At 70.9% G+C, this 55735-nt stretch carries 49 protein-coding genes and 1 pseudogene; 23 read left to right on the forward strand and 27 right to left on the reverse strand.

All coding sequences use genetic code 11. From position 1 onward, the window contains the following. Positions 1 to 195: 195 nt before the first annotated feature. Positions 196 to 624: an ATP-binding protein gene (locus ACZ4IF_RS27080; RefSeq protein ID WP_467567757.1), complete on the reverse strand. Its 429-nt coding sequence runs from the start codon at positions 622 to 624 to the stop codon at positions 196 to 198. Positions 625 to 888: 264 nt separating this feature from the next. Here ACZ4IF_RS27080 and ACZ4IF_RS27085 point away from each other — a divergent pair, with 264 nt between their 5' ends. From ACZ4IF_RS27085 to ACZ4IF_RS27095, 3 genes and pseudogenes are all read left to right on the forward strand, one after another. After that, complete coding sequence (locus ACZ4IF_RS27085) at positions 889 to 1593, forward strand: GntR family transcriptional regulator (RefSeq protein WP_467567302.1); 705 nt, start codon at positions 889 to 891, stop codon at positions 1591 to 1593. A gap of 90 nt (positions 1594 to 1683) precedes the next feature. Continuing rightward, positions 1684 to 3001: pseudogene (locus ACZ4IF_RS27090) on the forward strand (amidohydrolase family protein). A gap of 53 nt (positions 3002 to 3054) precedes the next feature. After that, the gene (locus tag ACZ4IF_RS27095; RefSeq protein WP_467567305.1) at positions 3055 to 4347 is read left to right on the forward strand and encodes an amidohydrolase family protein; all 1293 of its coding nucleotides are present in this window, start codon (positions 3055 to 3057) and stop codon (positions 4345 to 4347) included. A 173-nt stretch (positions 4348 to 4520) separates the two neighbouring features. On the opposite strand, the gene ACZ4IF_RS27100 is transcribed toward ACZ4IF_RS27095, so the two are convergent. Next, positions 4521 to 8273, reverse strand: a complete 3753-nt coding sequence (locus ACZ4IF_RS27100; RefSeq protein WP_467567307.1) for a S8 family serine peptidase — start codon at positions 8271 to 8273, stop codon at positions 4521 to 4523. A 703-nt stretch (positions 8274 to 8976) separates the two neighbouring features. Here ACZ4IF_RS27100 and ACZ4IF_RS27105 point away from each other — a divergent pair. The 3 genes from ACZ4IF_RS27105 to ACZ4IF_RS27115 all read left to right on the forward strand — a co-directional run bounded on the left by ACZ4IF_RS27105 (position 8977) and on the right by ACZ4IF_RS27115 (position 14896). Beyond that, positions 8977 to 9435: a MarR family winged helix-turn-helix transcriptional regulator gene (locus ACZ4IF_RS27105; protein ID WP_345653461.1), complete on the forward strand. Its 459-nt coding sequence runs from the start codon at positions 8977 to 8979 to the stop codon at positions 9433 to 9435. Positions 9436 to 9922: 487 nt separating this feature from the next. Next, positions 9923 to 13744: a S8 family serine peptidase gene (locus ACZ4IF_RS27110; protein ID WP_467567310.1), complete on the forward strand. Its 3822-nt coding sequence runs from the start codon at positions 9923 to 9925 to the stop codon at positions 13742 to 13744. Between the two features lie 159 nt (positions 13745 to 13903). Then, positions 13904 to 14896 carry a LuxR C-terminal-related transcriptional regulator gene (locus ACZ4IF_RS27115; protein ID WP_467567313.1) on the forward strand — a complete coding sequence of 331 codons (993 nt, stop codon included), beginning with the start codon at positions 13904 to 13906 and terminating at the stop codon, positions 14894 to 14896. A 40-nt stretch (positions 14897 to 14936) separates the two neighbouring features. On the opposite strand, the gene ACZ4IF_RS27120 is transcribed toward ACZ4IF_RS27115, so the two are convergent. From ACZ4IF_RS27120 to ACZ4IF_RS27130, 3 genes are all read right to left on the reverse strand, one after another. Next, complete coding sequence (locus tag ACZ4IF_RS27120; protein WP_467567316.1) at positions 14937 to 15572, reverse strand: TetR/AcrR family transcriptional regulator; 636 nt, start codon at positions 15570 to 15572, stop codon at positions 14937 to 14939. 152 nt (positions 15573 to 15724) lie between these two features. After that, entirely contained in the window at positions 15725 to 15892 is a 168-nt protein-coding gene (locus tag ACZ4IF_RS27125; protein ID WP_467567319.1) for a hypothetical protein, read from the reverse strand. A 21-nt stretch (positions 15893 to 15913) separates the two neighbouring features. Continuing rightward, entirely contained in the window at positions 15914 to 16969 is a 1056-nt protein-coding gene (locus ACZ4IF_RS27130) for a hypothetical protein (protein ID WP_467567322.1), read from the reverse strand. Positions 16970 to 17168: 199 nt separating this feature from the next. Here ACZ4IF_RS27130 and ACZ4IF_RS27135 point away from each other — a divergent pair, with 199 nt between their 5' ends. Then, complete coding sequence (locus tag ACZ4IF_RS27135) at positions 17169 to 17621, forward strand: MarR family winged helix-turn-helix transcriptional regulator (RefSeq protein WP_467567325.1); 453 nt, start codon at positions 17169 to 17171, stop codon at positions 17619 to 17621. Positions 17622 to 17689: 68 nt separating this feature from the next. On the opposite strand, the gene ACZ4IF_RS27140 is transcribed toward ACZ4IF_RS27135, so the two are convergent. Next, the gene (locus tag ACZ4IF_RS27140) at positions 17690 to 18409 is read right to left on the reverse strand and encodes a hypothetical protein (RefSeq protein WP_467567327.1); all 720 of its coding nucleotides are present in this window, start codon (positions 18407 to 18409) and stop codon (positions 17690 to 17692) included. A gap of 296 nt (positions 18410 to 18705) precedes the next feature. Between ACZ4IF_RS27140 and ACZ4IF_RS27145 the strand changes: the two genes are divergently transcribed. Further along, the gene (locus ACZ4IF_RS27145; RefSeq protein WP_467567330.1) at positions 18706 to 19278 is read left to right on the forward strand and encodes a TetR/AcrR family transcriptional regulator; all 573 of its coding nucleotides are present in this window, start codon (positions 18706 to 18708) and stop codon (positions 19276 to 19278) included. An 81-nt stretch (positions 19279 to 19359) separates the two neighbouring features. On the opposite strand, the gene ACZ4IF_RS27150 is transcribed toward ACZ4IF_RS27145, so the two are convergent. Beyond that, on the reverse strand, positions 19360 to 19971 hold the full coding sequence (locus ACZ4IF_RS27150) for a TetR/AcrR family transcriptional regulator (protein WP_467567334.1): 612 nt from the start codon (positions 19969 to 19971) through the stop codon (positions 19360 to 19362). 171 nt (positions 19972 to 20142) lie between these two features. Between ACZ4IF_RS27150 and ACZ4IF_RS27155 the strand changes: the two genes are divergently transcribed. After that, the gene (locus ACZ4IF_RS27155; RefSeq protein ID WP_467567337.1) at positions 20143 to 20697 is read left to right on the forward strand and encodes an ester cyclase; all 555 of its coding nucleotides are present in this window, start codon (positions 20143 to 20145) and stop codon (positions 20695 to 20697) included. A 282-nt stretch (positions 20698 to 20979) separates the two neighbouring features. After that, complete coding sequence (locus ACZ4IF_RS27160; protein WP_467567340.1) at positions 20980 to 21402, forward strand: organic hydroperoxide resistance protein; 423 nt, start codon at positions 20980 to 20982, stop codon at positions 21400 to 21402. Between the two features lie 162 nt (positions 21403 to 21564). Here ACZ4IF_RS27160 and ACZ4IF_RS27165 read toward each other — a convergent pair whose 3' ends face one another. From ACZ4IF_RS27165 to msrA, 9 genes are all read right to left on the reverse strand, one after another. Further along, positions 21565 to 22308, reverse strand: a complete 744-nt coding sequence (locus tag ACZ4IF_RS27165) for a methyltransferase domain-containing protein (RefSeq protein ID WP_467567343.1) — start codon at positions 22306 to 22308, stop codon at positions 21565 to 21567. 222 nt (positions 22309 to 22530) lie between these two features. Continuing rightward, entirely contained in the window at positions 22531 to 23085 is a 555-nt protein-coding gene (locus tag ACZ4IF_RS27170; protein WP_467567346.1) for an NADPH-dependent FMN reductase, read from the reverse strand. A gap of 231 nt (positions 23086 to 23316) precedes the next feature. Beyond that, on the reverse strand, positions 23317 to 23931 hold the full coding sequence (locus ACZ4IF_RS27175; protein WP_467567349.1) for an FMN reductase: 615 nt from the start codon (positions 23929 to 23931) through the stop codon (positions 23317 to 23319). Continuing rightward, positions 23928 to 25034, reverse strand: coding sequence for a CE1758 family FMN-dependent luciferase-like monooxygenase (locus ACZ4IF_RS27180; protein WP_467567352.1), 1107 nt, complete (start codon positions 25032 to 25034; stop codon positions 23928 to 23930). The genes ACZ4IF_RS27175 and ACZ4IF_RS27180 overlap by 4 nt, the downstream gene beginning before the upstream one ends. 345 nt (positions 25035 to 25379) lie before the next feature. Further along, positions 25380 to 25844, reverse strand: coding sequence for a MarR family winged helix-turn-helix transcriptional regulator (locus ACZ4IF_RS27185; protein ID WP_467567355.1), 465 nt, complete (start codon positions 25842 to 25844; stop codon positions 25380 to 25382). 250 nt (positions 25845 to 26094) lie between these two features. Further along, positions 26095 to 26784, reverse strand: a complete 690-nt coding sequence (locus ACZ4IF_RS27190) for a cytochrome b/b6 domain-containing protein (protein WP_467567358.1) — start codon at positions 26782 to 26784, stop codon at positions 26095 to 26097. Further along, on the reverse strand, positions 26729 to 27454 hold the full coding sequence (locus ACZ4IF_RS27195; protein WP_467567361.1) for a molybdopterin-dependent oxidoreductase: 726 nt from the start codon (positions 27452 to 27454) through the stop codon (positions 26729 to 26731). Before ACZ4IF_RS27195 ends, ACZ4IF_RS27190 begins: the two co-directional genes overlap by 56 nt. A 348-nt stretch (positions 27455 to 27802) precedes the next feature. Beyond that, a complete protein-coding gene (locus ACZ4IF_RS27200; RefSeq protein ID WP_467567364.1) occupies positions 27803 to 28486 on the reverse strand; it encodes a response regulator transcription factor in 684 nt (227 codons plus the stop codon). Positions 28487 to 29128: 642 nt separating this feature from the next. Beyond that, positions 29129 to 29641, reverse strand: a complete 513-nt coding sequence (gene msrA, locus ACZ4IF_RS27205; RefSeq protein WP_345653419.1) for a peptide-methionine (S)-S-oxide reductase MsrA — start codon at positions 29639 to 29641, stop codon at positions 29129 to 29131. Between the two features lie 574 nt (positions 29642 to 30215). Between msrA and ACZ4IF_RS27210 the strand changes: the two genes are divergently transcribed. The 3 genes from ACZ4IF_RS27210 to ACZ4IF_RS27220 all read left to right on the forward strand — a co-directional run bounded on the left by ACZ4IF_RS27210 (position 30216) and on the right by ACZ4IF_RS27220 (position 32576). Beyond that, positions 30216 to 30401: a hypothetical protein gene (locus tag ACZ4IF_RS27210; RefSeq protein ID WP_467567367.1), complete on the forward strand. Its 186-nt coding sequence runs from the start codon at positions 30216 to 30218 to the stop codon at positions 30399 to 30401. 45 nt (positions 30402 to 30446) lie between these two features. Beyond that, positions 30447 to 31928, forward strand: a complete 1482-nt coding sequence (locus ACZ4IF_RS27215) for a dihydrolipoyl dehydrogenase family protein (protein WP_467567370.1) — start codon at positions 30447 to 30449, stop codon at positions 31926 to 31928. Between the two features lie 78 nt (positions 31929 to 32006). Next, entirely contained in the window at positions 32007 to 32576 is a 570-nt protein-coding gene (locus ACZ4IF_RS27220; protein ID WP_467567372.1) for an SUKH-4 family immunity protein, read from the forward strand. Between the two features lie 50 nt (positions 32577 to 32626). Here ACZ4IF_RS27220 and ACZ4IF_RS27225 read toward each other — a convergent pair whose 3' ends face one another. Further along, positions 32627 to 33271, reverse strand: a complete 645-nt coding sequence (locus ACZ4IF_RS27225; protein ID WP_467567374.1) for a DUF1707 SHOCT-like domain-containing protein — start codon at positions 33269 to 33271, stop codon at positions 32627 to 32629. Positions 33272 to 33392: 121 nt separating this feature from the next. Further along, positions 33393 to 33920, reverse strand: a complete 528-nt coding sequence (locus ACZ4IF_RS27230; protein ID WP_359495665.1) for a hypothetical protein — start codon at positions 33918 to 33920, stop codon at positions 33393 to 33395. Between the two features lie 558 nt (positions 33921 to 34478). Between ACZ4IF_RS27230 and ACZ4IF_RS27235 the strand changes: the two genes are divergently transcribed. Further along, complete coding sequence (locus ACZ4IF_RS27235; RefSeq protein ID WP_467567376.1) at positions 34479 to 35147, forward strand: TetR/AcrR family transcriptional regulator; 669 nt, start codon at positions 34479 to 34481, stop codon at positions 35145 to 35147. A 51-nt stretch (positions 35148 to 35198) separates the two neighbouring features. After that, the gene (locus ACZ4IF_RS27240; RefSeq protein ID WP_467567378.1) at positions 35199 to 36701 is read left to right on the forward strand and encodes an MFS transporter; all 1503 of its coding nucleotides are present in this window, start codon (positions 35199 to 35201) and stop codon (positions 36699 to 36701) included. 204 nt (positions 36702 to 36905) lie between these two features. On the opposite strand, the gene sigJ is transcribed toward ACZ4IF_RS27240, so the two are convergent. Both sigJ and ACZ4IF_RS27250 read right to left on the reverse strand, forming a co-directional pair. Next, entirely contained in the window at positions 36906 to 37874 is a 969-nt protein-coding gene (gene sigJ, locus ACZ4IF_RS27245) for an RNA polymerase sigma factor SigJ (RefSeq protein ID WP_467567380.1), read from the reverse strand. A 175-nt stretch (positions 37875 to 38049) separates the two neighbouring features. Beyond that, positions 38050 to 39051 carry a ketopantoate reductase family protein gene (locus tag ACZ4IF_RS27250; protein WP_467567382.1) on the reverse strand — a complete coding sequence of 334 codons (1002 nt, stop codon included), beginning with the start codon at positions 39049 to 39051 and terminating at the stop codon, positions 38050 to 38052. Positions 39052 to 39150: 99 nt separating this feature from the next. Here ACZ4IF_RS27250 and ACZ4IF_RS27255 point away from each other — a divergent pair, with 99 nt between their 5' ends. Next, positions 39151 to 39594: a cytidine deaminase gene (locus ACZ4IF_RS27255; protein WP_467567384.1), complete on the forward strand. Its 444-nt coding sequence runs from the start codon at positions 39151 to 39153 to the stop codon at positions 39592 to 39594. Between the two features lie 112 nt (positions 39595 to 39706). Here ACZ4IF_RS27255 and ACZ4IF_RS27260 read toward each other — a convergent pair whose 3' ends face one another. From ACZ4IF_RS27260 to ACZ4IF_RS27270, 3 genes are all read right to left on the reverse strand, one after another. After that, positions 39707 to 40603, reverse strand: coding sequence for an RNA polymerase sigma-70 factor (locus tag ACZ4IF_RS27260; RefSeq protein ID WP_467567386.1), 897 nt, complete (start codon positions 40601 to 40603; stop codon positions 39707 to 39709). A 239-nt stretch (positions 40604 to 40842) separates the two neighbouring features. After that, a complete protein-coding gene (locus ACZ4IF_RS27265; RefSeq protein ID WP_467567388.1) occupies positions 40843 to 42033 on the reverse strand; it encodes an NAD(P)/FAD-dependent oxidoreductase in 1191 nt (396 codons plus the stop codon). A 112-nt stretch (positions 42034 to 42145) separates the two neighbouring features. Then, a complete protein-coding gene (locus ACZ4IF_RS27270) occupies positions 42146 to 42532 on the reverse strand; it encodes a DoxX family protein (RefSeq protein WP_467567390.1) in 387 nt (128 codons plus the stop codon). Positions 42533 to 42862: 330 nt separating this feature from the next. Here ACZ4IF_RS27270 and ACZ4IF_RS27275 point away from each other — a divergent pair, with 330 nt between their 5' ends. Beyond that, positions 42863 to 43828: an asparaginase gene (locus tag ACZ4IF_RS27275; protein WP_467567392.1), complete on the forward strand. Its 966-nt coding sequence runs from the start codon at positions 42863 to 42865 to the stop codon at positions 43826 to 43828. Between the two features lie 96 nt (positions 43829 to 43924). After that, complete coding sequence (locus ACZ4IF_RS27280) at positions 43925 to 44629, forward strand: flavin reductase family protein (RefSeq protein ID WP_467567394.1); 705 nt, start codon at positions 43925 to 43927, stop codon at positions 44627 to 44629. A gap of 95 nt (positions 44630 to 44724) precedes the next feature. Here ACZ4IF_RS27280 and ACZ4IF_RS27285 read toward each other — a convergent pair whose 3' ends face one another. After that, positions 44725 to 46206 (reverse strand): MFS transporter, encoded by a 1482-nt coding sequence (locus ACZ4IF_RS27285; RefSeq protein ID WP_467567396.1) that lies wholly within the window; start codon positions 46204 to 46206, stop codon positions 44725 to 44727. Between the two features lie 167 nt (positions 46207 to 46373). Here ACZ4IF_RS27285 and ACZ4IF_RS27290 point away from each other — a divergent pair, with 167 nt between their 5' ends. Both ACZ4IF_RS27290 and ACZ4IF_RS27295 read left to right on the forward strand, forming a co-directional pair. Next, positions 46374 to 47306, forward strand: a complete 933-nt coding sequence (locus ACZ4IF_RS27290) for a helix-turn-helix transcriptional regulator (protein WP_467567398.1) — start codon at positions 46374 to 46376, stop codon at positions 47304 to 47306. Between the two features lie 42 nt (positions 47307 to 47348). Continuing rightward, complete coding sequence (locus ACZ4IF_RS27295) at positions 47349 to 48905, forward strand: hypothetical protein (RefSeq protein WP_467567400.1); 1557 nt, start codon at positions 47349 to 47351, stop codon at positions 48903 to 48905. Positions 48906 to 49268: 363 nt separating this feature from the next. Here the strand turns inward: ACZ4IF_RS27295 and ACZ4IF_RS27300 are convergent, their stop codons facing one another. Beyond that, positions 49269 to 51344 (reverse strand): ATP-binding SpoIIE family protein phosphatase, encoded by a 2076-nt coding sequence (locus tag ACZ4IF_RS27300; protein ID WP_467567402.1) that lies wholly within the window; start codon positions 51342 to 51344, stop codon positions 49269 to 49271. A gap of 441 nt (positions 51345 to 51785) precedes the next feature. Then, positions 51786 to 51956: a hypothetical protein gene (locus tag ACZ4IF_RS27305; RefSeq protein ID WP_467567404.1), complete on the reverse strand. Its 171-nt coding sequence runs from the start codon at positions 51954 to 51956 to the stop codon at positions 51786 to 51788. 185 nt (positions 51957 to 52141) lie between these two features. Between ACZ4IF_RS27305 and ACZ4IF_RS27310 the strand changes: the two genes are divergently transcribed. Beyond that, positions 52142 to 52483, forward strand: coding sequence for a VOC family protein (locus ACZ4IF_RS27310; protein WP_345653355.1), 342 nt, complete (start codon positions 52142 to 52144; stop codon positions 52481 to 52483). A gap of 138 nt (positions 52484 to 52621) precedes the next feature. Then, positions 52622 to 54004 (forward strand): alkaline phosphatase PhoX, encoded by a 1383-nt coding sequence (locus tag ACZ4IF_RS27315; RefSeq protein WP_467567406.1) that lies wholly within the window; start codon positions 52622 to 52624, stop codon positions 54002 to 54004. Between the two features lie 100 nt (positions 54005 to 54104). Here ACZ4IF_RS27315 and ACZ4IF_RS27320 read toward each other — a convergent pair whose 3' ends face one another. Further along, positions 54105 to 54842 (reverse strand): YoaK family protein, encoded by a 738-nt coding sequence (locus ACZ4IF_RS27320; RefSeq protein ID WP_467567408.1) that lies wholly within the window; start codon positions 54840 to 54842, stop codon positions 54105 to 54107. 190 nt (positions 54843 to 55032) lie between these two features. Here ACZ4IF_RS27320 and ACZ4IF_RS27325 point away from each other — a divergent pair, with 190 nt between their 5' ends. Further along, positions 55033 to 55710, forward strand: a complete 678-nt coding sequence (locus tag ACZ4IF_RS27325; RefSeq protein ID WP_467567410.1) for an adenosylcobinamide amidohydrolase — start codon at positions 55033 to 55035, stop codon at positions 55708 to 55710. The last annotated feature ends 25 nt before the right edge of the window (positions 55711 to 55735 follow it).

Here is a 55735-nt window from a genome sequence, read left to right on the forward strand (position 1 = left end):
ACCGGTGGTGCCCCGTTCGCCCGGGGCGTGACTCCATGACAGCCGTACGGGCTTGCCATGACGACGCCCGTGGGACACCGTGGGACAGCCGAAACACCCCTCACCTGGGGAGACTTGGCTCAGGGGACTTCTACGGGAGTGGGACGGACACGCTCGATCGGGGCGGCGAGCAGCGAGGCGGCTGTGCCCAAGCCGTCAGCTATCGCCCTCGTCGACGTCCCCCCGCCCCCGACCGGGCGGGCGGAAGCACGCGGTCACGGTCTTGCCGTGCCGTTGACAGGTCGTGCCCAGGTCGTCGGCCAGGGCGCGCACGATGCCGACCCCACGGCCCGACGTCTCGCCCGGCTCCGGCTCACGCTGTCGGGGCAGGGTGGGGTCCTCGTCGTGGACGCTCACATGGAGGCACTCGCCGTCCCAGGTGAGGACGAGACTCGCGTCGCTGTGGGCATGGACGTGGGCGTTGGTGAGCAGTTCGGAGACGGCCAGGACGATCGCGTCCGTCGTGTCCGGTTCGTCCGCCGTCCAGGGCAGCGACGCCAGATGGTCGCGTGTCCACTGCCGTCCGGCCCGCACGCCCTGCGCCATGGGGAACGAGTGCGCCCAGCCCATCGCCTTGACCGCCACGTCACGCCCCTTGTCGTCCTCGTACCGCCGCCGGCACGGATTCATCTCCGTACAGGGCACGTGTACCCGGTGCCCGCGGAGGCAGACGTCCTCGACGCGGCGCGGCCTCACCCCTCGCCGAAGCCGCGGGATCTGCGCCGTTCCCGCGGATTCCATGGTGGCTCGGGGCACGTGGGACACCCTGTCGGGCTGCGGGCTGCGACGGGTGCCGCGGAAGGTGGTCATATCCTCGCCCGGGGCACGACGAGCGAAGGACGGTTGCAGGTGACGGGCAGTGACGCGGCAAAAGGACAGGGGCGTGCCTCGCTGAGCGCGCAGGCGCGCGAGGCGGTGCGTCTGCGCATCGTCGACCGCCGTTACCCGATGGGCGCCCGCCTCGTGGAGCGCGAGGTGGCCGAGGAGCTGTGCATGTCCCGCGTGCCGGTGCGTGAGGCCCTGCGCGCACTGGTCGCCGAGGGCCTGCTCGAACTGATGCCGCACAGCGGCGTGCGGGTGCGCAGTCTGGAGCGGGCCGACGTGCGCTATCTGTACGAGGTGTGGGAGCCGCTCGCCGTGCAGGCGTCGCGGCTCGCCGCCCGTGCCGTCGCCGGGTGCGGGGACGGTGCGGAGCCGCCCGGTCTTTCGGCGCTGCGGGAGTCCGTCGAACGGGCCGAACAGGCGGCCGCGGTGGACGAGGGGCCCCGGGAGGTGGCCGAGCACACGGCCTTCCACGACGGGATCGTGGCGCTGAGCGGCAATCCGCTGCTGGGCCGCACGATGGAACAGCTCAGCTGGCAGTTGCAGCTGTTGTTCGGACTGCGTGAGGAGCCGGCGCACATGCGGGCCCAGCATGCGGAGATCTTCCGGCACATCGCGGCGGGCGACGAAGAGGCGGCCGCAGCCAGCACGCTCCTGCACGTGCGGGACAGTCGCGCGGTGGCGCTGAAATCTCTCTTCGGCGACATCACTTTGTATACCAGAAGCCAGTAGGCGCGCTGAGAACATCTACTCAATTGCCCCATAAACCTTCGTTCGGTCTGCCTGCTACTCTTGCGATCTTGTGGAGCACTCAGTCTTGGTATACAAACGGTCGGATCCGTAGCCCTCCTCGCCCCAAGGAGTCCCAGGTGCGTCGAGCCCGCTCCGCCCCCGCCCGGCCGACTGACCCGCCGCGGCGTGCTCGCCGCCTCCGCCGCCCTCGCGGGCACGACGACCGCGCTGGCCTCCGGGACGGCGACCGCCGCCGGCCCGGCCCGCCGTCCGGCCCGCACCGGTGACCTGGTCGTCGAGGGCGGCACGCTGCTGGACCCCGCGACCGGCGACGTCATCGAGGACGCGATCGTCGTGATCCGGGACGGCGTGGTGCGTGCCGCTGGTCCCCGCGACCGGGTCGACGTACCGGCCGACGCCCCCCGCCTGGACGCGCACGGCCGGTGGGTGCTGCCCGGTCTGATCGACGCCCACATCCACCTCAACACCGCCGCCGAGGCCCGCGACGCGGTCCGCCAGGGCGCCACCAGTGCGCGCAGCGGCTCCACGAACTTCTACCAGGACATCGCCGTAAGGGAGTTGGCCCGCCAGGCGCCGCAGCAGGCGCCCCGCCTGAAGGCCGCAGGCGTCTTCGTGACGCCCGACCTCGGCGACACCGTCCACGCCGGCCCGGACCTCACTCCGCTGGCCCGCCTCAAGGACGGTGGGCGGTCCGCGGAGGCACTGCGCCGTGTCGTCTCGGTGAACCTGGCGCGCGGCGCCGACGTCGTCAAGACACGAGTCAACGAGCGTGCGGGACTGGCCGATCAGGACCCGCTCACCCAGGTCTACTCGCACGCACAGCTGTCCGAGGTGGTGGCCGCGGCCCGGCGTGGCGGCAAGGACGTGCTGTGCCACAGCTACAGCGAGAAGGGCTGCCACGACGCGGTCACGGCAGGCATCCGTTCGCTGGAGCACGGTGTGTTCGTCGGCGAACGCACGCTGCACGAAATGCGGCGCAGGGGAACGTACTTCACCCCCCACTCTCACCGCCATCGCCGGCCTCGCCGAGGCATCGGACCCCGTGCTCGCCGAGCGCGGCCGGACGTTCCTGCCGGTCCTCGAGCGGGCCGTGCTCGCGGCGCACGAGCTCGGCGTTCCGCTCGCCGCCTGCACCGACTCCTCCGGCGGCAGCATCGATCCCATCGGCCGGGAGGTCGAGTTGATGCGCGCGGCCGGTCTGCCGGCGCTCGACGCGATCCGCACGGCGACGACCGGTGCCGCCCACCTGCTGGGCCTGGACGGCGCTGCGGGCCGCCTCGCACGCGGCCGCGCGGGCGCCGTCCTGCTGTTGTCCGGGGACCCGCTCGCCGACGTCTCCGTCCTCAAGTCACCGCTGCGCGTGGTGCGTTCCGGTGTCGCCCTGTGACTTCCCCCTCCTCCCCCTCCCCCGGCACGTCGCCGGCTCAAGGAGAACTCGGCATGACTCCTCCTCCCCTTTCCCGGCGCGGCGTCCTCGCAGGTGCCGCCTCTCTGGGCGGCACCGCGCTCACCGTGACGGCCGCACAGGCAGAACCCGGGAAGGCCGAGCACCCCGAGAAGGCCGTGGTCTTCCGCCACGTACGTCCCCTCGGCGCCAAGCGACCCGTGGACCTGACCGTCGTCGACGGGCGGATATCGGACGCCCCCGCGCCGAAGGGCGCCAAGGTGGTGGACGGCGGCGGCCGCATCGCGCTGCCCTCGCTCGTGGACGCGCACATCCACCCCGACAAGACGAGCTGGGGCGGGAGTTGGGTCTCCCGCAGGCCGGCCGGGAGCATCGCCGAGTACTGCGAGCAGGACGTCGAGCTCTCCCACGCACAGCGTCGGCCGGTGGGCGAACGCGCCTACGGTCTCATGGCCCACGCGGTGACCCGCGGCACCCGGGCGATGCGGGCGCACGTCGACGTGGCACCCGCGTACGGCCTGGCCGGCGTCGAAGGGGTGGCCGAGGCACGGGACCGCCTCGCCGACGCGCTCGACGTGCAGATCGTGGCCTTCCCCCAGCACGGAGTGATCCGTACCCCCGGCACGGCGAAACTGCTGGAGGAGGCGGCGCGCAGCGGCGCCGTCGACATGATCGGCGGCATCGACCCGATCAGCTTCGACCATGCGCTCGACGAGCAGCTCGACCTGGTGTTCCGCCTCGCGGACCGCTACGGCGTCGGTGTCGACATCCACCTCCACGACCGCGACGAGAAGGGTACGCGGGTCCTGCGCGGGATCGTCGACCGGACCCGGGCCCTGTCCCTGCGTGGGAAGGTGACGGTCAGTCACGTCTTCTGCCTGCCGTTCCTCGGTGCGTCCGAACTCGACGCGACGGCGGCGGATCTGGCCGACCTGGACATCGCCCTCACGACGGTCGCCCCGAACGAGTCCCTGGTCCTGCCCATCACCCGACTCAAGGAACACGGTGTGCGGGTCGGTCTGGGCTCGGACGGCGTCCGTGACTCCTGGAGTCCGTTCGGCGACGCCGACATGCTGCACCGGGCGCACATCCTCGGCTGGGTCACCGACGTCCGCCTCGACGACGAACTGACCTCCTGCTACACGGTGGGCGCCCATGGCGGCGCCGATGTGATGGGCCTGCCGCACGCCGACTTCGAGCCGGGCGCCCCCGCGGACTTCGTCCTGGTGCGCGGCGAGTGCATCCCGCAGGTCGTGGTGGACATGCCGCAGCGCGACATGGTGGTCCATGGAGGTCAGGTGGTCGCCAGGAACGGCGAGTTGGTCTAGGCGTCCGACGGTCGGCATGAGACTTGGGCGCCCGACCGACGTCATGACTGTGGCGTCCTCTTGACTTCCCTGTGTCCTCGGCACGGGCCGGGGTGCGCGCCGAGCACTCGGGGCGGGACCGCTCGACGCGGCCCCGCCCCTCGCCGGTCAGGGGGTACCGACCGGGGCGGCGCTCACTTCAGGCCGAAGGCCCGGGTGATCCGCTGCTTGACGGTGTTGCCCTGGGTGTCGCTCGCGCTGGTGCGCAGTGTCACGAACCGCGCCTTGGCGGGTGCGTTCAGCTCGGTGCACCAGCCCCGGTCGGTGTGACGCAGCGTCGCGTGCTGCCAGCTGTTGCCGTCGTCGTAGGAGATGTCCACGCTCACGGTCTTGATGGTGTCGGAGCCGGGGGCTCCGGCGAGGTGTGAGGGCGTGACGGTGATGTCGCTGCGACGGCCGCTCCTGCCGGAGGCGTCCATGCCGGTGACCGCGTAGTCGAGCTGGATCAACGGCAGAACGGCGACGGTGTCGGCAGCGGTCTCTTGGGAGGTGAAGCCCCATTCGGTGCTGGTGGTGGTGGAGTAGTCGTTCGTCCAGTTGCCTCGCGCGTTGTCGGACACCAGGCGGTACCGCAGCTTCTCGGGAGCCAGGACGAGGGGGAAGCGCACGCTGCCGATCGTGTTGGTGTCCGAGGCCCGGATCAGGGTGTCGCCCTGGTAGATCTTGACCCGGTCCTGGACCTCCGGGTTGCCGAAGGTGGTGCCGGCGCGTCCGGGCTCCGAGTCACCCCAGCCCGGGATCGTCGCCCCCACCGTGTTGCCCGAGCGCAGCGGCATGTAGTGGCTGTTCATCCGCGGCCGCTGGATCGGCCCGAAGTACTCCAAGTGGGAGGTCGTTCCGCGCGGGTAGCGCTTGAAGGTGTCGTTGGAGATCTGGAGCTCCCGGTTGACGAAGGCCTCCTCGTGCCAAACCGTGCCGGCGGACACCCAGTCGGTGCGCGTCCCCTGGGCCGGGACGGGCAGCGGGACGGGCCCGTAGTCGTCGTGCCAGACGGCGGAACGGATCTCCATGGCCCGGGCCTGGTGGTTGTTGCGGAAGGAGACCTCGACCCGGTTCAGGTCGGCGCGCCGCGGGCGGTACGAGGGGTCTGCGGGGACGCCGCTCTGGTGGTGTGCGATGTCGTAGACGTACTCGGTGGCCGGGTTCGATGTGACCCGCAGTGTCATCCTGCCCTGCTTGATGCGGGCGATCAGGTCGTCGCCCTCGTCCGCGGTGAGAGTGGCCACCGTCAGGGGAGCGGGAATCTCCGTGTCCCGGTAGGAGTCGTCCGTCCACGCCGCCAGGCGCCCGTCACCGTCGTTGACCACCAGCAGCACACTCGCGCCGGCCTTGGCCGCGTTGTCGGCCTGCTCTTCCAGCGCCACGGAATCGTTGCGCCGGACCACGACGGTCCTGCCCTTGACGTCGAGACCGCGGTAGGCGTCGGTACCGCCCTCCCCGGCGAAGACGGCACCGTAGGTGTGCCGACCCTTCTTGAGGGGGACGTGTGCGCGCCGGACGCGCAGGTCGTCGTAGGTGTGCTTCCCGGCGGCGATCGTCAGTGCCGGCTGTTCCAGACGGCTGGCGACACCGAACTCGTAGGTGCCCGTGGTGACTTCCTTGCTGGGCAGGACCCAAGAGCTGTCGTAGGACTGGTTCGGCATGTGCTGGCTGCGGTAGGCGTGCGTGTCGTTGAAGTACCGGTAGAAGTCGAGTCGGGTCAAGGCCGGAGTGGTCGCCTGAGGAGTCCGGACGGTCACCTGTCTGGCCTTGGAGGCGTCCAGGTCCACCGTGACGTCCTTGTCAAGGACGACCTCGGGACGGGTCAGGACGGCCATACCCTTCGAGTGCGGCCCGTGAACGCCTTCGACGTCGGCCACCAGCTCGACCGCGTACGTGCCTCCGGGCAGGGTCACGGTGCCCGTGCCGGAGTCGTCCAGCACCAGGGGCATTGCGAACCGTTCGCCCGTCACCCACACGGCGCCGCCCATGGGGCGACCGCTGCGGTCCTTGCCGTTGACCGTGATCGTGTAGCGCGCACCCATCTTGTAGGCGCCGGTGATGGTGTGGGCGACCAGCGCGCCGGACCCGTCGGTGGCGAGGATCTGCCCCGAGGTGACCGTGTCGGCCTTCACCAGGTCGAAGTCGGTGATCAGGTCGACCGTGCCGGTGCCGTTGGCCGGAAGGGTGATCTGCCGGGCGGACAGTGTGAACGCGCCGGTGGCCGCGCCGGGAGCCCGGACATCCAGGTCGAGGGTGACGGGACGGTCCCCGGTGTTGGTGTACGTCACCTTCTTCTCGGTCTTCCCGCTCGTGCCGCCGGCCGGTGTCGAGGCTTCGCGGTAGCCGCCGAAGACGCTGCCGGAGGCGAACACGGTGCCCTTGGCGGCGGCTGCGGCGTCCAGGCGACCGCTGCCGGCCTCGTACGGGGTGTACTCGGGTGTCGTCTTGGTGGTGCTGACCAGTCCGTCCTTGAGCTGCTGCCCGCTCCAGCCCGGGTGCGCCCGGGCCAGCAGCGCGGCGGCACCGGCGACGTGCGGGGTGGCCATGGAGGTCCCGCTCATCGTCTGGTAGGAGCCGGTGCCCTCCGAGGAGTACTGGGAGCGGGCCGCGAGCACGTCGACACCCGGCGCGGTCAGTTCCGGCTTCAGACCGGCATCGCCCTGGCGCGGTCCGGTGCCGGAGAAGTCGGCGAGTCGGTCGGAGCCGTCCACCGCGCCGACCGACAGGGCGGCGTCGGCGACGCTCGGCGTCGAGACGGTGTACTTCCCGCTGTTGCCGGCCGCGATCGTGAACAGCGCACCCGTCTCGGCGCTGAGCTCGTCGACCGCCTGGCTCATCGGGTCGTGTCCGTCGGTCGGGCCGGCCCCGAGGCTCATGCTGATGACCTTGGCATGCTGCTCGCGGGCGGCCCATTCCATGCCGGCGAGCACCCAGGACTCCTGGCCGCTGCCGTTGTCGTCGAGGACCTTGCCGATGTGCAGGCGCGCGCCGGGCGCGACGCCCCGCTCCTTGCCGTCGGAGGCCGCGCCGGTGCCGGCGATGGTCGAGGCCACGTGGGTGCCGTGACCGTTGCGGTCCTCGACGTCCTGGTCCGGCACGAAGCTCGTGCTCGCGCTCACCTGCCCCACCAGGTCCGGATGCCGGGTGTCGACACCCGTGTCCAGCACCGCCACGTCCACGCCCTGACCGGTGTTGCCGCCGGCCCACGCCTCGGGCGCCCCGATCTGCGCCGTCGTGTCGGACAGGTCGGCCTTGACCTTCCCGTCCAGCCAGACCTTCGCGATCCCGCTGCTCAGTCGTGGCTTCGCCGCGCTCCCGCGGCCGGTGGCCGACGCGTTCCCGCCGGTGAGGGCGGACCAGAAGGCGCCCGCCTTGGTCCGCTGCTGCGACAGTGCCGCGCCCTGGATGCTGTTCAGTGCGCGGGTCCTGGTGGCGCCGGTGGGCACAGCCGCCGCACGCGCGCGGACGGCCGCGTCGGTGTACGTGACGATCAGAGGCAGAGTGCTGCGCTGCGCGTCCCCGTACCCGTCCGCCAGCAGCCCCGTGACGTTGAAGAGTTCCTTGTCCAGTTGCCCTGCCGCGAGGTACGGCACCGCCGTGTCGGGATACACGTAGGTGTCCTTGCCGACCTCGTGGACGGCGAATCCGGTGCGCCGGCCGTCCGGACCCTGTACGGACCGGGTGACCTTGCCGTCGGCCGCGGTGTTCACGGTCACCTTGTCACCGGTCACCAAGGTGACGGTACGTGAGGTGGGCTGATGTGTTGCCGCGTTGCCGACCAGGGTCTGGTCGGTCGGACCGGTCCGCGGAGTGCCCGAGGCGGACACGAGCGGCGGTGCGGTCAGCATGGCCAACGCGAGGGCGGCGGCTGCGAGCCCCCGATTGCGGGTGCGTATGGATGTCATGCAGTTCCTTGAGTCGACGGGACTGGAACGCTCTCTGCGTGACACGACGTCACAACTGCGACGGAACCGAGCACATGGCCGACGGCCGACGGCGTCCGATGCCGCCGACCGTCGGCCGGCGATCGGCTGCCGGCGGTCGATGGCCGCGGCCCGCGCGGCGGGCCTGCTCCCCGCGGATGCGTCACGACGCACCGCACGCTGCCGCCCGCTGCGGAGTCCCACCTTGAACTCCCCCGGCGCGGATGTCGGTACTTTCGCCTGTCCAACCTGCGACAAGTCGTCTCTGCGTCAGCCCTGTTGGACACGGAACAGGGCCGCGCGACCCCTCGGACACACGGGGCCGGGGCGGCGTCCGCCCAGCCGCCGGCCGGTGCGGTCGTCCTGGGCGAGCCGCGCCGTCCGCGCACCCTCGGCGACGGCTCCGCCCGGGATCCTCGCAGCGCCGGCTTCCGCACGGTCCGGCCGCTCCACGGGGCGGATGCCCGTGAGCGACCCCGACTCTCAGCCCCGCGTTCCGTCACATCCCCGGACCGGAACCCGTCGAGGAGCCCCGCCCAAGATCCCGGCGGACCACGGACCGGTCCGCCTCGGCCCGACCCGCCCCACATGCTCGTCGATCACCGACCGGAGGGGCCCCTCCCGGCGTGATCGACCCGTCGAAGCCACGGGATCCGCCTCCGGTCGGGCCACTTACACTGAACTCATGGCAAAGGCGACGACGATCGAGCCCCTCAACCCCGACGAGGAGGCATTCCTCCGGGCTCTCGGGAGGGTCATGGCGCTCCTGCCCCGCATCGTCGACGCCGACATGCTCGCCGAGCAGGACATCTCCGGCACGGAATACATGGTGCTGGTCCATCTCTCCGAGGCCCCGGACAACCAGATGCGCATGAGCGAGCTGGCCACCGCCTGCGGGCTCTCGCTCAGCGGCATGACCAGGGTGGTGAACCGACTGGAGAGCCAGTCGCTCGTCATGCGGGTGAAGTCGCCCGAGGACGGACGGGCGCTGCTCGCCGTCCTGACGAGCCCCGGCTGGACACGGCTGAAGCAGGCGTGGCCCACCAACCTCGCCAGTGTCCGGCGACACGTCTTCTCCCACCTGGAGGGGTGCGACGTGGCCGCGGCCGCGAAGGTACTGAGGCGCATCGCGCCCGATCACTGACGTAGGTACGCATACACCGCCCGCCGCCCGACGCGGCTCCGGGCGGCCCCGTACCTCACACGTGGCGCACGGTCGCTCCGCCGACCGCCACCGCGGGCGTCGAGCGTCGAGCGTCGATTCTTTCAACGGGCCGTCTTCCGGCTTGAGTTCACGCATGCCACAGGCGCTCTCTCCGGCCCACCACACGTCGGCCGAGCCCCCTGCCATGTCTGGGCCGCTGCCCGTGGTGCTCGGCGTCGAGACGCGTGGACGGTACCGGGCGGTGCCTGGACCACAGTCGCGCCGTCCCCCAATTCCGGCCCGCTCCACAGCCCTTGAGCGTCCCGGCCGGGCCTGGGCGCGGCCTCGCGCAGGCGTCACGGTCCGCCCGTGTCGCCATTGAGACATGTCACATCTGCGGCAGGTGATTCCAGTGACATGTCCTGTGCCCCGACCCGATTCTTTCGTACGGCGCATGATCTGACGCTGTACGAAAGGTGCTCTACAGATGGCATGGATCCGCCTGCCGGCGGCGATATCGACCGTACTGGTGGTGACGATCGGAGGTGTGTCGCCCGTCTCGGCCGAGCCCGGCCCGAAGGACACGGCGGGGTTCACCGACGCGGACAGGGCGGTTTCCGCCACGGTGCGCCTGCTGACCGGTGACCGCGTGACCGTGACCTCGCTGCCCGGTGGTCGCCGTACCGCGTCGGTGCAGCCCGGCCCCGGGCGCGAGCACATCTCCTTCCGGACGCTCGAAGGAGACGACAAGGCACTGACGGTACTTCCCTCCGACGCCGAGGCGCTGGTGACGGCGGGCACGCTGGACCGCCGACTGTTCGACGTGACAGGGCTCATCTTGGAGGGCTACGACGTGGCCCATTCGCGCACCCTCCCGCTGATCGTCTCCTCCGAGCCGTCGCCGGACGGGACCAAGGGCGCCGCGCGGGCGGCGCGAACGGCCGCGGCCACCGCCGACCGGCTGGTGGAGTACAAGGCGCCCAAGACCACCGCCCGTGATCTCAGCAGCATCGACGCCCGGTCGCTGCACATCGCCGGTGCCGACCTTGACGGCTTCTGGAAGACACTGACCACGAACGGGACCACGGACGTCTCCCGTGCCGCGGTCACTCCCCGCGTCTCCCTGGACGGCAGGGTCAAGGCCGTGCTGGACCGCAGCACGGCTCAGATCAACGCCCCCACCGCGTGGAAGGCGGGCTACGAAGGCCAGGGCGTCAAGGTGGCCGTCCTCGACACCGGTGTCGACGCCGACCATTCCGACCTTGCCGGACGCATCGCGGACGCGAAGAACTTCTCCGGCAGCGCCGGAACGAACGACGTCTTCGGTCACGGCACACACGTCGCCTCGATCGTCGGCGGCACCGGCGCCGCGTCCTCGGGAACCCGGCGCGGTGTCGCGCCGCGAAGCGACCTGCTGGTCGGCAAGGTCCTGGGGGACGACGGCTACGGCAGCGAGTCGGCGGTCATCGACGGCATGGAGTGGGCGACCGCCCAGCACGCCAAGGTCGTCAACATGAGCCTGGGTTCGGACGGCGCGACCGACGGAACCGATCCCATGAGTCAGGCCGTGAACACCCTGACCGCCTCCACGGACACCCTCTTCGTCGTCGCGGCGGGCAACGCGGGCGAGTCCGGTCCGACCACGGTCGGCTCCCCGGGCGCGGCCGACGCCGCGCTGACCGTGGGCGCCGTCGACCGCGACGACTCCCTCGCGCCGTTCTCCAGCCGCGGCCCCCGCCTCGGCGACGGAGCGGCGAAGCCCGACGTGACCGCCCCCGGTGTCGACATCGTCGCCGCCCGGGCTTCGGGGACGAGCATGGGCAAGCCGATCGACGCGGACTACACCGCCGCGTCCGGCACGTCGATGGCGACCCCGCACGTCGCCGGTGCCGCAGCCCTGCTGGCACAGCAGCACCCGGGCTGGGGCGCCCAGCAGCTGAAGGACGCCCTGATCAGCACGTCGCGCACGGTGTCCGGCACCAAGGTGACCGAGCAGGGCGGCGGCCGCATCGACCTGGCCACGGCCATGGGTCCGGTGACCGCCACCGGTTCCCTGGTCCTGCCGACGGTCGAGGCCGGTGCGGCGGGGCGGCAGCAGACGGCCACCGTGCACTACACCAACACCGGTGACCGTCCGCTGAAACTCACTCTGGCGGTCAAGCTGACGACCGACTTCGGGCGCGCTCTCGCCGACGGGGTGGTTCGTTCCGGCTCCGACTCGGTGGAGTTGGCGCCCGGTGCCACGGTCGATGTGCCGCTGCGGATCGACGCGGCGAACGCAACGCGCGGTGTGTACTACGGGTACGTCACCGCCACGTCGGCCGACGGCACCGTGCTGGCCCACACCACGCTGTCCCTGCTGGTGCGCGGCAAGCAGCACCGGCTGACCGTGGTGTACCGGGACCGCGACGGCCGGGTCGTACCGGACGCGCTGCCGAACATCTGGGGTGCCACCGACTTCGGCACCGGATTCGTCGACTACACGGACAGGGCCGCGGGTGTCGCCGTCGTCGAGGAGGGCACCTACAGCGTCAACTCCGGCTTCTACGAGCGGGCCGCCGACGGGATCGAAGCGGGCGAGATCGTCAACCCCGAGGTGAAGGTCACCAAGGACATGACGGTGACGCTGAACGCCGCCGACGTCACCGAGGTGAAGATCCGTACGCCTCGCCCCGCCGAGCAGCGAGGCGTCCTCAGCGACATGCTGTACCGCCGGATCGACGGTCGTGGCCTGATCCAGGGCCACATGATGTTCGACGAGGTGAAGCGTCTGTACGTCAGCACCGTGGCCCCGGTCACCGACGGCACGTTCGAGTTCCACTCGCGCTGGCAGATGGTGGCCCCCCAGCTGCGGGCGCAGGTCTCGGGCGGGCGGTCGGGGCTCGCCCCCTACTACGAGCAGGACTCCGCAGTCTTCGACGACCGCGGCGCACACCTGACCGCCGTGGACGCCGGCACATCGGCGGAGCCCCGCTTCCGTGGCACGCGCGGCAAACTGGCCGTCGTACGTGTCCAGTCCATCGCGGACGACACCAGGGCTCTCGCGCAGGCCGCGGCGGCGGAGGGGGCCAAGGCGCTTCTGCTGGTGTGGCCGGAGGACGAACTCTCCTGGACGAGGTGGCGGCCCAACGGCGTGCCGACGGCGGTGCCCGCCATCCGCGTCTCCTTCGACGAGGGGGCGGCTCTGCTGAAGCGGGTCGGGAAGGGCACCACGACGGTGGACTTCTCCGGCACGGTGCGCAGCCCCTACCTCTACGACGTGATGCAGGTCTCCAACGGCTCCATCCCCAAGAACCTGGTCCACACCGTCTCCGAGCGCAACACCGCCGAGATCGGCGCCACGTACACCCGCACCGGCGCCTCGGAGTGGGCGAGCGAGCAGCGCTTCGCCTGGCGGCCGTACCAGGACACCGCCTGGAACCAGTACAGCCGCTACGTTCCGGTGGGCCGGGAACGCGTCGAGTACGTCAGCGGCGGGGACACCCTGTGGAGCCACACCGTGCGCCACAAGATCGCCGACGAGCCCGACGAGCCCTTGCGGGTCGGCATGCGGGACACACCCCACACCTACCGCCCCGGGCAGCGTGCGACGGAGCGGTGGTTCGCGGGACCGGTCCGCCCGTCGATCCCGCGCGGTGCGGCCTGGCCGTCGGTACGCGAGGGCAACACGCTCTCGGTGTTCATTCCCGAATTCACCGACTCCGGCGCGACCCACTACGCGTACGCCGAGGCTCCGCCCTTCGGCGGTCTCGGCCAACCCGACACGGCGACGGCGACGTTGTACCGCAACGGGGAGCGGATCGCCGAGTCCGACTACGGCGCGTGGGGTGACATCGAAGTGCCCGCGGGCAACGCCGAGTACCGGCTCGACCTGGCCACCGGCCGCGACTCGGACGACTGGAGCTTCGGCCCGTCCACCCGTACGTCGTGGACGTTCCGCTCGGAGACCGCCGCCCAGAAGTCCCTGCTGCCGCTGCTCCAGGTCGACTGGTCCGTACCGGTCGACGCCCGGAACGCGGTGAGCCGGGCCCGCAAGCAGCAACTCGGCCTGACCGTCCGCATGCAGGACGGCATGGCGGCACCCCGTGGGGTGACGCTGAAGGTCGAGACGTCCTACGACGACGGGCGGACCTGGGCCACCGCGGCCACCACGGCCCGCAAGGGGAACGGTTTCACCGCCGTCGTGGAGCGCCCGGCCCGCGTGCACGCGGACGCGTACGTGACGTTGCGCGTGACGGCGCAGGACGCGGCCGGCCACACCGTCCGGCAGACCGTGGACCGCGCCTTCCTGCACCCCGGCGCGCGGTGATCCCGACGGCGGGTCGTCCTTCCTGAATGTGCGGTGGGTGCCGTAGTACGTGACTACGGCACCCACCGCACACTGCTCGGCACCCCTTATAGTTCTGACCTCAATGATCGACGTGGTCCACACCTGTGTGCGAACCCGGCTCGGCCAGGAGGAACCTGCATGCTCGAGGCAGCCGGCCTCACAGCGGTCGAGGAGACCGTCTACCGCCTCCTGATCACCACCACCACGGCCTCGTCCGACGAGATCGCCTCACAGACCGGACTGGCGCCCGGCCAGGCCGAGGGCATCCTCGCGGCGCTCGCCACCAAGGGTCTCGCCAGCCCCCACGACCGGCAGCCACGTCACTTCACCGCGTCACCGCCCGATGTGGCCCTGCTGCCACGGCTGCAACGCAACGCCGACGCGCTCGACCAGGCCCGCTCCGCGGTCACCGACCTGCTGGAGACCTACCGCAGCACCCGGCGCCGACAGGACGCGGGGCAGCTCATCGAAGTCATCACCGGCGCGGGCGCGCTGCGCCAGCACCTGCGTCAACTCCAGGACAACGCACGCCACGAGATGCTCTGGTTCTGCAAGGCCCAGTACGTCGCCATGCCGTCGGGGAGCAATCGCGCCGAGTTCGACGCCCTCGCGCGAGGGGTCCGCTACCGCGCTCTGTACGAGCGGGCCTTCTTCGACGACGAAGGAGCCATTGACAACGTTATCGAAGGGGTCCGCGCGGGTGAGATCGCGCGCTCCGTCCCCCACCTCCCGCTGCGGCTCGCCGTCGCCGACCGGAGGATGGCCATCTGCCCCCTGGTGCCGGGCGGCCCGCAGGGCAGTCCCAGCGAACCCACGGCGGCCCTGCTGCGCGAAAGCAGCCTGCTGGACGCGCTGACGGCCCTGTTCGAGCGCTACTGGGAGGACGCGGTGCCGCTGCACGTCAGCGCCTCCGGCACCGTCGACGACACCAGCGACGCGGCCCCGTTGTCGGAGACCGACCGCAAATTGCTCTCCCTCCTCGTCGCGGGCATCGCCGACAAGGCCATCGCCAGCCAGATGGGCCTGAGCCGCCGCACGGTCCAGCGCCACATCCAGCGCATGATGACCCTCGCGGGCGCCGCGACCCGCATGCAGCTCGCCTGGCAGGCGGCACGCCGCGGCTGGCTGTAGCCGAGAGGGTCCGATCACCCGCGTCGGCGGGACACCCTCGTCACAAGTCCCCCATGGTGGCGGCCACTCCGGGCAGTTCGGAGCGGGCCGGGGCCCGCATGCCGTCCAGGAGCAGCTGGAGGTGCCGGTGCACGAAGCGGTCGATGCCCTGGCAGGCGGTGCCGGGCAGCGGCCGGGTGAGCTGGCTGAGCGCGATCATCAGGTCGCCGAACTCGACGTCGAGGCGCAGCTGTCCCGCCTCGCGGGCGCGCGACATCAGCACCGTGACGAGGTCGGTGACCCGATCGCGCGCGGCGATGAGGTCGGGCTGGTTGTGGTCGAACCCCTCGGAGAACGACAGACAGAGCGCGCCGATCCGCTCGTCGGCGGCGAAGTGCACGAAACCGCTGAGCGCCTCGAAGGCGTCGCCGCCCTCGGCGAGTGCCCGCTCCACCCACTCCGAGGTACGGTCCATCACCGCGCAGACGACCTCGCGGGCGAGGGCGTCGCGGTCGGGGAAGTTGCGGTACACCGTGGCGTTGCCGACGCCGGCCCGGCGCGCGATCTCGTCGAACGGCACCCCGGAACCGGACTCGACGAACATCTCGCGGGCGGCTGCGACGATCCGCTCCCGGTTGCGCAGGGCGTCGGCGCGCGGCCGGGCCACTCGACGCTCCACAGGCGTGGTGGTGTTCATGTCGCGCTCCTCGGCATCGCTTGAAGTCGGCGCCCGAAGTCGGTGCCTGGACGGACCGTATGCGATCCGGGACTCACTTCGTCACCTCGCCCCCGGCCGGACACTCGACGGCCGGCCACCGACCGACGACCGTCCGGCAGGGGCACCGCGGCTCACAGGCACCACCGGACGAGCCACTCGTCGGCGGAGTACCTGTCCTTCGCGGGATCCGAGGCCCCTGCGGGCCGCTCTTCGACCATCTCCTCGACACGGATGCGCCTCGGCAGCTCGCCGAAGCGCGCACGGCGGGCCGCCTCGGCCGGATCGGCGCTCTGCCGCATGGGTTCCACTGTCGTGTCTCCTCAAGAGGCCGGCGCGGTGCCGGTGGGACGCCGACGGGTCAGCCGGGGACGCAACGCGAGCAGGACCGCGGCGATACCGGCCCAGAGGGCGAGGGTGATCACGGGCACCGCCGCGTGGGAGCCGTTGAAGTAGCTCAGGTCGGTGATGGTACGGACGGCCGCGCCGGGAGGCAGCAGCGCGGAGACGGCGTGGGCCGCGGAGGGCAGCAGATCGGCGCCGACGCTGGCGCCGCTCGTGGCGTTGCCCACGGTGAGCAGCAGCAGGGTGGAGACGGGCACGCCGATCGGACCGAGGTAGGTGCCGAGGAGCTTGGTGGTGAAGGCGGCGGCGGCCGCCAGCAGGGTGAGCGTGGCCGTCAGCGGGAGGAGCGGGGCCGGCACGGCACTCATGACGGGTCCCGCGATGATCGCGGCGACGGTACCGATGGCGAGGGAGGCGCCGCCCAGCAGCCAGAACCGATGCCGCAGGTGAAGGACGTTCGCCAGGACCAGTGCGTTCGAGCCGAGGACGAAGCCGGCCAGGGTCACACCGAACGCCATGTAGAAGCCGGCCAGCCCGCGGGCGTCGAACCGGGTCAGCGGCACGACGTCCTCGGTGACGACGTGCCGGCCCGCTCCATGGGCGTAGGCGCCGACGAGGCTCTTCACCGCGGAGGTGGTGGACGTTCCCGCGGCTCCGGCGATCTCCAGACGCAGACGATCCGGGCCGTCGCTGCTGAGCGCGGCGACGACGTCATGACGCTGTACGGCGTCGCGCGCCGCCGGTGCGTCGGCCATCCGGTGGACGTCGACGGTGGCGCCGAGGGCCTGGCGTATCTCGTGCGAGAGGCCGGGGCCGCTGACGGCGAGGGGGACGCGATGGGGCTGGGGATCACGTTGCAGGCCGACGTAGCAACTGACGAAGGCGGCCACGACGACCAGGGCGATGAGCGCCGGCTGAAGCCAGGCTCTGACCGGCGGCCGGCCTGCGGCCCGGTGGGACCGTGCCGTGGGGGTCCCGGCAGAGGCGTACGGGGTCGTCTCTCGCGCGGGAGCGGATCCAGGGGACGTTTCCATGGGGATGCTTTCCTGATGAGGGCGGGGCTCGCGGGACGATCCTGATGACACCGCGACACAATTAGGAGCATATGCTCCTAATTGCCGGACCGCAAGGCCGGCCGGCAAACGCCCTGGAGTCGACACCCGACGGGCGTCGAGCCTGTCGCATTTACGAGCATCTCCTCATATCATGGATGGGAGAGCTTCGGAGGAGATCATGAACACCGCACCAGTGAACCCCGGCGACCTGTGCAACAACCTGGCCCTGCGGAAGGCCGCCCGCTACCTCGGCGCGACCTACGACAAGGCCCTGGCCCCCGTCGGTCTTCGCGCCACACAGTTCAGCATCCTGCAACGGCTCGCCTCGGAGGGGGAGATGACGATCACCAGCCTCGCCGAGGTGATCGCCATGGACCGCACGACCATGGCCTCCAATCTGAAGCCACTCGCCCGTGAAGGCCTCGTGACGGTCGAGACGTCGGCGACCGACCGGCGTGCACGGATCGCCGCCATCACGCCGGACGGCCTGGACCGCATGAAGACGGCACTGCCGCTGTGGCGAGCCGTACAGAATCGGTTCGAGGAGAGCTTCGGCAAGGACGAGGCGGCCCGACTGCGCGGCGCCCTCGAAGCCGTCCGTGACACCGGATTCGAGCCCTGGGCCGAGTAGCGGACGGCCGCCCCGGCGGCGCCGGACGACACCCGTGGCCACGCCGCCCCGGCCCGGCCGCGGCCGGCTCAGCCGAACCGCACGTCCTCGATGTCGATGGTGACGAGTTCGATGTCCTTCAGGACCACGCCGCCCTCACCGAGCGGGTGCACACGCCGCTTGGTGGGAACCATGATCCCGCCGAACTCCTCGTAGTCGAAGCAGAAGTGCGCGGCCGGGCCCGCGTCGATGACCTCGGCCGTGTAGTCGTGTCGACGCAGGAGCCCGTCCTGGCCGAAGGAGAAGATCTGCTCCGGGCAATGGGTCGCGACGTGGTCGGGGAAGGTCACCTTCAGGCGGTTCCAGATCTCCCCGTCCACGTCCACCGGGGGCAGTTCCTCGGTCCGGAAGCCGGGCGAGCCGAAGGTGAAGGGCGACGTGAGATAGGTCCACATGGCACAGCCCGCGAAGTAGGCGACGTGCAGCGAGTCCCACGGCGTCTCCAGCGTGTGTCCCGCGAACGCCGCCCGCGGGTCGTGCCGTTCCGCCGACACCTCACCGGCGTCACTCTCGATCGCCACCCGTCGCGCGGTCATCGAGGTGCGCAGACCGGGGCCGGTGAAGGGACGGTGGCTCGCACGCTGCTCCCGCAGGTCGATGCGCACGGCGGCGCGATCGAAGATCCCTTCCTGCCCCTTCATCGCCCACAGGGCCCCGCCCGAGCGGAAGTCGGCCGTGACGGAGTCGTACCGCGCGAAGCGACCCAGACCTCCGTGGGCTTCGATGACGGCAGTCGTGAGGTCACTCATGGACGTTGCTCCTCGGTGGTGCCGGAGAACCGGGCGGGTCCGGCTCCGCGCCGAACGGATCCGGTTCAGGATGCGGCCGACTGTATGTGACCGGTCGTCTTACCTCAAGCGGCGATTTGTCCGCTCCATGCCGAAAACCTGCCCTGCGTCAGCAGCACACCGGCCGACACTCGCCCGGACCCGCACATGAGTCCCCCTGTACGGCGAAACGGTACGGGCGACCCGCTCAGGCCCTCGACGGTCCAGTGATAGCCTCTAAGACGATCGCCCGCTTTGAACGACCAGGAGGCTTGCCGATGGCCAGGCCGAGTCTGCGCGAGAACCTCATCGCAGCCGCCGTCGAACAGTTCCACGGCCGCGGCTATGCGGCGACGGGCGTGAAGGACATCACCGATGCGGCCGGCGCCCCCAAGGGGTCTTTCTACAATCACTTCAAGAGCAAAGAGGCCTTGGCGGTCGTCGCTCTTGAGCGGTACGGGGCGACCCGCGGGCTGGACAGCCTGCGTGACCCCGCAGTGCCACCCCTGACCAGGCTGCGGCGGCATTTCGAGTTCCTGCGCGACGAGAACATCGGCGCCGATTTCAACCGCGGCTGCCTGGTCGGGGATCTCGCGGTCGAGGTCGCCGACCACAGCGAGGCGCTGCGCACGTCGACCCGCAAGAGTTTCGAAGCCTGGGCCGAAGCGCTCGCGCATGCCATCACCGACGCCCAGAGGGCGGGCGACGTGTCCAAGGCCCTCGACTCCTCCACCCTGGCCGGCTTCGTACTCGCCTCGTGGGAGGGAGCGTTGATCTCGGCCCGCACAGAACGCTCGGCCAAGCCGTTCGAGACGTTCTTCACCATCGTGTTCGGCGTGATCCTTCGCTGACGGGACCCCTCCCCCAGGGCGTCCGGTCCGCCAACGCCCGCCGACCGGCGTGACGTTCGGCGCCGGCGCCTCCGACCGGCCCTAGAGCAGCGTCGTGACGGCGGTCCGCCGCAGGAACTGCTCGGCCCGGTCCCAGGACCAGCCGTTCTCGACCACCAGGGTGCGCCAGCCGGTGGGCCCGAACCAGAACCAGAGCAGGTCGGCCGTCTCCTCCACCGGACACGACGGCGGCGACGGCAGCGCGTGCAGATGGCGGGCGACGCATCCCAGCGCGTCCCGGTAGGCGGCGGTGGCGCGCGCCCAGAGGGCTTCGCCGTTCTCGTGGACGGGAAGCGCCTTGCGGATCGCCTCGTGGACGGTGAACTGCCCCTCGTTGCCCCTGCGGGTACCGAGAGCCAGCGCTTCGAGCACCGCCTCACCCGTCTCCAGAGAGAGCATCTGCCGCACCGACCGCTCGTAGTCGGACGCGACGACGCCCTGGTCCACGATCTTGTCGAGGATGTCGCCCTTGCTGCCGACGCTGGCGAAGACGGTCTTCGAGGCAACGCCGGCCGCCGAGGCGATGTCCGCCACGGTGACCCGGCCGTACCCGCGTTCGGCGAACAGGCCCGTGGCGCACCGCAGGATCAGCGCGCGGGTCTGGGCGGCGGCCTGCTCACGCAGGGGGGAGACGTAGGCGCGCTTGGGAGACATCCCGTCATCGTATCCATGTCGATCCATCACATGGTTTCCCTATTCATTAGGCTATGTATAACCTCAATATCTCGATCTCGGAGACCGTCCGGACCACCCTCTCGGGCCGCCGGCCCGACCTCGACGCCGCACACCAGCGCTCCACAGATGAAAGGCACAGCCGTCATGGGAATGGACACCACAGCCCTGGCCCACGGGCTCTTCCGGATCCTCGAGTCAGGGGACACGGACCTGGCCACCGAAGTGGTGCACGCGGACTTCCACAACCGCGAATCAGCCGTCTCGCCCACGGCTTGCGCGATCCCCGGCCCGGCCGGTGTCCTCGCTTCGGGCGCCTGGATGCGCTCCGCCTTCAGCGACCTGCGCTTCCCCGTCCTGGGCGTGGCGCACAACGACGACGAGGTCTGGGTGCGCCTGCGGATGCAGGGCCGCCACACGGGCGCGTTCGTCCTCTTCCGCGACGGGAGCCTCGACCGCGCCGTACCTCCCACCGGACAGGAGATCGACTTCGAGCAGATGCACGTCCTGGGTCTGCGCGACGGCAAGGTCGTCCGGCACGAAGCGGTGCGCGACGACATCACCATGCTGGGCCAGCTCGGCGTCTTCCCGCCGACCCCGGGCACCGCACTGTCCATACTCGCCTGGCGGGCGACGGGACGTGCGACTCGTACGGCGACCCAGGTCTCGGCACGGGCAGCCGAGGCGGCGGCGTCGGTGAAGTCCTGAACAGGCGCGGGCGGCAGGACAGAAGCGCCCTGTCGCCCGCGCTCATCACTCCTTACGGACCAGAACTGCCGGCGCTGCCGACCGCGGCCGTCGCTCGACGCAGCCCGCCCTTCCACCACTCCCCCGAACCACGCACATTGTGACGCCCTTCACACGTCACCAGTTTGACCAGTGACGCAATCTCCGTCACCATTTGAACAGGTGACGTCGGCAGCGACCCCTTCCAGGAACGCCTCGACGGCACAGGACAGGTCACCGTTTCCATTTTCAAAAGGGCATGTAATGACGCAGAGCTACACCGCAGTTGTGGACGTCACCGGAGAGGGCCGCAACGGCGGCCGGGTCAAGTCCAGCGACGGCCTCCTCGAGACCACCCTGGCCTACCCCAAGGAGCTCGGTGGATCCGGCACCGCCACCAACCCCGAGCAGCTCTTCGCCGCGGGCTGGGGCGCGTGTTTCCTGGGGGCCGTCCGCAAGGCCGCGGCAGAGCGCAAGGTGACGCTGACCAGCACGAACATCAGTGCCGAGATCACCCTGAACCAGGTCGACGGCGGATTCGGCCTCGCCGCCACCCTCAACCTCGAACTCGGCGGCGTCGACCAGGACGCGGCCACCGAACTCGCCCACGCGGCCCACCAGATCTGCCCCTACTCCAAGGCTACCCGCGGCAACATCCCCGTGACCATCAACGCCACCGCCGTCTGACACCGTCGCGGAATCGGCCTCCGAGGCCGCCTTCCCGCCGAACCGGCATGCCCCACGCCTCACCCCCGGCGTGGGGCATGCCGCCGTTCTGGGCCCTCCGCTCCGTCCAGTCGGTGCCGACGCCGCACGGCTCACCGCTCGATGGCGGCGTCAGAGGTCGGGTCAGAGGTCCGCGACCAGGAGCCGGTAGCCGACATCGATGCGGTCGAGCGTGAGCAGGTCGGCGTGACGGCTGTGCCAACGGCCGGTCGCCAGATCCTCGTCGAGCCTGGCCAGTCCCGGGGCGAGGACGTCTTCTCCCGCCTGGGCGAACATGGAGATTCCGGCGCGCACCTGGGGCTCGAGGTAGGCGTGGGGGCGGCGCCAGTACGCCGCGCCGAACCCGTCCGTGCAGTCGTGCGGGACGAGGACCGGCTCCCGGCGCGCGCCGCCGAGCAGCGCGACCAGCCGGTCGATCGGGACGGCGCGGACGTCGTCGAGGGCGACAGCGTGCGGGAGGTACTCGCGTACGAGCCAGAACCGCTCGCGGAAGACCGGTTGGTCCCAGGTCAGGATGACGATGCGGCGGCGGGCGACCCGGCGGAGTTCCGCGATGCCGGCTTCGAGGTCGGTCCAGTGATGGACGGTCAGCACCGCCAGGACGGCATCGGCGGCGGCGTCGTGCAGCGGGAGCCGTTCGGCGACCGCGCACACGGCGGGTGCGGAACGGGGCGTGCGCTGGGCGAGCATGACGTGACTCGGCTCGATGGCGAGGACGGTCCCGGGTGGCTCGTAGGAGCCCGTGCCCGCGCCCACGTTGACCACATCCGCCGCATCCCCGAGCGCGGCGTGAATCTGTGCGGCGATCCGAGGATCGGGTTGCCGGGTCCGGCCGTACGTCGCGCCGAGCGTGTCATAGATGGCCATGTCCCTCAGTATGCGGAAGGACCGGCATGTGGGCCCGGTCCGTGCAGGGACCGCCGTCGCCGTCGTACGGGGGCGGCTCCGGGACCGCCGTGGACGCGGCGCCCGGTCCCCGCGTCCGGGACGGACCGCACCGATTGCGACGCACACCCCGTACAGACAACAGGGTGGTGGACGGTCACCCACCGCGACCGTCCACCACCCCGGCTTGTGTGCCCCGACCCGCTAGCGGAGGTACCGGAGCGCGTTGGACCAGTTCAGGAGCTGGTCCAGCATCGTGTTGAGCCCGTCGAGGTGGATGTCGGCGGGCCGGAACACGCTGAAGTTCTCGAAGTCGGTGAACAGCGACAGCGCGACCTGGGAGCGCACGTCGGCCATCTGGAGTTCGCCCGCGACCAGACGCAGGTGTTCCACCGCGCGGGTGCCGCCGGTCGAGCCGTAACTGACGAATCCGACCGCCTTGTTGTTCCACTCGGCGTAGAGGAAGTCGATGGCGTTCTTCAGCACACCGGAGGTGGAGTGGTTGTACTCCGGGGTCACCATGACGAAGCCGTCGAAGGAACTGATCTTGTCCGCCCACTCCCTGGTGTGCGGCTGGCTGTACTGCCCCAGAGAAGGCGGCATCGCCTCGTCCAGGTGGGGCAGCTTGTAGTCGAGCAGGTCAACAATTTCGAATTCGGCGTCGGTGCGCTGAGAAGCGATCGCGTGAACCCAGTTGGCCACAGCTTCGCCATTGCGGCCCGGTCGGGTGCTGCCGATGATGATACCGATGCGTGTCATGACACAGTTCCTTCATTTCGCGAGTGACGAACCCTGGCGATTGATTGACGAGTCAAGCACAACATATTTGACGCAGCAAGTACACGTCGAATCGGTGAGACGTATGTCTCCGTGCAGCGGACACGCAATCCCTGCGCGGCTGACACGCCATCGCGGCTCATGGGACGACGGAGGGGGCGCGAGGCTGCTCGTCCGCGGCCTCTCACCCCCCTCGCCCTGCCGGGGCCGCGCTCAGTCGCCGCGGAGCAGTCGGTCGAACGGCGTGGGATTGCCGTAGGGGTCGTCGGCGACCGGGCCGTGCCGCCCGTTCACTTCCCGCGCCAACTCCGCGGCGGCCCGCTCGATCCTGCCGCTCAGCGGCACCTGGTCGGCGTCGCCGGCCGCCCAGTCCTCCGGCGCGGCGAACACACCGGTGGGCACCACCACCGCGCGCAGACCGGCGAACAGCGGTCGGAGCGCGTGCTCCAGGACGAGAGAGTGCCGTCCGGTCCCGCCCGTGGCCGCGATCAGTACCGGTCTGTTCACCAGTGACGTGTCGTCGACGCAGTCGAAGAACATCTTGAACAGCCCGTTGTACGAGGCGGTGAACGTCGGCGTCACCGCGATCAGGCCGTCCGCCCGCGCCACCGTGTCGAGCACGCGCCCGAGCTCGGGTGACGGGTATCCCGCGAGCAGGTGATTGACCAGGTCGTGGGAGTGGTCGCGGACGTCGATGTGCACGATGCCGACATCGTCGCCGAGCCGTTCGAGTTCGTGACGGGCCGCGTCGGCGAGCCGGTCGGCGAGCATGCGCGTCGACGACGGCAGCCGCAGTCCGGCGGAGACCACCGCGAGCGTGCGGTTCATCGCCCGCCCTCCTGCGGGCGCGCGTCCCGCGTACGCGCCGCCGCTCTCAGCGTCTCGTGGGTCGGCGGCTCCGGAACGTGTGCGGGACGGCCGACCGCGAACTCCTTGCGCAGGACGGGCACGATGTCGCCCAGCATCTCGATCTGCTGGAGGACGGTCTTGCGGGGGACTCCGATGCCGTCCACGTTGAACAGTTGGCGCTGGTAGTCGCCGACGGCGTGTTCCCGGTAGGCCAGTACGCGGTCGATCACCTGCTGAGGACTGCCGACCACGACGGCGGTCTGCTCCATGGTGTCCTCGAGCGACGGACCGTGCCCGTACGCGGCCGAGTTGTCGAAGTAGGTGCGGAACTCACGCGTCGCGTCCTGCGAGTTCTTCCGTACGAAGATGTGCGCGGCCAGGCCCACGATGGCCTCGTCGGCCCGGCCGTGCCCGTAGTGCTCGAAGCGACTGCGGTAGAGGCCCACGAGTCGCTGGATGTGCTCCTTCGGCCAGAACAGGTTGTTGTGGAAGAAGCCGTCGCCGTAATAGGCGGCCTGTTCGGCGATCTCGGGGCTGCGGATGGAGGCGTGCCAGACGAACGGCGGAGTGCCGTCCAGCGGGCGCGGGGTGGCGGTGAAGGACTGCAGCGGGGTGCGGAACTTGCCCTCCCAGTCGACGACGTCCTCCCGCCACAGCCGGCGCAGCAGTGCGTAGTTCTCCACGGCGAGCGGGATGCCGTCGCGTATGTCCTTGCCGAACCAGGGGTAGACCGGCCCGGTGTTTCCGCGGCCCATCATCAGGTCGACGCGTCCCTCGGAGACGTGCTGGAGCGTCGCGTAGTCCTCGGCGATCTTCACCGGGTCGTTGGTCGTGATCAGGGTGGTCGAGGTCGAGAGCAGGATCCGCTCGGTCCGGGCGGCGATGTAGCCGAGCAGCGTGGTCGGCGACGACGGTATGAAGGGTGTGTTGTGGTGCTCGCCGATGGCGAAGACGTCCAGACCGACGTCCTCGGCCAGCTTGGCGTACTCCAGCAGCGCCTTGATCCTCTCGTGTTCAGAGGGCGTCCGCCCGGACATCGGGTCGCGCGCTATGTCGCCCACTCCGAAGATCCCGAAATGCATCAAAGAGCACCTGCTCACTGTTTCCGTGCACCTGTTCCGGCGTGCAGCTCCTGCGCACGACGGGCACCTTGTGCGGCTTCGGCCGATCACCCGGCCCTGTCGCCCACAGCCCTCGAACCGGCGAGTTCCACGCCAGGGTCAATAAAAATACTTGCTGTGCGTAGTAAATGTACACGATAGTTCGCACAGCAAGTATATTTTTGACATGCCTCGGTGACTCCGCCACGGGTGCCCTGGATGACTGCGACCCGACTTCCGTCCCGCTGCCGTGCCGTCGATCTTCAGCGCTTCCCGACACCTGAAGCCGTGCGCGGTGTCAGGGCGCGGCGGGGAAGGTGAACCTGTTCAGGTGGCGATGCGCTGAAGAACGGCGCCGAGCACCTTGAGGTCCAGGCCCTCGAGGTGGTCGAGGAAGTGGCGACGTGCGGAAGCGAGGTTGGTAGGCCACGCCTCCCGCAGTCGGGCAAGACCGAGATCCGTGAGCACCGCGTTCCAACCCCTGCCGTCCTCCTCGCACTTGGCCCGCTGGACGAGCCCCTGATTCTCCATCCGGTTCACGATACGAGTCATTCCGCTCAGGGACGTCTCGCAGGCGACCGACAGGTCACTCATCCTCAGACGCCGGCACGGAGCCTCGGAAAGATGCACCATGGTCAGGTACTCGATGAGGGAAAGCTGCCGCTCTCGGACCAAGTCGGCGTCCATGGCCCGGGGCAGGCTGTAGATGACGCGGCTCAGCGCCCGGATGACGGTCTCTTCGTCCGGAGAGAGGGGCTCCACCGCCTCCGGGGAGTGCGTGACGTCTGACATGGCCCGCAGTTTACTTGCACAGCGAAGGAAATTGAACGGGCAATGTAGTCGTTCTTCCGGAAACAACACCCCGAGATTCCGGCACATCCCTCACCGCGGCGCCTTCCCCGACCGCCTTCCCCGAGCCGGCGCCGCTCGTCCTGCGGAGCGGACCACGCGGGCCGGCGGGGGTCCGCTCGACAGCGCCGTGAAGGTTCCACCGCGTAGAGCGGCCGCACAGATGGGCACGGTGGACGGTCTCACGGAAACGTCAACGCGAACGCCCGGTGCGATCTGGCTGCTTCTCCTCCCCCGGCCATTTGGAATGGTTCCGCATCACCCATGCGCGACGGACGTAGCCGGTGCGCATTCCCAGCCTGGCCTCCGGATCCTGATACGCCTTCCTCATATGACCGATCAGGACGAAGGTGATGGCCCACGCCAGGCAGTCGTGAACAAAGATCGCGCTGGTGCGGGAAATGAACGGGAACAGCCCCGTGAACCACATCAGCAGGCCGGTCGCCATCATCACCACGACAGCGCCGGCGATCCAGCCCGCATAGATCTTCTGACCGGCATTGAATTTCCCGGCCGGACGCGCAGTGGGCGACTTGAGCCGCCTCCGGGCCGCGCGCAGCCACTGCCGGTCGTAGGGCGCGAACCGGTTGAGGCGACGCAGGTCGGCACGGAAGGCGGGTGAGAACAGGCCGAGGAGCGAGGGAACCGGCAGCAGGATGCCCGACCATTCATGGACGGTGACCATGAGGTAGCGTCGCCCGACCAACTGGGCGACCGGTCCCAGATACAGGCACGCCGCAGTCACCAGGCACACCAACATCAGCCATCCCGTCGCACGGTGCACGAGCCGCTCGGCACCGGTGAACCGCTGGACCTTGCCGGCCGGTTCAGGACGCCGCGTCGCCGCGTCGGTCGGCTCCGTCGAGCCAGCCGTCGACCGCATATCCGCGCTCCTCCCAGTATCCGGGCACAACCGTGTCGGTGACCGAGACCCCGGACAGCCACTTGGCCGACTTGTAGAAGTACATGGGGGCCACGTAGAGGCGGACCGGTCCACCGTGCTCATGGGTCATCGGCTTGTCCTGCATGTCCAGGGCGACCAGGACGTCGTCGCGTCGCGCCTGCTCCAGGGTGAGACTCTCGGTGTACGCGCCGTCGAAGCACGTGAAGCGAACGGCCTTGCCCTCAGGGCGGACTCCGGCGGCTTCCAGCAGATCCCAGAGCGGCACTCCGGAGAAGGGCGTGCTGTCCACACGCCAGCCGTCGGTGCACAGCACGTCGTGGACGATCCGCTTCTGCGGGAGCGCGCGAAGGTCCGGGAGCGTGTAGGTCTTCGGCCGGTCGACCAGCCCGTCGATCCGCAGCTCGTAGTTGGTCGCGTCCTTGCGCGGCACGGAACCGACGACACTGTAGTACCGGAATCCGCCGGGATTCGGCAGCAGGCCCGAGAGCCCGGTCGAGTCGACCTGGGAAGCAGCGCTCAGGACTCTCTCCCAGCCGCCCTGCAGATAGGGAGCGGCGGCGAGTCCCGCGCCGCCCGCGGCCATCATGCCCAGCATCGCCCGCCGCCCCACGGGGGTGCCCCCGGTCGAGGCGTTCGACCGCTTTGCCATGTTCACCAGTCCTTCGGCGTTGTGGGGATCTCGGCGGACCACCGCGCGACACCCCGGACGTCGACGCGGCGGCGGGCATGCGGTGTCGGCACCGGCACGGCCTCGCCTCCGAGTCGTCACCTGTTGAACAGGTGGCTCTGATCGTGACAAAGAGATCGTCACCTGTCAAACAGGTGACGCGCTGGTCGAAGCGAGTGCGGGTGCACGCCAGAGCGGGCCGGAGGGGATCAAGACGACCGATCGTCTCATTCAGCGTAACCGAGGCTGACGTTCAGGGCCGGGTGCCGAGTGGGCTCTCCCCTGCGGGAGCGACCACGGGCCCACACACCCGCCCGCGTCCACGCGCGACTAGGACGCCACCTTGAGAGGGGACCGGGCGGCCAGGGGCGGCATCACCACGGTCCCGGGCTCGACCAGGCCGTTCTCGTAGGCGAAGGCGATCAGCTGCCCCCTGTCGCGCGCGCCTACTTTGCTCAGCATGCGACTGATGTGCGTCTTGACCGTGAGCGGACTGAGCCGCAGAGCGCCGGCGAGGGCCGCGCTGTCGTACCCCCCTGCCAGCAGTCGGAGCACCTGCAGTTCTCGGGGTGTGAACGTCGTCTCCACAACAGGGCGTACGTCACTGCTCTTCGGCGGACAGGCCGACACGGCGCTGTCCAGGGTGACCGTGAAACCGCCGGTCAAGACCGTCTCCACCGCATCCACCAGTTGTCGCGCGGTGGCATGGGCGCCGAGGAGGCCCGTCGCGCCCGCCCGCAGGGCCGCGTCTACGTCCTGGCCGTCCTCCGCGCCGAACACGACGACGCGCGCCCTGGCGGCGACGAAGTGAACGAGTCGGGCGAACTCGTCGTAGCGACTCCGGATCGAGCGGTCGAGGACCACGACGTCAGGTTCGTGATCGTCCAGGAGAAGGAGCAGCTCGTCGGCGTCGCCGGCTTCACCGAGGACCTCAACTCCGGAGAGCCGCCCGACGACAGTGGCGAGCGCCGCACGCACGAGCCTCGGCCCGCCGGCGAGCATGACCGTGCTCATGAGCACCTCTTCCCCCACTCGGGGATCGGATGTGAACGGCCGGGAAGGCACAGGGGTGGCGCTCGGCACACCGCCCGCGTCGCCGGCCGACGCGATGTGTCCGTCAGTGGCTCGCACCGCCCGCTCCGCTACGCGACAGCGACGACGGCGCGACGGTGCCTGCCGCGCCCGGGAAGCCCGCAATCGAGCAGGCCCTCGGATGCCGCCCGCCCCCTGTGTCGCCCGTCCACGGGGTCGTCGGGCATCGAGGGCCACACGGCGGCATCCGTCGAGGCTTCGGCTTCCGCCCGGTTCACAGCGGTCTCTCCACCGCGTCCTGCGCGGGCGATTCCCGTCCTGCTCATGATGATCCTCCTCCGTCCCGAGGCATGTAATTTGCCGTTCAACTACACGCTCGCGAGACAAGTAGACCCGAATGTGCTTGACACGTCAAGTATCTTGGTCGGTGTCCACATCTCGCCGTCGGCCACGTCACCAGGCCCGACGTACGAGCCCGGCGACGTGGACGTGGAGGAGTCCGCCTGTCGGGGCCTCGCGCGCACGAGGGCGTCGGGCCCGGCCGGACCCTCGTGCGCATGAATCAGCCGGCCCTGCCGGAGTATCCGCAGGGCCGAACGTGGCCGCCGGGCCGCTTTCGCGCGGTCAGCCCTCCGTGCGGGCGGGCAGCCGCCATCCCGGACGCGGGAAGTGGCAGGTGTAACCGTCCGGGTATCGCTCCAGGTAGTCCTGGTGCTCGGGCTCGGCCTCCCAGAAGGGGCCCACCGGCTCGACCTCGGTGACGACCTTGCCGGGCCACAGCCCGGAGGCGTCCACGTCCGCGATGGTGTCCTCGGCGATCCGCTTCTGCTCGTCGTCCACGTAGTAGATCGCCGAACGGTAGCTCAGACCGATGTCGTTGCCCTGGCGGTTCTTGGTGCTCGGGTCGTGGATCTGGAAGAAGAGCTCCAGGATCTGACGGTAGTCGGTCTTCTCGGGGTCGAAGAGGATCTCGATGGCCTCCGCGTGCGTGCCGTGGTTGCGGTACGTCGCGTTGGGCACGTCGCCCCCGGTGTACCCGACCCGGGTCGCCGTGACGCCCGGGTGCCGGCGGATCAGGTCCTGCATCCCCCAGAAACAGCCTCCCGCCAGCACGGCCCTCTGAGTCTGCGCTGCCATTTCGGCCCCTCCAATATCTGTCGTACCGGTCACCGGGGCCGCTCGGCTCGTACACCGCCGACGACCCCTGGCCTCTCGGCTTCATCAGCGCATTCGGGCCCTCATCAATTCCTTGCCCGGTCGTCAGGCCGCGGGCACCCACCCGTGTTCCGCGCATCGACGCGTGACGTGACGCACGGCGACCGCACGACGTCCGTCCGTGACCGACGGTCCGCGATCCGGTACCGCCGGGCCGGCGCGCGGCATCGCGGGCATGTCGGAGAGCGGGCGCCCCTCGGTGAGCGGCGAGAGGGCTCTGGGTGCCGCTGATGTGCCGGCGCAGTATCGTGAAGAAGTCTTTGCGCCGCGACATCTCCGCCGCCCGGGAGCGGGAGCGGAAACACGACGACGGTGAAGTCCCTTCCCTTCGGAGCCGGTCGGTTTCGCGCACCTTCCCCGCATCACAGACCAGGACATGCGCGAGGGCACAGGCTTCCCCGCCACAGGGCGCCCGCGGATCGGGGCGGCATTCCTGCGCAGCGGCCGTCTCGTGAGTCGGCCCCGCTCCCTCCGTCGAACGACAGGAGAGGAATCCATGTCCGTGACCTTCGCTTCGACGGACGAACCGGCCGAGGCCCGCAGGCGTGCGGAACGGGCCCATGGGCGCTTCGAGCAGACGCTCGGGCACCGGGACGAGGACGGGCCAAGCTGGTACGCGCGCTTCTTGGAGCAAGAGCAGACCTCGGAGGGCGGTGCGGCCCCGGACGGTTCCGGCGGGTGAACGCCGGGCACAGGGCCCCGCGCACGAGCGATGGGAGACTCACGTATGACCGCCAGTGTGGACCCGGACCGTTCCACGTGGGACGTCGTCGTTCTCGGTGGTGCCGCAGCCGGTGAGAACGCGGCCCAGTACGCAAGCCAGTTCTCCGGCCTGTCGTCGGTCCTGGTGGAGAACAGCCTGGTCGGGGGCGAATGCTCCTACTGGGCCTGCATGCCCAGCAAGGCGCTGCTGCGGCCGGTCGAAGTGGTGGACGCGGCCGCGCATCTGCCGGGAGTGTCGGCCGGACTGGAGGCCGCCGAAGTACTCGCCCTGCGGGACCGTGTGGTCAACCACCGCGACGACGCCTCGCAGATCTCCTGGGCTCTGAGCACCGGCATCGATGTCGTGCGCGGCTACGGACGGCTGACCGGTGAGCGGACCCTCGTCGTGACTCACCCCGACGGTTCGACCCGGACCGTGACGGCCGAGCACGCCGTGGTCATCGACACCGGGTCCCGTCCGTCCGTTCCGGACGTGCCGGGATTGCGTGCCGCCCTTCCATGGACGTCGCGCGACGTGACATCGATGGAGGAGGTACCGCGTCGCGTGCTCATCCTGGGCGGAGGCGTGGTCGCCTGCGAGGCGGCCACCTGGCTGCGCGGACTCGGGGTCGACGAGGTGTCGCTCGTGTACCGCGACACACACCTGCTGGCCCGTCAGGAACCCTTCGCGGGAACACTGGTCGCCCAGACATTGCAGGACAGCGGTGTGCGGCTGTACCCGGAGCGCAGCCTGGCCCAGGTCAAGCGCGCCGACCCCCGTGACACGGGGCACGGGCACGTCCACGGCGGAGAAGTCAGCGTGACGCTGCACGACGGGGCGACCGTGGTCGCCGACGAGATCGTCGTGGCGACCGGCCGCATCCCGAACACCGACGACATCGGCCTGGAAAGCGTCGGTCTGCGTCCCGGCGGATACATCGGTGTCGACGATCAGCAGTGTGTCGAGGGTGTGAGCGGGAACTGGCTGTACGCCATCGGTGACGCGTGCGGCCGTGCGCTGCTGACGCACATGGGCAAGTACCAGGCCCGTATCGCGGGTGAGGCCATCGCCGCGCGAGCACGCGGGTCCTCCGCGGAACTGCCTTCGTCCGCCGCCGGACACGTCGGGCTGCCGCAGGTCGTCTTCACCGATCCGGAGGTCGGCAGCGCCGGAATGACCGAACAGCAGGCGCGCGACGCCGGCAAGGACGTGGAGATCGTGGAGTACGACCTTGCCGCCCTCGCCGGAACCTACGTCCTGCGCCCGGACTACCGGGGCCGCGCCAAACTGGTCGTCGACCGCGCGGACGACGTGGTGTTGGGGGCCACGTTCGTCGGTACGGGCATCGCCGAACTGGTGCACTCGGCGACCACTGCGATCGTGGGCCGGATCCCGCTCTCCACCCTGTGGCATGTCGTCCCGAGCTATCCGACCGTCAGCGAGATCTGGCTCCGGCTTCTGGAGACCCTCCGCGCGCAGCGGCACCAGGACGACGACCGGAAGTGAACTCGGCGCACACCCACGGGAATCGGACCGCGAGCTGCGTCTGTCGCGGTGGGACGGTCCGTGAAAGGGTGGCTGCCCATGAGTCCCATGGTCGGCCGCGAGGCGATGGAGTCGGTGTACGGATCCGGGGAGTTGGTGACTCTGGACGAGGCGACCCTCACGCCCGTCGCTCATGAGCCCACCCGTGCGTTCCTGCGAGATGTCGGCCTGCCCTCGTGGATGGGCTGGTTCCAGATGGACCGCCTCCTGGAGGAAGGGGACGTGCGTGTCGGCGGTGAGGCATGGCGGAACGTCGCGCGCCGTTACCCCGGTTGCACGTCCGACATGTCCTCGTGGCTCTCTCTGGGCGGAATCGCCCTCGACGACGTCGCCGTCGACACCGTCACGGGGGTCGTCCACTGCATCCCGGAGGACGGAGCCCCGCACCGGCTCAACAGCGGCGTCGACGAACTGGCCTTCTTCCTCCTCGCGTTGGAACGGGAGCGTCCTCAGTACGACCCCGAGTCCGACACCGTCGAGGTCGATCCGGAGGGAGCCGCCGAGCGACTGCTCCGTCTGATGCGGGACGCCGAACCAGGTGTGATGGAGAATCCCGACTGCTGCTGGTTCTCGGTCCTCGGACATGTCCGCGACCTGCTGCGGGTCTGACCGTCTGCCGCGGGCACGAGCGGGCCCGCGTCGACACGCCGCTGGGGCGATCAGCGGCCGGTACTGCCCCCGCCCGGCGGGCGGCGGCGCAGCCGTTCGGAGAGCGTCCGTCGCCGCGGCCGGGCGACGATGTCGCCGCCGCGGGAGCGTCCGGTCAGCCGTACCCGCAGGCCGACGGGAGTGTCGGGGCCGGACGCGGACCGGATCTTGATGTCGCCGCTGCCGCGTTCCAGGCCGTCGGCGTCGACTTCGATCCCCGGCCTGGTCACCAGCGTCAGGTTTCCTCCGATGCGCAGGTCGACCTCGATGTCCAGGGTCCTGTGGGTGATCACGGCATGGGTGAAGTCGAGTGTCGCGTCGCCGAACATGAGGCGGACCTCCATACGGCGCGGCACCAGCCAGCGGCCGGCGCGGGTGACGTCGCCGAAACGCTGGTCGATCCGGACCAGCTCTCCGGCCTGCGGCGGCATGCCTTCCGAGGGCAGGTCGGCGGTCAGCCGGGCCAGGTCGCTGGTGGTGCGGGCCGCCAACGCGGCGTCCAGGCGCTCGTCGAGTTCGGTGGCGGTGATCCGCCCGTCGCCGGCGGCTACCTGAAGGATCTCCACGACCTGGTCACGTTCCCGGTCGGATGCGCGCAGTTCGGGGGTCGTGTCATGTCCCGCAGAGCCGTCGCCCGGTCCGAGTGAACCCGTCATGCCCGCATTCTGGTGGACGGGCCGCAGTCCCGCAACGGTGGCGATCTCCACCGGACGACGCGCCGGACAAAGGCCGTTGGGCCCGGCCGTCGCGCGTCGGCCGGGCCCGGGGGTGTCACGTTCAGCAGCGCTTGGACGTCGAGGCCTGCCCGGCCACCGGGTCACCAGGGGCGCGCAGGGTGCCGATCGCCGAGGTGCACTCGCTCACCGTGGCGGCGGGGTAGGACCAGAACTCCTGCTGGTTGGTGGCGTTCCACCAGTCCTGGCCGACGACCTGGTCGCGCGAGTAGCTGTAGACGCCGGTGCTGACGTCGTAGTCCTTGATCTTGTCGCGGAAGCTCTGCCACACCCACACGTAGCCGTAGTTGCGCTTGCACGTGGGCGAGTAGAACTGCTTGACGGAGGCGACGTGGGCTCCGGCCCGGTTGATGTAGGCGGTGGCACCGATCTGGTACGCGTCGGAACACACGCCGGCGGCCTGTGCCTTGACGCTGAGCGGGTTGCCCGCCTCCGACGGGACGGCGGAACGGGCGGTCAGGCTCTGCTTGCCGGGCGACGGGGCCGGGCCCGTACCGGCGACGGCCGAGGCCGCGGGAATCAGAGCGGCGGCCGACGCCGCCGCCACGACCAGGATCCTGCGAGCGCGCATGAGAAAGGTCCCCCTTGCTCTGGGTGTATGACTCCACGGGTGCCGATGAGGCACGCCGGACAGCGAACAGGGCAGGGCAAACCACCGTGAAACATCGCCTAACCCTGTGAAGAGCACTGTCCACGCGTATCGGTCATCAAGTCAGACGGCCCGAGACGCCGGATGGTTGTAGCGCAGACCACAACTGCTTCTCGGGAAGCCGTAGTTGCGGGCCCGAGGGCTCCCACCGGCAAGGAAGTCGCCCGAGCCGCGCCGGACGGGCCGCCCGGACGCGGCTCGACCCCGGCTGCGCCGCCGAACGTGGCGACGACCCACCGACGCACGCCACCGCCCGCCGGCGGACACCGTCACCCTGTGCGCGGCACCCGGTGGAGGGACGGGCGCCGACGGTGACGAACCGCCGGTCCACGGCCGAAACGCGGGTGATGCGGAGGCCCTCGGCACCTTCTCCTCTCACTTGCCCGCCACGACTGGATATTCATCAGTCGCCGAATATTCTGGACCGCAGGCGGAGGAAATTCCTCCGCCTGCGACAAGGGGCGAGGAGGTGGGCAGACGGTGCGCGTCGACGCCCAGCTCAACCGGGACAAGATCATTCAGGCGGCACGGCTGATCTTCGTGCACGAGGGCCCGGACGCGCCGCTGGAGAAGATCGCTCGCCGTGCGGGCGTCGGGATCGCCACCCTCTACCGGCGCTTTCCCAGCCGCGAGGACCTGGTCATGGCCGTCGCGACGGACACCTTGCGGAGTCTGAACACGGCGGTCCGCACGGCCGCCGAGGAGCAGCCCGACGCGTTCGGCGCCCTGCGTGTGTTCATGCACGCGGCTCTGGACCTGAAGGTGGGCGCGATCATGCCGTCACTGCTCGGCCGGATCGACGTCGAGGACATCATCGAGCGCTCCGGGGATGCCCTCGTCCACGTCTCCGAGCTGCTTCAGGCCGCCCAGGCGGCCGACGAGGTGCGGGCCGACGTCCTGCCCGGTGACGTCATCTTCATGGTCGTACGGCTGACCCGTCCGCTGCCCGGCCGGGCGATCGCGGAGGACACCGCGCTCGCCCACCGCCAGCTGGAGATCTACCTCGACGGCCTGCGGTCCCCCGGGGCGTCGCCACGCCATGGCGCTCTTCCCGGACCTGCGATCGGCTCCGCCTGGTTCCGTCGCATCCGGGCCCGCATGGCCGGCGCGGCACCCTCGTCGGCGCGCAAGGCGACGCGCGCCGCCTGACCCCCCGCCCCCCTGGCACACCCTTTCCCTGTATTCGAAGGTGAGTTCGTCATGTCTTCCGCCCCCCGACCCGCCGAGGTACCCACCTCGGCGCCGACTCCCGGGGACAACCCTCGGCGCTGGCTGGGCCTGGTGTTCATCGGCCTGGCCCAATTGATGATCGTCCTGGACATCACCGTCGTGAACATCGCCCTGCCGTCCGCCCAGCAGGACCTGGGCATCTCCGCGGGCGACCGCCAGTGGGTCATCACCGCCTACACCCTCGCCTTCGGCAGCCTGCTCCTGCTGGGAGGCCGGATCGCCGACTACACCGGACGCAAACGCGCCTTCCTCATCGGCCTGATCGGCTTCGCCTGCGCCTCCGCCCTGGGCGGTGCCGCCACCGGCTTCACACTGTTGCTGGCCGCCCGGGCACTCCAGGGGGCCTTCGCGGCACTGCTCGCTCCGGCCGCGCTGTCCCTGCTCAGCGTCAGCTTCACCGAGAGCCGTGAGCGCGCCAAGGCCTTCGGCGTCTACGGGGCGATCGCGGCCGGCGGCAGCGCCATCGGGCTCCTGCTCGGCGGTCTGCTCACCGAGTATCTCGACTGGCGTTGGTGCCTGTACGTGAACGTGCCCATCGCCGTGATCGCCGCCTGCGGCTGGTCCGTGCTCCCCGCGGACCGGCGCGCCACCGTACGGACTCGGCTCGACCTTCCCGGCGCCCTGCTCGCCACCTCGGGCCTCGTCGCCGTCGTGTACGGGTGCAGCAAGGCGGAATCCGACGGGTGGGACTCCCCGCTCGTCATGGCCCTGCTGACCTCCGGTGTCTGCCTCCTCGTGGGCTTCGCCCTCTTCGAGGCCCGTTCACCCCGGCCGCTGCTGCCGCTGCGGGTGGTCACGGACCGGACCCGGGCCAGTGCCTATCTGGCGGTCGCGCTGGCCGTGATCGGCATGTTCGGGATGTTCCTCTTCCTCACCTACTACATGCAGGTCGTCAAGGACTACTCCGCGGTCCTGACCGGCGTCGCGTTCCTTCCGCTCACCGCGGGCGTCCTGGTGTCCGCGGGCGGCATCGCCTCCCGGCTGCTTCCCCGTGTCCCGCCGCGCGCCCTGGTCGTCCCGGGGCTGCTGCTCGCCGCCGTGGGCACCGGTTGGCTCATCCCACTGGAGGCCGACACCTCCTACGCGACCGGCGTACTCCCTGCCGAGATCATCGTCGGCCTCGGCATGGGCCTGGTGATGGCGCCGGCGATGAACTACGCGACGCACGGTGTGCGCCCGGAGGACTCCGGCGTCGCCTCCGCGATGGCGAACACGTCCCAGCAGATCGGTGCCTCCATCGGCACGGCGCTGCTGAACACCATCGCCATCGACGCGAGCACGGACTACCTCGCCGACCGCCGGCACACCCCGGACGTCCTGCGGGTCGCGCTGGTCGAGGGATTCTCGACCGCCTACTCGGTGGCCACCGTCATCCTCGCCGCGGCGGCCCTCGTCATCGCGGTCCTGATGAACGCACCCCGTCCGGCCCCCGTCGGCGAAGCCCGGAGGCAGCCGGCCCCGCACATGGGCTGACCTTCCGTCGCACGGCCCGGACCTCACATGTCGCGCGCCGTCCGGTCGGCCGCCGAGTCCCGGCGGCCGACCGGACGGCCTTCACACGGCGGGCGGACTGCCGATCGGCCGTCGTGCGCGGGCCGGACGGCCGGAGGCGGCCGTCATGCGTGCCTGGCCCGCCCGTCGGCCGTCGAGACTCCGGCAGTGGTCAGTGGTCGGCGGTCACTCGTCACCGGTCGCCGTGTCCCGCCCCCGCCCCTCCGTCGTCCACGGGCGGAGCTTCTCGGGATTGCGCACCACCCAGATGTGCTTGATCCGGCCGCCGCCGACCTCGAAGGCGTACACCGCGACGGTGACGCCGTCGTACTGGGCCACCAGGCCGGGCCGGCCGTTCACCGTACGCTCCAGGATCGTCAGGGCAGGTGTCCTGGCCAGGATGTCGACCAGGTAGCGGGCGATCCGCTCGCCGCCGTCGATCGGCCGGAGCCTCGCGCTCGCCAGGCCGCCGCCGTCGGCGACGGTCGTGGCGTCCGGGTCGAGGAGGGCGATGAGGGTCTTGATGTCCTTCGCTTCCCATGCCTGTCTGAAGCCGCTGACGAGGGCGGCGTGCTCGGCGGTCGGTCCTGCGGGAGTCTGCGCGGCGCGGACGCGGCGGCGGGCCGAGGAGGCCAGCTGCCGGCAGGCCACCGGAGTACGGCCCACGATCTCGGCCACTTCGGCGAAGGAGTAGCGGAAGACGTCGTGCAGGATGAACGCGACGCGCTCGGCGGGGGTCATCGATTCGAGCACGACGAGGAAGGCCATGTTGACCGACTCGTCGAGGGTGACCCGGTCCGCCGGATCGGTCGTCGTGCCGCCCGACGGCCCGACCGTCCACTCCGTGCGTTCCGGCAACGGCTCGGGGATCCATTCGCCCACGTACCGCTCGCGGCGCGCCCGCGCGGAGCCGAGCACGTCCAGGCAGATGCGGCTGGCGACCGTCGTCAGCCAGCCGCCGACCGACTCGATGGCGCCCCGCTGCCGCTGGGGCAGGGCGTACCAGCGCGTGTACGTCTCCTGCACGACGTCTTCGGCCTCGGCCAGCGATCCGAGCATCCGGTACGCCAGATTGATCAGCCGGCGCCGCTCGCTCATGATCGCGTCCAGGCTCGGGTCGGCCCGGCCGTCTCCTGGCTCGGACGGGGTGCTCATGGTGCGGTCAGCTCCCTCGGTCGCATCTGCTCTCACCGGTCCGACGACGCAGCGCGCCGAAAGGTGAGGCCGGCCGGACGCGACGGCCCACGCCTGATGCAGATGACGTGCCGGGTACCCCCGGCGGATCCCGCCCGACTCGCGGTCACCGCGTGTCCGACGGGCTTCGGCGCGCTCAGTGCCGTGCCGCCTCCACCAGGCCGGTCAGCTCGGCCACCGTCATCGAGCCGGCCGCGCGGCGCTCCCGGGCGAAGGTGTCGGCGACGCGCTGCAGCACCTCGTTCACCGGGGTGGGTATCCCGTGCAGGCGGCCGAGCAGGACGATCTCGCCGTTCAGGAAGTCGGCCTCGACGGTGCCCGTCCCGCGGCTCAGCGACTGCCATGAGGACCCGCCGCGCGGGGAGGCGTCCGCGGGCTCGAAACGGAGCCTGGAGCGCACCTCGGCGGCCTCCGCGTCGGTGACGGTCTCCAGGCCCGCGGCGGCCAGGACCGTGCGGCCCTCCGCCCGGGCCGCGCGGCACACGCCGCGGGCCTCCTCCCCGGTCACCGGGCCCGTGACGGCCTCGACCGAGTTCGCCAGGTTGCCGAGGAGTTTGCCGTACTTCCACCGCATGACGTCGTCGACGACGGGCGCGTCGAAATGCGACTTCTCCAGGGCCCCGGAGATGCTCCGCACGGTCTCGTCCGTGCCGGAGGGGAAGCGCCCCAGGTGCAGGACGCCGGTGACGGGGGCGGACACCGCGGTGACCGAACCCGGCTCGACGTGGGTCGCCGGCAGCCAGACACACATCCCGTAGACGCGGCGGAAGCGGCGCAGCGCAAGACGTTCGCTCTCGACGCCGTTCTGGGCGCACACCAACGGGAGCCTCTCGCCGGCCGTGCCCCCGCCCGCCACCGGCCGCGGAGCCCAGGCGTCCAGGGCGGCGGTGCCGTCCTGCGTCTTCACGGCGAGCATCAGGACGTCGTCCTCGCGCAGGTGCCCGAGCTCCTCGGGATGCCTGACGACGGGCAGCCGGTGGATGTGCGGCCCCTCCGCGACCGTGAGCCGCAGGCCGTGGTCGCGCAGAGCCTCGTGATGCGCTCCCCGCGCGACGAGGACCACCTCGTGCCCTGCCTCGGCCAGCCGGCCGCCCAGCGCACCGCCGACGGCTCCGGCCCCGATGATGATGTAGCGCATGCGTCAAGACTCCCACACGGCTCGGCGCCGGGGCCGCGGCGAGATGAGCACGGATGCTCAACTCCGTTGACCGCCAAGGGATGTGCGAGACTCCGGTCCATGGGCCTTGATCAAGAACTCGTGGACGCCGCCGTCGACCTCATGGACCGGCGTTGGCCGTCGGGCGAGCCGGGCGGTGCGGCGGCCGTACGGCTGGCCGACGGCGGCATCCTGACCAGCGTCGGACTCGACAACCTGCACGCTGCGGTGGCCCTCTGCCAGGAGACGGGCGCCTTCGTCCAGGCGTACACGCAGGACCGTGGCGTCGTCGCCTCGGTCTGTGTGAGCCGGGACCTGGAGCGGGACAGGGTGCTGATCCTCCCGCCATGTGGTGTCTGCCAGGAGCGGCTCGCGCTGTGGGGTCCGGCCGTGGAGGTCGCGGTCCCGCGGGAGGACGACCCGACCGCCTGGACGGCACGGACCCTCGCGGAGGTGAACCCCTACTACTGGGGGCGGCAGTTCGCCGACGGCGCATGGCCCTCGGCGGAGCAGCACACCGGGTGAGGACCAGGCCGGGCTCACGGCCGCCGGCCTCCTCGGCACCGCTGATCGAGGAGTCTCCTCGAAGGCCTCGATCAGCGGTGCCGGATCCCGGGACCCGTCGCGGCGACGGTGTTCAGCGCCGGGTGAGCTGGGTCTCGGAGGCGACGCGGGTCAGCTTCTCCGGGTTGCGGACGTAGTAGATGCCGGTGACGCGGGCGTCCTCGACGCGGACCGCCAGGACACCGTCCATCTCGCCGTCCAGGTGGAGGACGAGCGCCGGGTTGCCGTTGAAGACGGTCGTGACGGTGGTGATCTCGGCCTCGACCCTGCCGCTGCCGCCGATGATGAAGCGGGCGACCTTGCTGGAACCGACGACCGGTCGCAGCGCGGCCTGCTTGACTCCGCCGCCGTCGCTCAGGAGGACGACGTCGGGGGCGAGGACGTCGAGCAGTCCCTGCAACTCACCAGTGTCGAGGGCACGTTGGAACGACTCCAGGACCGCCCGGGTCTCACTCGCGGAGACCACCTCTCGCGGTCGGCGGGCCTCGACGTGCCCTCGGGCCCGGTGCGCGATCTGGCGTACGGCGGCCGGGCTCTTGTCGACCGCGGCCGCGATCTCGTCGTAGCTGACGTCGAAGGCCTCGCGCAGCACGAACACGGCGCGCTCCGTGGGCGACAGGGTCTCCAGGACGAGCATCATCGCCATCGACACGCTCTCGGCGAGCTCGACGTCCTCGGCCACGTCCGGTGCGGTGAGCACCGGTTCGGGCAGCCACGGGCCGACGTAGGCCTCCTTGCGACGCGTCATCGTGCGCAGCCGGTTGAGCGCCTGCCGGGTCGTGACGCGGACCAGGTAGGCGCGTTGGTCGCGCACCTCCGTCAAGTCGACCTTGACCCACCGCATCCAGGTCTCCTGGAGGACGTCCTCGGCGTCCGCCGCCGACCCGAGCATCTCGTACGCGACGGTGAAGAGCAGGTTGCGGTGGGCGACGAACGCCTCGGTCGCCGGGTCGGTGGCCTGGTCGCTCATGTCTCGACTCTTCTCCTTCGCTGCCGGCGCCGGTGGCCGAAGATCTTCAAGAGTGCACTTACCCTACGGGCGGCCGTCGCTCCGGCCACCCGTTCGATGTGATCCGTCCGTCCCCGTGTGTGCGCCGGGCTCGCGACGGGTCCTGCGGCGGCGCCCGCCAGGAAGGCGCCGCCCCACCGAGGGAGTTCGTGGTGACGGTGGGCGGGAGCCGCCGCCGGCGGACGCCGCGCGTCGCCGGTTCAGCGGGCGACCGGGGTCTCGTCGCGCAGCGCCCGCAGCGCCTGCTCGCGCGTGTCGTCCTTGGCCCAGGCCCAGCTGAGCGAACCGGGCTTGTGCGCCTCGTCGACCAGCTGCTTGACGGTGCCCCAGCACACGAGCTGCTTGAGCTTCGCACCGGCGCGGCCGCCGACATGGAGCCGCATCGCGGTGTCGTTCCGGTGAGCGAACTGGAAGATGCCGCCGCGGCGCCCCAGGCTGATGCACTGGCCGACGAAGCCGAGGGCGATGGGTTCGGGCCGCTCGCCCGCGATGCGGTGGAGCACGGTGTCGGCGGCGTGCGCGCCGAGGGGTCCCGCGGCCTGGCAGCTCATCCGGAAGGGCAGGTCCGACGGTGCCGCCGAGTCCCCGCCCGCGACGATCCGCTCGTCGTCCACGCTCGTCAGCGTCTCGTCCGTGAGCAGGCGGCCCACGGCATCGGTGCTCAGCCCGCTGCGGGCGGCCAGGTCCGGAACGCCGAACCCGACGGTCCAGACGGTGACGTCGCTCGGCAGGTCGCGGCCGTCGGCCAGCCGCACGGCGTCGTGCGTCACGCCCGTCACCTTCGTACCGGGACCGTCGAGCACCGTCACACCGAGCCGGGCGAGCCGCCCGGCGACCGAGCGTCGCCCCCGCGGGTGCAGGTAGGGGCCGAGCGCCCCGCCGCACACGAGGGTCACGGCGCCCCCCTCCTCGGCCAGCTCGGCGGCGGTCTCGATGCCGCTGGGGCCGGCGCCGACCACGGTCACCGCGGCCGTGGCGGGCGCCGCGGCGAGGACCGACCGCAGCCGCTGCGCCTCTTCGAGACCGCCGAGCGGGTAAGCGTGCTCGGCCGCTCCGGGGACGCGCGGGGCGGCGCTGCCACTGCCCACCGCGTAGACGAGGTAGTCGTAGCGGACCGTGCCACCGGTCGCCAGCTCCACGCTGCGCCCGGCCGCGTCGATGCGTGCCACGGTGTCGACCACGAGCCGGACCTCCTTGCCCAGCACCTTCGTGTACTCGACGACGGCGTCGTCGGATCCGGCCACGAGCTGGTGCAGGCGGATGCGCTCGACGAAGGTGGGGCGCGGGTTGATCAGGGTCACTGTGACGTCCGCGCGCTGTGTCAGGCGATTGGCGGCCATGACACCGGCGTAGCCTCCGCCGATCACGACCACATCGGTGTTCTCGTTCATCGTCTCTCCTTGGTTCCAGGGGGTCCGGCCTCAAGACACCGCGCGGTCGGCCGCTGTGACAGCCTGTGACGCGGATCACTCCGAGGGTGGGGTCGATGGATGGATCTGCCGGTCAGACGGTGAAGGACTCGGGGCCGAAGCGCCCCCATGCGACGAAGGCCGCGAGGGCGAGGTAGATCAGGTTCAGGGCGACGAACCTGTCGAGGCCGCCGTGGCGGAAGTGCGTGATCATCGCGCCGATCATCAGCAGGACCCAGCAGACGGCTGTCACGGGCACCAGGACCGGTGCGATGTCGACCACGGCGGGGAGTATCAGGCCGACCGCTGCGGCGAGTTCGAGGAATCCGAGTCTCCGGACGAAGCCGGCGCCGGCGTCCGCGGTCCATTCGCCGCCGGGCGCCTCGGCCAGTCTTTCCTTGGGCACGAACACCTTGGTGATGCCGCCGGCCAGGGCGACCACGGCGAGCAGTCCGGTGGCGATCCACAGTGCGAGGTTCATGAGGTGCTCCTTCGTGTCCGGTGTCCGGCGCTCCACGGGCCGGCCGTTTCCATGGGTGCGCCCTCAAGACACCGCGCGGTCGGCCGCTGTGACAGCGCGTGACGCGGATCACTGCGCCGGCGGATCCCGTACGGAACGGACGCGGGACTCCGTCACGAGGCCGCCGCTCATCGGACGTCACGGCAGCCGCGAGTACGCTCACGCAGGCCGGAGCCGCCGCGCCTCTGCCCCTGATGGCGCGAGATCCGGCAGCAAGGGCGTCGGCCTGCGAGCGCGCGCCGGTCGATCCGTCGTGAGAGACCGTCGCGCATGGACGTGTGGAGTCGCGAGATGGCAGGCAGCGTCACCGTATTCACCCTCGGCGGAACGATCTCCGCTGCCCGCGGGGGTGCCGGCCGGCTGACGGGCGCCGAGGTCATGGCGCAGCTCGCACCGTCCCCCGACGTCGACGTGCGCCTCCACGATTTCCGGAGGATCCCGAGCTCGAACCTCACCGTGGACGACCTCGCCGAACTGGCCGCACTGATCGACGCGGCGGGGGCCGCGGGCTCCGGCGCGGTCGTGGTGCAGGGGACGGACACCATCGAGGAGTCCGCGTTCCTGCTGGACCTGGTGTGCGCGCAGCACCGTCCCGTGGTGGTCACCGGCGCGATGCGGCGTCCCGATCTGCCGGGCGCGGACGGCCCGGCGAACCTGGCCGGCGCCATCGCCGTCGCGGGCGACAGCGGGTGCCGGGGCCTCGGTGCGCTCGTGGTCCTCGCCGACGAGATCCATGCGGCGCGGCACGTCCGCAAGACCCACACCACGTCCGTCACCACCTTCGCCTCACCCGGGGCCGGTCCCCTCGGTTCGGTGGTCGAGGGGCGGCCGCGCGTCCTGTTGCGGCCGCCCGCCCCCCTCGTCGATCGCCCTCTGCGGCTGCTCCGCGCGGCGCGGGTCGCTCTGCTCACGGTGTCGCTGGGCGACCGCGGGGAACTCCTCGCGGCGATCGACGACCGGTTCGACGGCCTCGTCGTGGCGGCGTTCGGCGCGGGTCACCTTCCGGAGTGGTTCGTGGAGCCCCTGGAGCGGCTGGCCGCACGCATGCCGGTCGTCCTCGCCTCGCGCACCGGCGCCGGCCCGATGCTGAGCCGCACCTACAACGGTCCGGGCTCCGAACACGACCTGCTCGGCCGGGGACTGCTCTCGGCGGGGTCCCTCGACGCGCCGAAGGCACGCCTGCTGCTCCAGGCACTGCTGTCCGACGGCGCGGACCTCGCGCGCATCCGCCGTACGTTCGCGGCTCTCGTCGGCTGATCCCCACCCGGATCGCGGGTGCGCTTCCGCGGCGCCGGGGGCGTGCCCGCGACACTTCGGCGAGGGCCGAACCCTCAGGTACCTACATTGGCGGTCATGAGCCGGAACCAAGCGATCCTGCCCCGTACGGGTCACCGTCCGAGCGGCCATGGTGACCGCGTCACCGTCGAGCCGCGCATTCTCTACTTCGGTACGCCTGTCGTGCTGCTGACCACCGAGAACGAGGACGGCTCGTTCAATCTCGCGCCGATGTCCTCGGCCTGGGCACTGGGGCAGGTCGTCGTCCTCGGCCTCGGGAACTCGGGACAGACGGCCCACAACCTGCTGTCCAGGCCGGACTTGGTGATCAGTCTTCCCGCTCCGCATCAGTGGCGGGCGGTCGAGCGGCTGGCTCCGCTGAGCGGGCGTGACCCGCTGCCCGAGGAGAAGAAGGCTGCCTTCCGCTTCGAGCGCGACAAGTTCGGCGCCGCGGGACTGCATCCCGCACCGTCCGAGACGGTCCGTCCGCCCCGCGTCGCCGAGTGCCCGCTGCAACTGGAGGCCCGCGCCGTGCGGGTACGGCGCGACGCGGGCGGCGACTTCCTGATCGTGGAAGCGCAGGTCCTCACCGTGCACGCCGATCCTGACCTGGTCGTCCCCGGCACACAGCACATCGATCCGGCGGCGTGGAGCCCCCTCGTGTACAACTTCCGTCACTACTTCGGGCTGGGCGACGAGCTGGGACATTCGTTCCGCTCGGACACTCCGCATCCGTCGGGATCCTCCACACGGCACCGGCCGGGATCCTCCGATGTCCACTGATCGTGCGGCACCACCGCGTCCCATGAGGCCCGAGGCACTGCGCGACCTCGGGCTCCCCAAGTCCCTTGCCCAGTGGTCGAAGAGGGACCGGCAGCTCACCCCCGCCCCGTCTCCCGTTCCGTCGTGCGCAGGGTCAGGGCGAGCAGCAGGGCGGTGAGGACGCATGCCGCGGCGTTCACGGTCAGGGCCACGCCCACCCCGCTCAGGACGGCGTGGGCGTCCTGGACGTCGAAGCTGCGGATCCGGGCGGTGGCGACGGCCGACATGATCGGGATGCCCATGGTGATGCCGATCTGCTGGCTCATCGTGGCCAACCCGTTGGCCAGGCCCTGTTCTTCGTCGGGGAGGCCGGAGGTGGCCGTGACCATGAAGCCGACGATGGCCACCAGGTTGGCGACACCGCCCGCGAAGGTCGTGGCCAGCAGGACGTAGATCCACGCCGACCCGGTGCCGAGGAGGACGAGCGGGACGGTGGCCGCGGCCTGGACGAGGAACCCGGCCACGAGGGCGTTCCTGGTGCCGACGGTTGCGATGACCTTGGGGCCGATGAACCCGCCGACGACCGTGCCGAGGCCGAGCACGGCGAAGGACAGGCCCGAGGCGAGGGGCGAGTAGCCGAGGACCTCCTGCAGGTAGAGCGTCAGCAGGAAGACGACCGACGTCTCGGTGGCGAAGGCCAGCAGGCCGGCGACGTTGCCCCAGCGCACGCTCCGTCGGCGCAGGACCCGTACGGGGACCAGTGGTTGGGCCACGCGTTGCTCGACGAACCAGAAAAGGACGAGCAGCACGGCTCCGGCGGCCAGCGGTCCGTAGGCCTGGGGGCTTCCCCAGGACCGTTGTCCGGCCTGGGTGAGCCCGTACACGACGGACAGCAGGGCGAGGGTGACGACGACGGCTCCGGGAACGTCCAGTGCGGGACGGCGTTCGGGCCGGCTCTCGGACAGGACGGCGGGGGCGAGGACGAGCACCAGCACGGCCACCGCGACATTGATGAAGAACGCCCAGCGCCAGCTCAGGAGGTCGGTCAGAACGCCGCCGAGGATCGCGCCGGTGGTGAAGCCGGCCGCCATCAACGCGCCGTTCAACCCCAGGGCCTTGTCACGGACCGGGCCTTCCGGGAAGGACGTGGTCAGCAGGGACAGGGCCGCCGGTGTGACGGCCGCCGTCGCCAGCCCCTGGGCGACCCGTGCCGCGATCAGCATCCACGGCGTACCGGCCGTCCCTCCGGCCAGGGACGAGACGCCGAGCACGGCGATGCCCACCAGGAACAGCCGGCGTCGGCCGAACAGGTCGGCGACACGGCCGAAGAGCAGGGTGAATCCGGCGGCGCACAAGGAGAAGGCGGTCGCGACCCACTGGAGGCCGGCGAGCGACAGCCCGACGTCGTCGCCGATGGCGGGCAGCGCGACGTTGAGGATCGAGAAGTCGACGGCGAGAGTGAAGCTCGCCGTCAGGAGCACCGCCAGGATCAGCCGCTCGCGGCCGGTGACGGCCGGCCGGGGCGGTGCCACCTCTCCCACGGCACTGCGTACGGTCACGTCGTCTCCACCGAGGGTCTTCCCGCTCGGGTTCGTCATGGCGCACAACTCCTTTCACGAGTGGTTCCGGCGACCGGAAAGTCGCTCGGCACCCGACTCTGGAAGAAGCCCGCGGCCGCTGCCACGCCCTGCTCGACCGACCCCCGGACTGCCTGGCACTCACAGGGGCAGGCACACCGGCGCTCGGACCCGGCACCATGGACGGCATGAACGAGGCGGATGTGTCGTCTGTGGGCGCTCTCGGTGACTTCCTGCGCAGCCGGCGGGCCCGGCTGAGCCCCGAGGCCGCGGGAATCGTGTCCTACGGTGCCCGTCGGGTGCCGGGGCTCCGGCGGGAGGAACTCGCTCAGCTCGCCGGCATCAGCGCGACGTACTACACGCGGCTCGAACAGGGGCAGAGCACCAACGCGTCGGAGTCGGTCATCGACGCGATCGCCCGCGCGCTGGGCCTGGACGAGGACGAGCGCACGCATCTGCACGACCTGGCGAAGCCGGCTCCCCGCGTGCGGCGGCGTCCCTCGCGTCCGGAGACGGCGCGGGCGAGCACGGTCCGCCTGATCGACGCGATGACGGACGTGCCCGCGGTCGTCATGGGACGTCGCACCGAGGTGCTGGCCTGGAACAGGCTCGGACACGCCCTGCTCGCCGGGCACTACGACTTCACCGCCCCGAGCCGTCCCGCCGACCGGCCCAACATGACGCGGATGCTCTTCCTCGACTGCCACACCCGCGAGCTGTACGCGCGCTGGGACGAGGAGGCCGCTCGCGCCGTCGCATCGCTGCGTCTGGTGGCCGGCCGGTTCCGCGAGGACCGGGCGCTGGCCGGACTCGTGGGCGAACTGACTCTGGGGAGCGACGAGTTCGCCGCCCTGTGGTCCGAGCATCCGGTGCTCGACTGCCTGTCCGGCACCAAGCACTTCCGTCACCCCGAGGTGGGCGAACTGGAGCTCGGGTTCGAGATGCTCCACCTCGCCCAGGACACGGGACAGCGCATCCTCACCTTCACGGCGGCTCCTGGGACGGGCTCCGAAGCCGCGCTGCGGCTGCTCGCCGCGCGCACGGCGCCCGCCCGGACGACACGTCCCGCAAACGCCCACGACGCACCCTCTGTCGCCACGAACCGACTGACCGTACCCTGACAAGTCATAGAACTTCAGGCGTGATTGACCGGGGGAGCCGTCATGTCCTGGAACCACGATGGCGCACGTGACGATTTCGTCGTTCCACCGATGCCGGCCGCTCCGCCGCCCGCGCCCGCGGACCCCTGGCGTGCCGTCGCGGTGGGGTTGCTGAACCTCTGCGGACTCGGCGTCGGATACGCCTTGGTACGCCGCTGGGGGCTGATGGCCGCGTGCTGGATCGCGACGGCGATCCTGCTCGTGGTGGCCCTGCCCGCCGACCCGGACGGGGTCCCCGGTGCGGTGGCCGTCCTCTACCTCGGCTTCCTGGTGCTCGCGGCCGGGCACGGTGCGCGCGTGGGACTGCGGACCCGGCTGTCGTGGCCGCCGAACGCGCTGGTCGCCGCCGCGCTGGGCATCGTGCTGCTGGCCGTCCCCGTAGGTGGCGCGGTCCTGTACGACGGGGCGCGTGACGAAGCCGTCGAGCAGATGCTGCTGGACCGGCTCGACCGGGCGGACGAGCTGGTCAAGGCGTCCGGGAAGCAGCCCTTCCGGACGGCCGAGGCCGACTACCGCCGGGCCCTCGCGGTCTACGACGGGCTGAGCGACGACCATCCGGGGTCGCGGGCGGCCCGACGGGTCCCCGCCCGGCTCCAGGCCTACTACGCCACCGTCGCCTCGCCCTACGAGGAGAAGAACTACTGCGACGCCGTACCACCGCTCAAGTATCTCCGCACCGTCCCCCGCACGATGGGGACAAAGGACCTCGGAGACCTGGCCACCTGGCCCGACGACCGGCTCGCGACATCGCTCTACGAGTGCGCGGCGGACTCGCTCGACGGTGGAGCCGCCACCTGGACCACGCAGTTCGGGGAACTGCTGTCGACGTTCCCGAAGTCCGAGCAGGCAGGGAAGGTCGAGCCCGCCGTGAGATCCGCGGTCGACGAGGCGGTGAAGTCGGTGGGCGGCGACGAGCCCTGCGCGGCGGTCGAGCGCCTGAAAGGTCTCTCGGGACAGGTCCGCGGACTGCCCGGAGAGCAGGCGGGCCTCGCCGACACACTCGGCAAGGACGCCGACCGGGCGGAGAAGAGCGCCAGTTCGGGTGCGTACAGCTGTGGTGTGGACCAGTACAAGGACGGCAGCTTCAGCGAAGCCCTCACCACGATGAACGAGTTCGTCAAGAACAACGAGCACCACAAGAACCGGGCGCGCGCCAAGAAGATAGCCATCGCCGCGGAGGTCGCCGAGACGGTGCCCGCGGCCGGCAAGCGCCTGCCGACCACGGCGTCGGGGGGCAGCATCACCGTCACGGTCAAGAACGACAGCCCGGACGACATCACGGTCCTGTACACGGGACCGGTGACCGGCAGCCTCACCCTCAAGGCCTGCGGCAGCTGCACCTCGTACTCTCTCGGCAGCACCCTGGGGATCGGCTTCGAACCGTGCAGCGACAGCGGCAAGCACTATCCGCAGCGGACCATCCGGCTGCCCGTCGGCACCACCTACTTCGTGCACAAGGCCCGGTCCGGGGTGGGAAGGACCCCGGCCTCCGACACCGCCAAGCTGTCGCCGGGCTACACGTACACCGAGTGCGCCTATACGACGAGCTTCGGTTACTGAGGCGCCCCGGCTTCCGCACCCGGCGTTGAAAGCCGACGCCCGGCGCGTGACGGACTCGGGTCTGCACAGCGATGTGCAATCACGGATAGTGAATTGCTCATCGGTGTGCAATTATCGGACTGCCCTCGCCCGCCGGCCGGACGGCGGACATGTCCAGCACAGGCGCCTCAGGCAAGGCACGCCGCGGGCGCGTCAGGAAGCACTGCTCGACAAGGCACTCGCGGAGCCCGTTCCCCTCCGGAACATCCCCGACGGACTGCACCTCCGGTCGGTCACCACCGCGGAGAAGGGGATCACCGCCCGCCTCACCGGAAAGGCGGTGACCTTCCGCCCGGACTCGACGACGGCGTGAGCGGCCCCCGGCTATTCGAAGACGTGCACCGGGAACTCGGTGGACGCGGTCAGCTCGGCCCAGACCGTCTTGCCGCGCCGGGCGTGACGGGTTCCCCACTGCTCGGCGAGCTGGGCGACCAGCAGGAGGCCGCGCCCGCCCTCGTCGAAGGTCCGTGCCCGGCGCAGGTGCGGTGTGGTGCTGCCGGCGTCGGACACCTCGCACAAGAGCGTGCCGTCATGGATCAGGCGCAGCCTGATCGGGGGCAGGCCGTAGCGGATCGCGTTGGTGACCAGTTCGCTGACCACCAGCTCGGCGGTGAAGTCGAGCTCCTCCAGCCCCCACTCCCGCAACTGCCGGGACACCTCCGAACGGGCCCGCGCGACGACCGCGGGGTCGGCCTCCAGGTCCCAGGAGGCGACCCGGTCGGCCCCCAGGACGTGGGTGCGCGCGAGAAGCAGGGCGACGTCGTCTTCGGGCCGGTCGGGCAGCAGGGCTTCGAGCACTCTGTCGCAGATGCTCTCCAGGAAGGGATCCGGCTGCACGAGCGTCCGCCGCAGCGTGGCCAGTCCCCCGTCGGCGTCGTGGTCGCGGCCCTCGATCAGACCGTCGGTGAACAGGGCGATCAGGCTGCCTTCGGGCAGCTCGACCTCGAGCGTCTCGAACGGCAGACCACCCAGTCCGAGCGGCGGGCCGGGAGGCAGGTCCAGCACGTCCGCCTTCCCGTCACGGATCACCACCGCCGGCGGCACGTGCCCCGCGCGGGCAAAGGTGCAGCGGCGGGCGACCGGGTCGTAGACCGCGTACAGGCACGTCGCCCCGATGTCGCCTTCAGCCTCCTCCGCGTCCGGGTCGGTGGATGCCTCGGCGGACAGGTGGAGCACGACGTCGTCGAGATGGGTGAGGAGCTCGTCGGGCGGCAGATCGATGTGCGCCAGGGTGCGTACGGCCGTGCGCAGCCGGCCCATGGTGGCGGCCGCGCGGATGCCGTGGCCGACCACGTCGCCCACCACGAGGGCGACCCGGGCGCCGGACAGCGGGATGACGTCGTACCAGTCGCCGCCCACCCCGGCCTCGGAGCCGGCCGGCAGGTAGCGGTACGCGACCTCCGCGGCCGACTGCAGCGGCGCGTGGCGCGGGAGCAGACTGCGCTGGAGGGTGAGGGCGGTCGCGCGGGCGTTCGTGTAGCGGCGGGCGTTGTCGACGGCAACGGCGGCCCTGGCTGCGATCTCCTGGGCCAGGAGCAGATCCTCGTCGTCGTAGCGGACGGGATTGCTGTACCGGAAGAACTCGGCGACGCCCAGGATGGCGCCCCGCGCCTTCAGCGGCACCACCAGCGTCGAATGGAACCGCCGGGGGTCACCCGGCCGGTCCATGTGGTGCCGGCAGGGGCGGCCGGTGGCGAGGGCGTAGGCCGTCGGCGATCCGCCCGGACACGTGTGGTGCTGCTGCGGCGCGATGCCCGACCAGGGCCCGGCCCTGGTGACCGGGCCCTCCGCGGTCCGGCGCAGCTCCGGCGGGCCCGGCTGCACGGTGTCCTGCCCGCTGAGCGCGGCGTCCAGCAGGTCGACGGTGACGAGGTCGGCGAAGCGCCCCGTGGCGAAGTCCGCCAGTTCCTGCGTGGTGCGGGCGATGTCGAGCGTGGTCCCGATGCACATGCTCGCCTCGTTCACCATGGTCAGCCGCCACCTCAGCCGACGGTCCCGCTCCTCCTGGAACGCCGCGGCGCCCTGCTCCGCCGCGCGGTCCACGTACGTCGTCGACAGCTCGACCAGCTGGCGCGCCGCCGCGACGACCTGCGCCGGATCGCCGGTGAGCCGGGGGATCTCGGCGAGCAGCCTGTCGTTGACGATCCGCTGCCCCAGTCGCAGGGCCCGCAGTGTCGCGCTGAGGGGCATGCCGTAGCGGGCCAGCCGGCGCGCCCGCTCCGCGTCGGCGGCCGGCGGTTCGAGGCGGCTCGGCTCGACGCAGGTCTCCAGGGCGAACAACGAGGCGCGGACGTGGTCGACGATGTTCGCCGAGACCATCCGCGCCACCTCCGGGTCCTCCCACAACGCGGGAAGTTCGCTCCGAAGGCATTGCTCCACATCGGCTGTCAGCTCGTCCACCTTTGATCCGAGCTCGTGCGCCGCACGTGACAGAAGGCCGTCGGCCGGGGGCTCCACACTGACGACGGTACGCCGGTCGCCCGGAAATCTCCGACCGGCGTCGGCCCCGCGGGCATCGGCGCCCGCCTCATGATCAAGGCCCTGTGTCAGCGGGAGACCGCTGAGCGGCGCCCTGCCACGCTCATGCGCACGTGCGCACTCCGGCGGTGGGTGCGTCGGGTCCGTGCCGGTGATCCGCCCGTTGCGGCCGTCGTGCGGGGCGGTGCCTTCTCCAGGAGGCTTCGTTCCGATCAGCTCGGGTCCGCGACGCCCGGCACGGCCTGACCCGGGCCGATCCGACCGAATCCCCCTGGCCCGTACGGGTCACTCCGGGGGCAGGCCCGGCTCGCACGCCGAGGCCCGGCGGTAGGTCGGTGCGAGGTCTCCGGCGGGCGCGGCGGGCTACCTGGCGAGCACGTCCACCAGCGCCACGAAGGCACCCGCGCCGACGACGGCGAGGAGAACGAACCCGACGACCACCAGCGAGCAGCACGAGGCGACCGCCACCATGAGCCGGGACCGCCCCACGGCCCTGCGGTACTCGGTGTCGTCGTCCCAGCTCCGGTCGGCCACCCGCACCCCCTCGCCACGGACTGTACAGAGCGGTCGCCGGAACGGATCAGGTGGGATCTCTCGCCCGCGGGCCCGGTGACGGGCCCCGCCGGTCCCGGCGGGACGCTCGTGACACGGCGTCGCGGCACATGACGGGCGGCGAGCGACACGACGTGCGACTCTGCGGCCGGAACTACTATGGCGTCATGTCCGTCGAACTGTTCGCAGGCATCTCGGTCAACGACTACGAATCGGCGCTCACCTGGTACGGGCGGCTGCTCGGCTTCCCGCCGACACTGATCCCGAACGACCGGGAAGCCGTGTGGGAGCTGGCGGAACACCGCTACGTGTACATCGAGCTGCGGCCCGGACACGCCGGCCACGCGATGCACACGCTGTTCGTCGACGACCTCGACACCCGCGTCGCCAGTATCTCCGAGCGCGGTCTTGAACCCATGAACCGCGAGACCTACGCCAACGGCGTTCGCAAGGTCACCTACCGGGATCCCGACGGGAACGAGATCGGGTTCGGCGGCGCCCCGGTCTGACACGTGCCTGCCCGTGCATCCCCCGGACCGGCCGGTGCGCCACGAGTGGCACGTATGACGCGAGTGGTTCCGGCAGCCCCGGCCACGTGATACACACAAGCGGGTCACACTCCTGTCCGCCAGCAGGAAGGTTGCCCCATGCCCGAAAACGGTCGCACGGCGACACGACGTCAAGTCTTCGCCCGCACCGCCGCGTTGAGCGCGTCGATCGCCTTCGCCGGTAACCTCTCCGAACTCTTCGCGGGCACCGCCGCCGCGCAGAGCCTCGGCCACCGCGGGTACGGCCCGCTGATCCCCGATCCGAACGGCCTGCTCGACCTGCCGAAAGGATTCCGCTACCGGGTCCTGTCCCGTGAGGGAGACCAGCTCCGCTCCGGCGAGGGACCGGTGCCCAGCAATCACGACGGCATGGCCGCGTTCGCCGCACGTCACGGCCGCGTCCACCTCGTTCGCAATCACGAGAACCGCGTCACCGCGACGATCCCGGTCCCGACCGTCGAGGGTCTCACGTACGACCCGATGGGCAAGGGCGGTTGTACGTCCCTGACGCTGGACCGGCACGGAGAGGTCCTCGCGGAGCGCGTCGCCATCGCCGGGACGGCCGTCAACTGCGCCGGTGGTCCCACGCCTTGGGGCACCTGGCTGACCTGTGAGGAGACCGAGGACCAGGCCGGCACCAACGGCTACACCAAGGACCACGGCTTCATCTTCGAGGTCGACCCCGCGGATCCGCACCGCACCGGAGCCGTGCCGCTCACCGCGATGGGCCGCTTCCAGCACGAGGCGATCGCCGTCGACCCGAAGCGGGGCATCGTCTACGAGACGGAGGACGCGTTCCTCAAACCGTTCGGCCTCTTCTACCGCTTCCTGCCCGACAAGCCGCACGGCGGCACGGGTTCACTGCGGGCGGGAGGACGGCTCCAGGCGATGCGGGTGCCCGGCGTAGCGGACCTCTCCTCCATCCAGGAGCCGGGCGCGGCCTTCGACGGCATCGAGTGGGTGGACGTACCGGACCCACTGGCCGCCCGGACGCCCGTCCGCCTCCAGGACTTCGGCCCGAAGGGCATCACGCACGCGCAGAAGCTGGAGGGCTGCTACTGGGGCGGCTCGTGCGTGTACTTCGTCTCCTCCTTCGCCCGCAGCGCGGACGGCTCGGCCGCCGACCACTACGGCCAGATCTGGCGCTACGACCCGTCGGCCCGCCGCCTCACCCTGGTGATCGTCTTCGGGCCCGGCACCGATGTGCAGCTCCCCGGCGAGTCCCCCGACAACATCTGTCTCGCCCCGAGCGGCGGGCTCATGGTCTGCGAGGACGGCAACGGCGCGCAGCACGTGTTCGGGGTGACGCGACACGGCGAGGTGTACGCCATGGCGCGGGGCGCCCAGAACATCGGCACCCCGCAGGCGCCGGAGTGGGGCGAGTTCGCGGGCGTCACGTTCTCGCCGGACGGCGGGACGATGTACGTGAACTGCTATACGCCCGGGACGACCTTCGCGGTCACGGGGCCCTGGAGCGGCTAGGTTCGCGTCCGCCTGATCCCGCAACCGCTCCCGCCCGCCGCCGCGGTCGCCACTGTGACGACCGCGGCGGCGGGCGGCGGTGGATTCCCGTGCGGCCGGCTCAGCCGACGAGCTCGGACGCGAGCAGGCGATAGCGCGGGAGAAGGACGTAGAGCAACGCGATGACGAGGACCGCCGCCGCGATGGCGAGCAGTGCCCGGCCCGTCCCCCAGGGCGTCATGAGCGTGCCGAGCACTCCGCCGACGAAGATGCCGGCGACGGTCGCGACGAAACGGAGACGCGTCATGCGCCGGTGCGGGGTCGCGGGTGCCGGTGCCGCGAAGTCGAGGATGAGGCGGACCAGCGACATCTGGATGAGCAGGGTCGGCATGCCGGGGACGGCGGCGCGCACGGCGGTGTCCGCGCGCAGGCCCATGGTGAAGGCCACGATGACGATGACGAGCATGTCCGGATGCGCGGTCAATGACTCGTCACCGTGGCGCCACAGCGCTACCGCGCCGGCGAGCGCGAGGAGTGCCCCTTCGACGACGAGAGCCGCGGCGAACCAGTGCCGGTGGCGGCCGACGAGCCGGCTCGTGCCCAGGCCTCCGACCGCGGCCCCCAGCGCGAAGGCGATCAGGGCGAAGGCCGGGCGGGCCACCGGCAGCTCTCCCGCCTCGGCGACGGCGAAGGCCAGGAACAGCAGGTTTCCCGTGGCGAGCGCGGTGAAGACGTGTCCCATCGTCAGGAAGCTGACCGCGTCGACCGCGCCCGCCAGGACGGTGAGCGTCGCCATGACGACGGCCTGCTGACGTTCCCGTCGGTCGGCCGACTCCGGTGGTACGGATTCTTCGCGCATGGGGTCAGTCTCGGCATGGCGGCTCCTCATCGGCGGGTGCCGGGACCGACACGCGACCGACGTGCCGCCAATGGACGTCCGGTCGAGACCGCCGGCGAGCGGTACCTCCGAGGGGTCCCGTGCCGCCGGAGCGGTGCGGGGGTGTCCGGGTACGATCACCCGGTCCCTCTACCGCCAGGAGTTCCGCCCGGTGACCGCCGTCGTCCCGCCTCCCCGTACCGCCACCGGCCTGCGGGCCCTGCAGCACCTCGACAGGGTCGAGGACGGCGAGCGGCTGCACGCGCTCCTCTGGCGGGCGGGCGCCGGCTGGCGGATGATCAGCAGCGCCGTGCTCGGCGGAGGCATCGGGGAGCGGGCCTGGGTCCTCAACGCCCAGGTCTCCCACGGCTACCGGCGCACCGACCCCGAACGGCACCTCGCCGACCTGGCCCGTGAGGCGGGCGCGCACGGCCCGGGAGTCGGCCTGATGACGGCGGCCGACGTCACCGGTCACGGCCGGGCGGACGACGGTGGCGCCGAGGCGGTCGCCACCGCCGGGCTCGGGGTCGGCGGATGGGCCGCCTCCCCCGCCGAGGGCACGCCGGTGCCCGACCGGCCGGGCACGGTCAACATCGTGGTGGCGCTGCCGGTACCGCTCACCGACGCCGCGCTGGTCAACGCCGTGGCGACCGCCACCGAAGCCAAGGTGCAGGCCCTTCTCGACGCCGGCTACGACTGCTCCGGCACCCCCACCGACGCCGTCTGCGTCGCCTCGCGCCTCGCCCGTCCCGGCGAGGAGGTCCACTCCTTCGCCGGGCCGCGTTCACTGTGGGGCGCCCGCCTCGCCCGAGCCGTGCACAGCGCCGTACGCAGCGCGGCCACGCCCTGACACCCACGCCCGACCGGCCGGTGCC

Source organism: Streptomyces sp. NPDC025784, from assembly GCF_055558435.1.

What these genes read in the sequence shown, in the direction of transcription:
- ACZ4IF_RS27125 (WP_467567319.1), bottom strand. Translation starts at nt 15,892, where the DNA reads ATGCGGCAGAGCGCCGATCCGGCCGAGGCGGCCCGCCGTGCGCGCTTC.
- ACZ4IF_RS27175 (WP_467567349.1), bottom strand. Translation starts at nt 23,931, where the DNA reads ATGAACCGCACGCTCGCGGTGGTCTCCGCCGGACTGCGGCTGCCGTCG.
- ACZ4IF_RS27185 (WP_467567355.1), bottom strand. Translation starts at nt 25,844, where the DNA reads ATGTCAGACGTCACGCACTCCCCGGAGGCGGTGGAGCCCCTCTCTCCG.
- ACZ4IF_RS27220 (WP_467567372.1), top strand. Translation starts at nt 32,007, where the DNA reads ATGAGTCCCATGGTCGGCCGCGAGGCGATGGAGTCGGTGTACGGATCC.
- ACZ4IF_RS27285 (WP_467567396.1), bottom strand. Translation starts at nt 46,206, where the DNA reads ATGACGAACCCGAGCGGGAAGACCCTCGGTGGAGACGACGTGACCGTA.
- ACZ4IF_RS27225 (WP_467567374.1), bottom strand. Translation starts at nt 33,271, where the DNA reads ATGACGGGTTCACTCGGACCGGGCGACGGCTCTGCGGGACATGACACG.
- ACZ4IF_RS27280 (WP_467567394.1), top strand. Translation starts at nt 43,925, where the DNA reads ATGAGCCGGAACCAAGCGATCCTGCCCCGTACGGGTCACCGTCCGAGC.
- ACZ4IF_RS27115 (WP_467567313.1), top strand. Translation starts at nt 13,904, where the DNA reads ATGCTCGAGGCAGCCGGCCTCACAGCGGTCGAGGAGACCGTCTACCGC.
- sigJ (WP_467567380.1), bottom strand. Translation starts at nt 37,874, where the DNA reads ATGAGCACCCCGTCCGAGCCAGGAGACGGCCGGGCCGACCCGAGCCTG.
- ACZ4IF_RS27135 (WP_467567325.1), top strand. Translation starts at nt 17,169, where the DNA reads ATGAACACCGCACCAGTGAACCCCGGCGACCTGTGCAACAACCTGGCC.
- ACZ4IF_RS27315 (WP_467567406.1), top strand. Translation starts at nt 52,622, where the DNA reads ATGCCCGAAAACGGTCGCACGGCGACACGACGTCAAGTCTTCGCCCGC.
- ACZ4IF_RS27180 (WP_467567352.1), bottom strand. Translation starts at nt 25,034, where the DNA reads ATGCATTTCGGGATCTTCGGAGTGGGCGACATAGCGCGCGACCCGATG.
- ACZ4IF_RS27190 (WP_467567358.1), bottom strand. Translation starts at nt 26,784, where the DNA reads ATGCGGTCGACGGCTGGCTCGACGGAGCCGACCGACGCGGCGACGCGG.
- ACZ4IF_RS27170 (WP_467567346.1), bottom strand. Translation starts at nt 23,085, where the DNA reads ATGACACGCATCGGTATCATCATCGGCAGCACCCGACCGGGCCGCAAT.
- ACZ4IF_RS27160 (WP_467567340.1), top strand. Translation starts at nt 20,980, where the DNA reads ATGACGCAGAGCTACACCGCAGTTGTGGACGTCACCGGAGAGGGCCGC.
- ACZ4IF_RS27215 (WP_467567370.1), top strand. Translation starts at nt 30,447, where the DNA reads ATGACCGCCAGTGTGGACCCGGACCGTTCCACGTGGGACGTCGTCGTT.
- ACZ4IF_RS27290 (WP_467567398.1), top strand. Translation starts at nt 46,374, where the DNA reads ATGAACGAGGCGGATGTGTCGTCTGTGGGCGCTCTCGGTGACTTCCTG.
- ACZ4IF_RS27120 (WP_467567316.1), bottom strand. Translation starts at nt 15,572, where the DNA reads ATGAACACCACCACGCCTGTGGAGCGTCGAGTGGCCCGGCCGCGCGCC.
- ACZ4IF_RS27265 (WP_467567388.1), bottom strand. Translation starts at nt 42,033, where the DNA reads ATGAACGAGAACACCGATGTGGTCGTGATCGGCGGAGGCTACGCCGGT.
- ACZ4IF_RS27100 (WP_467567307.1), bottom strand. Translation starts at nt 8,273, where the DNA reads ATGACATCCATACGCACCCGCAATCGGGGGCTCGCAGCCGCCGCCCTC.
- ACZ4IF_RS27230 (WP_359495665.1), bottom strand. Translation starts at nt 33,920, where the DNA reads ATGCGCGCTCGCAGGATCCTGGTCGTGGCGGCGGCGTCGGCCGCCGCT.
- ACZ4IF_RS27110 (WP_467567310.1), top strand. Translation starts at nt 9,923, where the DNA reads ATGGCATGGATCCGCCTGCCGGCGGCGATATCGACCGTACTGGTGGTG.
- ACZ4IF_RS27320 (WP_467567408.1), bottom strand. Translation starts at nt 54,842, where the DNA reads ATGCGCGAAGAATCCGTACCACCGGAGTCGGCCGACCGACGGGAACGT.
- msrA (WP_345653419.1), bottom strand. Translation starts at nt 29,641, where the DNA reads ATGGCAGCGCAGACTCAGAGGGCCGTGCTGGCGGGAGGCTGTTTCTGG.
- ACZ4IF_RS27145 (WP_467567330.1), top strand. Translation starts at nt 18,706, where the DNA reads ATGGCCAGGCCGAGTCTGCGCGAGAACCTCATCGCAGCCGCCGTCGAA.
- ACZ4IF_RS27275 (WP_467567392.1), top strand. Translation starts at nt 42,863, where the DNA reads ATGGCAGGCAGCGTCACCGTATTCACCCTCGGCGGAACGATCTCCGCT.
- ACZ4IF_RS27270 (WP_467567390.1), bottom strand. Translation starts at nt 42,532, where the DNA reads ATGAACCTCGCACTGTGGATCGCCACCGGACTGCTCGCCGTGGTCGCC.
- ACZ4IF_RS27130 (WP_467567322.1), bottom strand. Translation starts at nt 16,969, where the DNA reads ATGGAAACGTCCCCTGGATCCGCTCCCGCGCGAGAGACGACCCCGTAC.
- ACZ4IF_RS27295 (WP_467567400.1), top strand. Translation starts at nt 47,349, where the DNA reads ATGTCCTGGAACCACGATGGCGCACGTGACGATTTCGTCGTTCCACCG.
- ACZ4IF_RS27155 (WP_467567337.1), top strand. Translation starts at nt 20,143, where the DNA reads ATGGACACCACAGCCCTGGCCCACGGGCTCTTCCGGATCCTCGAGTCA.
- ACZ4IF_RS27150 (WP_467567334.1), bottom strand. Translation starts at nt 19,971, where the DNA reads ATGTCTCCCAAGCGCGCCTACGTCTCCCCCCTGCGTGAGCAGGCCGCC.
- ACZ4IF_RS27255 (WP_467567384.1), top strand. Translation starts at nt 39,151, where the DNA reads ATGGGCCTTGATCAAGAACTCGTGGACGCCGCCGTCGACCTCATGGAC.
- ACZ4IF_RS27195 (WP_467567361.1), bottom strand. Translation starts at nt 27,454, where the DNA reads ATGGCAAAGCGGTCGAACGCCTCGACCGGGGGCACCCCCGTGGGGCGG.
- ACZ4IF_RS27140 (WP_467567327.1), bottom strand. Translation starts at nt 18,409, where the DNA reads ATGAGTGACCTCACGACTGCCGTCATCGAAGCCCACGGAGGTCTGGGT.
- ACZ4IF_RS27165 (WP_467567343.1), bottom strand. Translation starts at nt 22,308, where the DNA reads ATGGCCATCTATGACACGCTCGGCGCGACGTACGGCCGGACCCGGCAA.
- ACZ4IF_RS27250 (WP_467567382.1), bottom strand. Translation starts at nt 39,051, where the DNA reads ATGCGCTACATCATCATCGGGGCCGGAGCCGTCGGCGGTGCGCTGGGC.
- ACZ4IF_RS27240 (WP_467567378.1), top strand. Translation starts at nt 35,199, where the DNA reads ATGTCTTCCGCCCCCCGACCCGCCGAGGTACCCACCTCGGCGCCGACT.
- ACZ4IF_RS27200 (WP_467567364.1), bottom strand. Translation starts at nt 28,486, where the DNA reads ATGAGCACGGTCATGCTCGCCGGCGGGCCGAGGCTCGTGCGTGCGGCG.
- ACZ4IF_RS27105 (WP_345653461.1), top strand. Translation starts at nt 8,977, where the DNA reads ATGGCAAAGGCGACGACGATCGAGCCCCTCAACCCCGACGAGGAGGCA.
- ACZ4IF_RS27260 (WP_467567386.1), bottom strand. Translation starts at nt 40,603, where the DNA reads ATGAGCGACCAGGCCACCGACCCGGCGACCGAGGCGTTCGTCGCCCAC.
- ACZ4IF_RS27095 (WP_467567305.1), top strand. Translation starts at nt 3,055, where the DNA reads ATGACTCCTCCTCCCCTTTCCCGGCGCGGCGTCCTCGCAGGTGCCGCC.
- ACZ4IF_RS27210 (WP_467567367.1), top strand. Translation starts at nt 30,216, where the DNA reads ATGTCCGTGACCTTCGCTTCGACGGACGAACCGGCCGAGGCCCGCAGG.
- ACZ4IF_RS27310 (WP_345653355.1), top strand. Translation starts at nt 52,142, where the DNA reads ATGTCCGTCGAACTGTTCGCAGGCATCTCGGTCAACGACTACGAATCG.